Source organism: Micromonospora sp. NPDC049175 (assembly GCF_043197345.1).
GTDB lineage: Bacteria > Actinomycetota > Actinomycetes > Mycobacteriales > Micromonosporaceae > Micromonospora.
Window position 1 is genome coordinate 55780 of the sequence record NZ_JBICSY010000009.1, and the last position, 56947, is coordinate 112726.

The 56947-nt window shown below is 70.6% G+C and carries 51 protein-coding genes (2 of these 51 running past the window's edge); 29 read left to right on the plus strand and 22 right to left on the minus strand.

Translation table 11 applies throughout. The annotated features are described in order from the left end of the window. Positions 1–1549, minus strand: the 5' portion of a protein-coding gene (locus tag ACGFH8_RS28985) for an AIPR family protein (protein WP_393373203.1). It extends 170 nt beyond the left edge of the window; 1549 of the gene's 1719 nt are visible here — the first part of the coding sequence; the start codon lies at positions 1547–1549; its stop codon lies off the left edge, out of view. Between the two features lie 711 nt (positions 1550–2260). On the opposite strand from ACGFH8_RS28985, the gene ACGFH8_RS28990 reads away from it, so the two are divergent. The 4 genes from ACGFH8_RS28990 to ACGFH8_RS29005 all read left to right on the plus strand — a co-directional run bounded on the left by ACGFH8_RS28990 (position 2261) and on the right by ACGFH8_RS29005 (position 6365). Next, positions 2261–3451: a helix-turn-helix domain-containing protein gene (locus tag ACGFH8_RS28990; protein ID WP_393373205.1), complete on the plus strand. Its 1191-nt coding sequence runs from the start codon at positions 2261–2263 to the stop codon at positions 3449–3451. 229 nt (positions 3452–3680) lie between these two features. Next, complete coding sequence (locus ACGFH8_RS28995; RefSeq protein ID WP_393373208.1) at positions 3681–4871, plus strand: helix-turn-helix domain-containing protein; 1191 nt, start codon at positions 3681–3683, stop codon at positions 4869–4871. A gap of 113 nt (positions 4872–4984) precedes the next feature. Further along, positions 4985–5146 (plus strand): hypothetical protein, encoded by a 162-nt coding sequence (locus ACGFH8_RS29000; RefSeq protein WP_393373211.1) that lies wholly within the window; start codon positions 4985–4987, stop codon positions 5144–5146. Further along, positions 5133–6365, plus strand: coding sequence for a helix-turn-helix domain-containing protein (locus ACGFH8_RS29005; protein WP_393373214.1), 1233 nt, complete (start codon positions 5133–5135; stop codon positions 6363–6365). Before ACGFH8_RS29000 ends, ACGFH8_RS29005 begins: the two co-directional genes overlap by 14 nt. A gap of 130 nt (positions 6366–6495) precedes the next feature. Here ACGFH8_RS29005 and ACGFH8_RS29010 read toward each other — a convergent pair whose 3' ends face one another. Then, positions 6496–7287, minus strand: a complete 792-nt coding sequence (locus ACGFH8_RS29010; protein WP_393373217.1) for an SDR family NAD(P)-dependent oxidoreductase — start codon at positions 7285–7287, stop codon at positions 6496–6498. 514 nt (positions 7288–7801) lie between these two features. Between ACGFH8_RS29010 and ACGFH8_RS29015 the strand changes: the two genes are divergently transcribed. The 5 genes from ACGFH8_RS29015 (at position 7802) to ACGFH8_RS29035 (ending at position 11007) form a co-directional block, all read left to right on the plus strand. Then, entirely contained in the window at positions 7802–8260 is a 459-nt protein-coding gene (locus ACGFH8_RS29015; protein ID WP_393373220.1) for a MarR family winged helix-turn-helix transcriptional regulator, read from the plus strand. Then, positions 8257–9711, plus strand: a complete 1455-nt coding sequence (locus ACGFH8_RS29020; protein ID WP_393373223.1) for an MFS transporter — start codon at positions 8257–8259, stop codon at positions 9709–9711. Before ACGFH8_RS29015 ends, ACGFH8_RS29020 begins: the two co-directional genes overlap by 4 nt. A 58-nt stretch (positions 9712–9769) precedes the next feature. Beyond that, entirely contained in the window at positions 9770–10063 is a 294-nt protein-coding gene (locus ACGFH8_RS29025; protein ID WP_393373225.1) for a DUF1330 domain-containing protein, read from the plus strand. A 93-nt stretch (positions 10064–10156) separates the two neighbouring features. Next, a complete protein-coding gene (locus ACGFH8_RS29030; protein ID WP_393373227.1) occupies positions 10157–10477 on the plus strand; it encodes a hypothetical protein in 321 nt (106 codons plus the stop codon). Positions 10478–10665: 188 nt separating this feature from the next. After that, entirely contained in the window at positions 10666–11007 is a 342-nt protein-coding gene (locus ACGFH8_RS29035; RefSeq protein ID WP_393373229.1) for a GlsB/YeaQ/YmgE family stress response membrane protein, read from the plus strand. A 22-nt stretch (positions 11008–11029) separates the two neighbouring features. On the opposite strand, the gene ACGFH8_RS29040 is transcribed toward ACGFH8_RS29035, so the two are convergent. From ACGFH8_RS29040 to ACGFH8_RS29055, 4 genes are all read right to left on the minus strand, one after another. Beyond that, positions 11030–13291, minus strand: coding sequence for an ATP-binding protein (locus ACGFH8_RS29040; protein ID WP_393373232.1), 2262 nt, complete (start codon positions 13289–13291; stop codon positions 11030–11032). Between the two features lie 76 nt (positions 13292–13367). Next, a complete protein-coding gene (locus tag ACGFH8_RS29045; protein ID WP_393373235.1) occupies positions 13368–13790 on the minus strand; it encodes a hypothetical protein in 423 nt (140 codons plus the stop codon). Positions 13791–13801: 11 nt separating this feature from the next. Further along, positions 13802–14059 carry a hypothetical protein gene (locus tag ACGFH8_RS29050; RefSeq protein WP_393373238.1) on the minus strand — a complete coding sequence of 86 codons (258 nt, stop codon included), beginning with the start codon at positions 14057–14059 and terminating at the stop codon, positions 13802–13804. Beyond that, a complete protein-coding gene (locus ACGFH8_RS29055; RefSeq protein ID WP_393373240.1) occupies positions 14059–14436 on the minus strand; it encodes a DUF2089 domain-containing protein in 378 nt (125 codons plus the stop codon). Before ACGFH8_RS29055 ends, ACGFH8_RS29050 begins: the two co-directional genes overlap by 1 nt. A gap of 136 nt (positions 14437–14572) precedes the next feature. On the opposite strand from ACGFH8_RS29055, the gene ACGFH8_RS29060 reads away from it, so the two are divergent. From ACGFH8_RS29060 to ACGFH8_RS29070, 3 genes are all read left to right on the plus strand, one after another. After that, the gene (locus tag ACGFH8_RS29060) at positions 14573–14905 is read left to right on the plus strand and encodes a hypothetical protein (RefSeq protein WP_393373243.1); all 333 of its coding nucleotides are present in this window, start codon (positions 14573–14575) and stop codon (positions 14903–14905) included. 236 nt (positions 14906–15141) lie between these two features. Then, a complete protein-coding gene (locus tag ACGFH8_RS29065; RefSeq protein WP_393373246.1) occupies positions 15142–15726 on the plus strand; it encodes a winged helix-turn-helix domain-containing protein in 585 nt (194 codons plus the stop codon). Between the two features lies 1 nt (position 15727). Then, a complete protein-coding gene (locus ACGFH8_RS29070) occupies positions 15728–16984 on the plus strand; it encodes an MFS transporter (RefSeq protein WP_393373249.1) in 1257 nt (418 codons plus the stop codon). Between the two features lie 67 nt (positions 16985–17051). Here the strand turns inward: ACGFH8_RS29070 and ACGFH8_RS29075 are convergent, their stop codons facing one another. Next, positions 17052–17936, minus strand: a complete 885-nt coding sequence (locus tag ACGFH8_RS29075; RefSeq protein WP_393373252.1) for a S41 family peptidase — start codon at positions 17934–17936, stop codon at positions 17052–17054. Between the two features lie 108 nt (positions 17937–18044). Here ACGFH8_RS29075 and ACGFH8_RS29080 point away from each other — a divergent pair, with 108 nt between their 5' ends. Together ACGFH8_RS29080 and ACGFH8_RS29085 are read left to right on the plus strand one after the other, a co-directional pair. Continuing rightward, complete coding sequence (locus ACGFH8_RS29080; RefSeq protein ID WP_393373255.1) at positions 18045–18515, plus strand: DUF3592 domain-containing protein; 471 nt, start codon at positions 18045–18047, stop codon at positions 18513–18515. 95 nt (positions 18516–18610) lie between these two features. Further along, positions 18611–19120 carry a hypothetical protein gene (locus ACGFH8_RS29085; RefSeq protein ID WP_393373257.1) on the plus strand — a complete coding sequence of 170 codons (510 nt, stop codon included), beginning with the start codon at positions 18611–18613 and terminating at the stop codon, positions 19118–19120. A 257-nt stretch (positions 19121–19377) separates the two neighbouring features. Here the strand turns inward: ACGFH8_RS29085 and ACGFH8_RS29090 are convergent, their stop codons facing one another. Both ACGFH8_RS29090 and ACGFH8_RS29095 read right to left on the minus strand, forming a co-directional pair. Then, positions 19378–20583, minus strand: a complete 1206-nt coding sequence (locus tag ACGFH8_RS29090) for an MFS transporter (protein WP_393373260.1) — start codon at positions 20581–20583, stop codon at positions 19378–19380. Positions 20584–20789: 206 nt separating this feature from the next. Continuing rightward, positions 20790–22109 carry a HEAT repeat domain-containing protein gene (locus tag ACGFH8_RS29095; protein WP_393373263.1) on the minus strand — a complete coding sequence of 440 codons (1320 nt, stop codon included), beginning with the start codon at positions 22107–22109 and terminating at the stop codon, positions 20790–20792. A 176-nt stretch (positions 22110–22285) separates the two neighbouring features. Here ACGFH8_RS29095 and ACGFH8_RS29100 point away from each other — a divergent pair, with 176 nt between their 5' ends. Together ACGFH8_RS29100 and ACGFH8_RS29105 are read left to right on the plus strand one after the other, a co-directional pair. Further along, positions 22286–23269 (plus strand): RNA polymerase subunit sigma-70, encoded by a 984-nt coding sequence (locus ACGFH8_RS29100; protein ID WP_393373266.1) that lies wholly within the window; start codon positions 22286–22288, stop codon positions 23267–23269. 64 nt (positions 23270–23333) lie between these two features. Beyond that, positions 23334–23789, plus strand: coding sequence for a DUF6069 family protein (locus ACGFH8_RS29105; protein ID WP_393373269.1), 456 nt, complete (start codon positions 23334–23336; stop codon positions 23787–23789). A gap of 114 nt (positions 23790–23903) precedes the next feature. Here ACGFH8_RS29105 and ACGFH8_RS29110 read toward each other — a convergent pair whose 3' ends face one another. Further along, positions 23904–24605, minus strand: coding sequence for a DUF4396 domain-containing protein (locus tag ACGFH8_RS29110; RefSeq protein WP_393373271.1), 702 nt, complete (start codon positions 24603–24605; stop codon positions 23904–23906). Positions 24606–25090: 485 nt separating this feature from the next. On the opposite strand from ACGFH8_RS29110, the gene ACGFH8_RS29115 reads away from it, so the two are divergent. Beyond that, positions 25091–27124, plus strand: coding sequence for a hypothetical protein (locus tag ACGFH8_RS29115; protein ID WP_393373274.1), 2034 nt, complete (start codon positions 25091–25093; stop codon positions 27122–27124). Positions 27125–27339: 215 nt separating this feature from the next. Here ACGFH8_RS29115 and ACGFH8_RS29120 read toward each other — a convergent pair whose 3' ends face one another. Next, complete coding sequence (locus tag ACGFH8_RS29120) at positions 27340–28431, minus strand: winged helix DNA-binding domain-containing protein (protein ID WP_393373277.1); 1092 nt, start codon at positions 28429–28431, stop codon at positions 27340–27342. Between the two features lie 244 nt (positions 28432–28675). On the opposite strand from ACGFH8_RS29120, the gene ACGFH8_RS29125 reads away from it, so the two are divergent. The 3 genes from ACGFH8_RS29125 to ACGFH8_RS29135 all read left to right on the plus strand — a co-directional run bounded on the left by ACGFH8_RS29125 (position 28676) and on the right by ACGFH8_RS29135 (position 33987). Continuing rightward, positions 28676–32062, plus strand: coding sequence for an SIS domain-containing protein (locus ACGFH8_RS29125; RefSeq protein ID WP_393373279.1), 3387 nt, complete (start codon positions 28676–28678; stop codon positions 32060–32062). A gap of 169 nt (positions 32063–32231) precedes the next feature. Further along, complete coding sequence (locus ACGFH8_RS29130) at positions 32232–32900, plus strand: HEAT repeat domain-containing protein (RefSeq protein ID WP_393373282.1); 669 nt, start codon at positions 32232–32234, stop codon at positions 32898–32900. Positions 32901–32907: 7 nt separating this feature from the next. Then, a complete protein-coding gene (locus ACGFH8_RS29135) occupies positions 32908–33987 on the plus strand; it encodes a MerR family transcriptional regulator (protein WP_393373285.1) in 1080 nt (359 codons plus the stop codon). A gap of 40 nt (positions 33988–34027) precedes the next feature. On the opposite strand, the gene ACGFH8_RS29140 is transcribed toward ACGFH8_RS29135, so the two are convergent. From ACGFH8_RS29140 to ACGFH8_RS29150, 3 genes are all read right to left on the minus strand, one after another. Then, entirely contained in the window at positions 34028–35536 is a 1509-nt protein-coding gene (locus ACGFH8_RS29140) for a DUF1996 domain-containing protein (RefSeq protein WP_393373288.1), read from the minus strand. A 499-nt stretch (positions 35537–36035) separates the two neighbouring features. Continuing rightward, positions 36036–38087, minus strand: coding sequence for a glycogen debranching N-terminal domain-containing protein (locus ACGFH8_RS29145; protein WP_393373291.1), 2052 nt, complete (start codon positions 38085–38087; stop codon positions 36036–36038). Between the two features lie 3 nt (positions 38088–38090). Continuing rightward, positions 38091–38453 carry an SCP2 sterol-binding domain-containing protein gene (locus ACGFH8_RS29150; RefSeq protein ID WP_393373294.1) on the minus strand — a complete coding sequence of 121 codons (363 nt, stop codon included), beginning with the start codon at positions 38451–38453 and terminating at the stop codon, positions 38091–38093. 312 nt (positions 38454–38765) lie between these two features. On the opposite strand from ACGFH8_RS29150, the gene ACGFH8_RS29155 reads away from it, so the two are divergent. After that, positions 38766–39716, plus strand: coding sequence for an SRPBCC family protein (locus ACGFH8_RS29155; RefSeq protein ID WP_393373297.1), 951 nt, complete (start codon positions 38766–38768; stop codon positions 39714–39716). Between the two features lie 26 nt (positions 39717–39742). Continuing rightward, positions 39743–40915 carry a zinc-dependent alcohol dehydrogenase gene (locus ACGFH8_RS29160; protein ID WP_393373300.1) on the plus strand — a complete coding sequence of 391 codons (1173 nt, stop codon included), beginning with the start codon at positions 39743–39745 and terminating at the stop codon, positions 40913–40915. Between the two features lie 21 nt (positions 40916–40936). Here the strand turns inward: ACGFH8_RS29160 and ACGFH8_RS29165 are convergent, their stop codons facing one another. Next, on the minus strand, positions 40937–41977 hold the full coding sequence (locus ACGFH8_RS29165; RefSeq protein WP_393373303.1) for an LD-carboxypeptidase: 1041 nt from the start codon (positions 41975–41977) through the stop codon (positions 40937–40939). A gap of 366 nt (positions 41978–42343) precedes the next feature. Here ACGFH8_RS29165 and ACGFH8_RS29170 point away from each other — a divergent pair, with 366 nt between their 5' ends. Continuing rightward, positions 42344–42730: a DUF2267 domain-containing protein gene (locus ACGFH8_RS29170; protein WP_393373306.1), complete on the plus strand. Its 387-nt coding sequence runs from the start codon at positions 42344–42346 to the stop codon at positions 42728–42730. 54 nt (positions 42731–42784) lie between these two features. Here the strand turns inward: ACGFH8_RS29170 and ACGFH8_RS29175 are convergent, their stop codons facing one another. Further along, on the minus strand, positions 42785–44263 hold the full coding sequence (locus ACGFH8_RS29175) for a glutamate--cysteine ligase (protein WP_393373309.1): 1479 nt from the start codon (positions 44261–44263) through the stop codon (positions 42785–42787). A gap of 171 nt (positions 44264–44434) precedes the next feature. On the opposite strand from ACGFH8_RS29175, the gene ACGFH8_RS29180 reads away from it, so the two are divergent. Then, positions 44435–44779: a DUF3817 domain-containing protein gene (locus ACGFH8_RS29180; protein ID WP_393373587.1), complete on the plus strand. Its 345-nt coding sequence runs from the start codon at positions 44435–44437 to the stop codon at positions 44777–44779. Between the two features lie 89 nt (positions 44780–44868). Here ACGFH8_RS29180 and ACGFH8_RS29185 read toward each other — a convergent pair whose 3' ends face one another. Further along, positions 44869–45417 carry a hypothetical protein gene (locus ACGFH8_RS29185; protein WP_393373590.1) on the minus strand — a complete coding sequence of 183 codons (549 nt, stop codon included), beginning with the start codon at positions 45415–45417 and terminating at the stop codon, positions 44869–44871. 142 nt (positions 45418–45559) lie between these two features. On the opposite strand from ACGFH8_RS29185, the gene ACGFH8_RS29190 reads away from it, so the two are divergent. From ACGFH8_RS29190 to ACGFH8_RS29200, 3 genes are read left to right on the plus strand one after another with little or no spacing between them, the layout of a single operon-like run. Beyond that, positions 45560–46684, plus strand: a complete 1125-nt coding sequence (locus ACGFH8_RS29190) for a Vms1/Ankzf1 family peptidyl-tRNA hydrolase (RefSeq protein WP_393373312.1) — start codon at positions 45560–45562, stop codon at positions 46682–46684. Then, the gene (locus ACGFH8_RS29195; protein WP_393373313.1) at positions 46677–48431 is read left to right on the plus strand and encodes a thiamine pyrophosphate-binding protein; all 1755 of its coding nucleotides are present in this window, start codon (positions 46677–46679) and stop codon (positions 48429–48431) included. Before ACGFH8_RS29190 ends, ACGFH8_RS29195 begins: the two co-directional genes overlap by 8 nt. 49 nt (positions 48432–48480) lie before the next feature. Further along, a complete protein-coding gene (locus ACGFH8_RS29200; RefSeq protein ID WP_393373316.1) occupies positions 48481–49578 on the plus strand; it encodes an iron-containing redox enzyme family protein in 1098 nt (365 codons plus the stop codon). Positions 49579–49825: 247 nt separating this feature from the next. Here ACGFH8_RS29200 and ACGFH8_RS29205 read toward each other — a convergent pair whose 3' ends face one another. After that, positions 49826–50056: a CDGSH iron-sulfur domain-containing protein gene (locus ACGFH8_RS29205; RefSeq protein ID WP_357524679.1), complete on the minus strand. Its 231-nt coding sequence runs from the start codon at positions 50054–50056 to the stop codon at positions 49826–49828. A 179-nt stretch (positions 50057–50235) separates the two neighbouring features. On the opposite strand from ACGFH8_RS29205, the gene ACGFH8_RS29210 reads away from it, so the two are divergent. Both ACGFH8_RS29210 and ACGFH8_RS29215 read left to right on the plus strand, forming a co-directional pair. Further along, positions 50236–51678, plus strand: coding sequence for a hypothetical protein (locus tag ACGFH8_RS29210; RefSeq protein ID WP_393373319.1), 1443 nt, complete (start codon positions 50236–50238; stop codon positions 51676–51678). Positions 51679–51901: 223 nt separating this feature from the next. After that, on the plus strand, positions 51902–53047 hold the full coding sequence (locus ACGFH8_RS29215; RefSeq protein ID WP_393373321.1) for a SigB/SigF/SigG family RNA polymerase sigma factor: 1146 nt from the start codon (positions 51902–51904) through the stop codon (positions 53045–53047). Between the two features lie 115 nt (positions 53048–53162). On the opposite strand, the gene ctaD is transcribed toward ACGFH8_RS29215, so the two are convergent. The 4 genes from ctaD to ACGFH8_RS29235 all read right to left on the minus strand — a co-directional run. Then, complete coding sequence (gene ctaD / locus ACGFH8_RS29220; RefSeq protein ID WP_393373323.1) at positions 53163–55154, minus strand: cytochrome c oxidase subunit I; 1992 nt, start codon at positions 55152–55154, stop codon at positions 53163–53165. A gap of 124 nt (positions 55155–55278) precedes the next feature. Continuing rightward, a complete protein-coding gene (locus tag ACGFH8_RS29225) occupies positions 55279–56007 on the minus strand; it encodes an STAS domain-containing protein (RefSeq protein ID WP_393373326.1) in 729 nt (242 codons plus the stop codon). A 111-nt stretch (positions 56008–56118) separates the two neighbouring features. Further along, a complete protein-coding gene (locus ACGFH8_RS29230; RefSeq protein WP_393373328.1) occupies positions 56119–56577 on the minus strand; it encodes a DUF4383 domain-containing protein in 459 nt (152 codons plus the stop codon). Between the two features lie 115 nt (positions 56578–56692). Beyond that, on the minus strand, positions 56693–56947 hold the end of the coding sequence (locus ACGFH8_RS29235) for a glycosyltransferase (RefSeq protein WP_393373331.1). Its footprint extends 903 nt past the window's final position; the window shows 255 of its 1158 coding nt (coding positions 904–1158); its start codon lies beyond the right edge, outside the window; the stop codon is at positions 56693–56695.

Genomic DNA, 56947 nt, shown 5'->3' on the forward strand with positions numbered 1-56947 from the left:
ACACGGACTCCAGTTGTTTTTCCCAATTCTCATCGGGGCTGTCAATGCGGGACATGTCGATCTGACGAAAGACAAGGTGTGCGATTATCCGATTTCCTTGAACGGCGATTGCCCGTGCCCGTCCGTCGCGGATCTGTCTTTCTTTTGCCAGTGAAGCATCCACTGCTCGAAGAACTCCGACGGTTCGCCAAACCTTATAGGCGGTCACGCTGGGATTAAATAATATCGAGTAGGGAGGCTTCTCGGTAGATTCCCACAATCGGCCAATTGTGCTTTTTGCCTGCACGGCGAGGTTTGGATCCCGAGAAGCGCAGGCGAGCGCCACCGTGGCATCGGTTATAGTGCAGCCGGTGGCTAGAGTGGGCGGCTGATCTCCCCGTTTGATGGCATAGGTTTTTTGAAGCGACAAGAGCATTTCGGTTCGGAGGCGACCCTGCTCAGGGTCCAGTGCTACGAAATCTCTGCTCTCAACGGTGTTCTGGGTATTCGTTGCTCTGGTGACTGCTGTTGCGAAGTCCGGCGGACAGCCTTCGAGAGAGATGAATCTCACCCAGACCCGCGCACCTTCTACCTTATCGCTCGCTCTGCGCAGCGCATTGCTAATGCTCGCCACAGTTTGTGCCCCGTTAACCACGCTTGCTCCGGTCAAAGAGAAGTGGCCGAAGTTTCGGGTGTTTGCTCCACGCTGGTTTTTCCGAACCCTGTCGCACAATACTGTTACGCCGTTGTTGAAATACCAGAAGTGATCGGTTTCTGATGTGAGGGTTTCTATCAAGTTCGAGTTGACCAGCGTGTTTCCCAGTGCGTTGCGGAGGTTCTTCGCGAACAGGCGATCCCCGTATCGCTCATACCACTCACCAATTACTGGGGCTCCAACTATCCCGTAATAGGCTTCGTACGGTTCACTTATGGTCCCCCAGCTTTCGAGAGTCAAATCGAGGTCGATGCTGCTGCCCGACGTTCCCTGCGCAACGGCTGCGTGTAGGTCTTGGAGCCCGATTATCTCGGTCTCGGCGTAAGTCTCATTACCATAGTTCATTTCCTGTAAGAAGTCTTCATATACTTCTTGAACTGGTTTAGCTAGCTCGGTGGATCCGGTTGTGACTACAGCTAGCGTGAACCGAATATCGTAGTCACTGAGCGCCTCGGAGATCTCCGGTTGCATGGCTTTAATTCTCGGATTGAAGCGGTCGAAGCGCTCGTTGGTGAGATCACGAAAACCAGCAATGAAATTCCTGGAGTCGCCCAATCCGATAGTCCCTGTGCCATTTCCGTCCCACTTCGACTGTACCAGGAATACGCGAGAGTTCGTCCGGTCAATAAAGATGGCATCGATGCCGTTATCGTTACTCCCATCCACTACTGTCTCGGCCGCTTCATTCGGCGTTAGATTTGTAAAGCGCTGGATAGCGAACGCGGCGAGTGCGCGGGTGAGGAATAGCTTGGACTTGTGTGCCTCCGACGCGTCACCCACATCCGAGAAGTCGATTAATCCAGCATAAGAACGCTCCAGTGCCTCGCGAATATGACGAACGTGCAACTTGCTCATGCATAGGCCCTTCGCTGCGGCTCGACAGATTCCTTGAGTCTGTAATTTGCCAGGATCGTTGGGTGCGGCGCAAGAGTCGATGAGACACCCTCGTCCGAACTTGCGCGGCGGAGTCGGGGCTCTCGGGAGGTTCGTGGTCGCGGCAGTCGCCCTTGGGCAGCGCAAGCCAGGGGCATGGTGCCCTTGTTGCTTCACTGCACTGCACAGTCCGCTGGTCGTGCGATGAGCAATATTGTCGGAAAAACGTCAGGCAGTGGCCCCTCTGCAAGGAAGGTTAGTGCCACATGCGCTGCCCGGAAACTCGCATTCGTCGCAACTTGGACAGTCTGGCTGTCTAACGCTCAGTCATAATTCTTATGGGAACTAGTTGGGCGTCAGTATCCTGCCGGCATCGCCCTTGGCGGAGTATCGAGCCACTAGTGCCGGGTAGCCGCAATCGATTGATTTGACGAGTAGCCCCATTCCGGCACGGTCGGATTAAGGCGGTTGCTGCCTGAGGCGCTGCGTTGTCGTCCGCAGGGCGCGGTCCCGTCGGATCCAACCAGCGATGAGAACCAGGCCTTCCGGGGGCTGCCTGAATGAGGTACACGTACGACTCTCTTGTGGAATTTAGTGTCGCCGCTGCGACACTGAATTGGTGTACCGTCCACCCTGTGGGGTGGAGCCTTGTGGCTGCTATCCCAGTCCTCTAACTGAGGTGTAGGTGAAAGCATGGGTAAGAAGCCGGACACCATCGGTGCAAGGATCCGGTACTGGCGGATGCGCCGGGGCGGAATGGCCCAGGCTGTCCTCGCTGGACTTGCTGGCGTTACCCAGTCGTACGTGTCGCAGGTCGAGTCGGGTCGCAAGACTATCGACCGCCGGTCCACTCTGGTCGCTCTCGCTGCCGCACTCCAGGTCACGGTGGCCGACCTGCTAGGTCAAGGCACCGAGTCCGGCGATCCGGCCCGCGAGAGCGCCGCCGAATGCGTACCGGCGATCTGGTCGGCCCTGATCGAGATCGAGGACGGCGAGCGCCGCCCGCCGACATACACAACAGAACGCCTGACGACCGAGATTGCTCGCGCCGAGCAGCTCCGCACCTTGTGCAACTACCCGGCGATGGCTCGCATGCTGCCCAACCTCCTGCTGGAAGCCGCCGCCGTGGGCGGCACCGTGCTCGTCCAGGTCGCCTACCAAGCCGCCACCTGCCTGCGGAACCTCGGCTACCGTCACCTGGCCCTCAACGCCGCCCGGCTCGCTGGGACGGTCGCCGAAGACACCGAAGACCCGGCATGGATCGCAGCGTCACGCTTCGCCTATGCGCAAAGCCTGCCGATCGAGTCCGCATCGGTCGCGGCCCGTGCTGCGGACCGCTCACTGACCGAGCTACAAGCTGACGCCGCCGACGAGCGGGTACGACAGATGCTCGGACAACTCCACCTCTCGGCCGCGTTGACGTCGACAGTCAGCGGTCGCTTGGACGTAGCTCGCGATCACCTTGCCGAGGCAGCACGCGAGGCGGCAACGCTCGGGGATCCAGTCGACGGGGCCGGCTTCAACGGCTGTGGGTTCGGGCCGACCAACGTGGGGCTCTGGGAAATGTCCATCGCCGCTGAGCAGGGCGAGTCCGGCCGGGTCATTGAGCTGTCTCGGACGGTCCGACCCCAGTTGCTTGCAGCGTCGATCCGCCAGCAGTCCTACTGGCTCGACCTCGGTCGCGCCCTGGCGGATGGCGGTCGCCGAGACGTCGAGGCCCTCGCTGCGTTCGTGCAGGCCGAGCAAGCAGCACCGATCCCGTTCGCTATCAACCCTCTCGCCCGCGATGCCGTGGTGACGCTGGCGCAGCGCGCCCAGCGTCGAGCCATCCCCGACGAGCTGCGCTTGCTCGCCGGCCGTATCGGCATCAACCTGGCAACATAACGGGAAGTTGGCGCACGCTCGGCCGTCCAGCCCTGCATCCCGATTGGGAGCTGCGCGCCGGCTGATGAGGTCTGACGCGGTGCGGCCTTTGGCATCACCCGAGGATGGCTGAGGGCAGAGGCACGCCATGGCACTCAGCGTCACCGAAGCGGTGCTCTGCGGGTGTAGCGTCCAACCGGGCGGGGGTAGCGGGTTCAATGCCAATTCGGTCTTCTAACCGGGAGTGGGCATGGTGGCGAAGCCGGACACCATCGGTGCCAGGATCCGGTACTGGCGGATGCGCCGGGGCGGGATGACCCAGGCCGTCCTCGCTGGGCTCGCTGGCGTCACTCAGTCCTACGTGTCGCAGGTCGAGTCCGGCCGTAAGACCATCGACCGCCGCTCCACCCTGGTCGCTCTCGCTGCCGCACTCCAAGTCACGGTGGCCGACCTGCTCGGCCAGGGCACCGAGTCCGGCGATCCGGCCCGCGAGAGCGCCGCCGAGTGTGTCCCGGCGGTCTGGTCGGCCCTGATCGAGATCGAGGACGGCGAGCGCCGTCCGTCGACCTACACGGCGGATCAACTGGCGGCCGAGATCGCCCGCGCCGATCAGCTTCGCAATTCGTGTAACTACCCGGCCATGGCCCGCATGCTTCCGAGCCTGCTGCTCGAAGCCGCTGCCGTGGGCGGCACCGCGCTCGCTCAGGTCGCTTACCTCGCCTCCACCTGCCTTCGGCACCTCGGCTATCGCCACCTGGCCCTCAACGCCTCCCGGATATCCGTATCGGCTGCTGAGGACGTCGAAGATCGAGCGTGGATCGGTGCATCCCGCTTCATCTACGCGCAGAGCCTGCCGATCGAGTCCGCCCGCTTGGCGGCCAGAGTCAGTGCCCGCTCGCTGGCGGAGCTTCAGGGAGACGCTTCCGATGTCCGGGTGCGGCAGATGCTTGGTCAACTTCACCTGATGGCAGCGCTGGCCTCGACCGTGGACGCTCGTCCGGACGTGGCCCGCGACCACCTTGCTGAGGCCACGCGGGAGGCAGAGAGTTTGGGAGATCCGGCTGACGGTGGTGGCTTCAACGGCTGCTGCTTTGGGCCAACCAATGTGGGGCTCTGGAAGATGTCCATCGCCGCTGAGCAGGGCGAGTACGGCAAGATAATCGAGCTGTCCCGCACGATCCGCCCACAGGTGCTCAAGGCATCGAATCGTCAACTGTCCTACTGGCTCGACATCGGGCGAGCGCTGGCGGACGGCGGTCGGCGGGACTCCGAGGCCCTCGCCGCATTCATCCGGGCCGAGCAGGCTGCGCCGATCCCGTTCGCCATCAACCCGCTCGCCCGCGACGCCGTGGTGACCCTGGCGCAGCGCGCCCAGCGCCGAGCCATCCCCGACGAACTGCGCCTGCTCGCCGGCCGTATCGGCATCAGCCTGGCCGTATAACTGCCAGTAATCGCCAGATCACCGATCCGCCCTAGTGTCCGGTTTGGGACGTGATCACGTCCCGGCCTGGGAGGGCGGCGAGCCTCCCGGAACTATGACGGAGGAGGCGGGGATTGAGCGGGCAGGACGACAACGCTCCGGACAACACGGGTGAGGCGGCGGAGCAGGAGGCCGCCAAACAGCGCCTCCTGGCCCAGGCCGAGGCGGAGCGCGTACCCGTGGACGACACGACCCGCGCGGTCCCGGACCGGCGGTGGCGGCGTGACCAGCGATGACCTCCCGATCGGCCGCCGGGTCGCCCGCTGGCGGGTGCGGCGGTCGATGACGCAGCAGATGCTCGCCGACCGGTTGCGCAGGTCGAAGAGCTGGGTGGACAAGGTGGAGCGGGGCGTGCGCGCCCTGGACCGGTACTCGGTGATCCAGGAACTCGCCCACGTCCTGCGGGTCGATCCGGAGGTGCTGCTCGGTCAGCAGCCGAGCACCCCGGCGGGCACGCCGGACGGGGTGGACGACATCCGCGCCGCGCTCGCCCGCTACGACATCCCGCAGGCCCCGGCGCAGACGCCGGAGGAGCTGCGACGGCAGATCGGGTACGCCTGGTTGTCCTATCAGCACGCGCACTACGGACAGTTGGTGCGGGTGGTGCCGGGTCTGCTCGACGCCGTCCAGGGCGCGCAGAACCCGGAGCTGCTGGTGCCGGCGTACCGGATCACGTCGTCGCTGCTGGTCAAGCTCGACGAGGCCGAACTAGCCTGGCTAGCGGCCGACCGAGCAATGTCCACCGCCGGAGACAACCAGATCCTGGCAGCAACAGCAGCCATCGCGGTGGCCCAAGCGCTCCGCGCGTCGAACCGCGACCGTCTCGCCCTAACGGCAACCCTCAGTGCGGCAAACCGCATCCTCCCACTCCCATCCCGCCGCGGTGATCATGAGGTTGGCGGGCATCGTGGAGATCAAAGTGCCCGTCAACCTCATGATCAACGCGGTGAGGGTAGGGGCGTGGGGGAGTGGGCTGTGGGTGGGACGTTGTTGGTGCAGGCTGCTCTTGCCGCCGCCGGCAGCGGCGACCACCACCGCGCCGGGGAGCTGACCGACCGGGCCGCGGGCGTTGCCGCACACCTTCGGGGGTACGACGACACGCACCGCACCAGCTTCGGGCCGGTCGTTGTCGACCTGGCGCGGGTGGTGGTGGCGGCGCAACGGGGTGACGCGGGCGAGGCGCTGCACGGGCATTCGACGGTGGTGCGGCGGGAGGCGTGGCGGCGGTTGCCGGTCGAGCATCGGGGCGCGTACCTCGTTGACGTCGCGCGGGCGTACCTCCAGGTGGGTGACCTGCGCGGGGCTGCCCGCGCCCTGGTGGACGCGGACAGTGTCGCGCCGGCTGAGGTTCGGTGCCGGCCGTTGGCACGTACCGTGATCGCCGAGGTTGCCCGCGCGCAGCCGGCGCCGGCCGGCGTGGCGCGACTGGCGACGCTCGTCGGCCTCACCCGCTGACTGGCCGGCTGCTCCGGCCCAGGACGACGGTGCGTGGCCACGCCGGGGCGTCAGGATGGGCGGTGCTGACCCCGGTGCCCGGAATGGCGGCCAGGACCGCAGGCCGGGGCCTGCTTGACCGCCCCCGGACTCACAGAATCGTTGTCAGCACACCTCCGTCGACGCGTACCGCCGATCCGTTGATCGCGGACGCTACGGGACTGGCGAGGAAGGTCACGGTGTTCGCGATCTCGCTCGGCTCGATGAAGCGTCCCAGGAGCGAGGTCTGGTTGGCGCCGATGATCGCCGCTTTCAGGTCGTCCTCAAGAAGGGACTGGGCATCGGCCAGCGACCTGACCGTTTCGGCGACGCCGGTGGAATAGGTGGGGCCGCCCAGCACCGAGTTGACGGTCACCGCAGTGCCCTTCGTCAGCTTCGCCAGGCCGTTGCCCACTGCGAGCATCGCCGTCTTGGTCGTGCCGTAGTGAATCATGTCGGCGGGAATGTTGACGCCCGACTCACTGCTCACGAACACGATCCGGCCCCAGCCCCGATCGAGCATTGCCGGCATCAGGTGCCGCGCGAGCCGGACCCCGCTGAGCACGTTCACCTCGAAGTAGCGCCGCCATTCCTCGTCGGAAATGAGGTCGAAGGGCTTGAGCTCGAAGAGGCCGACGTTGTTGACGAGAATGTCGACGCTGGGCAGTTCGTCGCACAACCTGTCGACGTCGTCGGCAACCGCGAAGTCGGCTTGGATGCCGGTGACGGACACGCCGGGCGCCTCCCGACGCAACACGTCGACGGCCTCGGCCAGCTTTGCCGGGTCGCGGCCGTTGAGGACCACGTTGACTCCCTCGCCGGCCAGGGCCTTCGCGGTTGCGTAACCGATGCCTTGACTGGATCCGCTGACGAATGCGGTCTTGCCGCTGAGCTGCAGGTCCACGTGCTGTTCTCCTCGTGAGTGGTCGCCGGTCGGCGCACCTGCCGGACGTCGGCAGGTGTTCCCCTCGACCTTGCCGCAGACCGATCAGCATCTGATGAGCATCGCGTCAGTGGCTGGTGTGGCCGGACCGTTGGTACCTGCGGCCACGGCCGATTGAGCTGACTGCGAGGAACGTCCCGCCTCGGGGTTCCTGGGTCTGCCGTACCGGTCCGTGGTGTTTGACCCCACCCACAACCGGGCGCTCCGCACGGCGGCCGCGGATGCCGCCTCCGCACTCCACATTGTGGGTCGGTGCCGTTGTGGACGACGCCGGTTTGGCCGGATCGATCATCGCTGGCCGCCGACCGGGCGACGGCCGCTGCCGGCGGCGACCCCGATCCTGGCGGCAACGGCAACCATCTCGGTAGCCCAGGCGTTACGCGCCTCCGCCCGGGACCGGCGATCGTGGCAGTGTGTCGCCGCACCCTGAAGGGATACGCATAGAGGACTTATATAAAGTTGTTATGCTTCACGGGTGAGTCGCCGAGACGCCGCGCACGGCGCTTCCGATGCCATCGGGTCAGCCCTCTACGGTCTGGCCACCAGGGCCGTGAGACGCCTTCCCCGCGACATGAGCCTGACGTCCGCCGCTACCTTGGCCACCCTGGACAAGACCGGCCCGCGACGGATCACCGATCTGGCGCTGGCAGAGGGCGTCACCCAGCCCGCGATGACCGTCCTGGTCCGGGTGATGGAGGAATCCGGGCTGGTCGAGCGGAAGGGTGATCCGTCCGACAAGCGGGTCACGCTGGTTTGCCTGACCGAGGCCGGCACGTCGTACGTCCGGACGCGACGTCAGGCGGGCGTCGACGCGTACGCGCGGTTGATCGACGAACTCACCGGCGACGAGGTCGAGACCTTGTCAGCCGCCCTCCCGGCGCTGCTGCATCTGGCGGAGCTCGAAAGCCACGCCCGAGAGGAGTCGGGCCGGTGACCGCGGCGCAGGCTCACGACCAGCCCACGAGCACTGCCCTGACACGTTCCGAGGCACGTCTGCTGATCCCCGCCCTGATCTTCATCGCCCTGGTCGTGGCGGCGGTCGCCAGCCTCGGGACGCCGCTCATCACCAGCGTGGCGACCACGTTCCACGTCTCCCTCGACAGCGCGCAGTGGACGCTGACCATCGCCCTGCTCAGCGGCGCCGTCGCCACACCCGTCCTCGGCCGGCTCGGAGCCGGTCCGCGCCGGCGGGCCACGATTCTCGCCACGCTGGCGATCGTCGTCGTCGGGAGCGCGCTCACCGTGCTGCCGCTGCCGTTCGCCTGGCTGCTCGTGGGCCGAGCGGCCCAAGGCGTCGGACTCGGTCTCACGGCACTGATGATGGGCGTGGCCCGTGACCATCTGCCCGAGCAGCGCGGCGCGGCCACCATCGCCCTGATCTCAGTGGTCTCCATCATCGGAGCCGGCGTCGGCTACCCGCTGGCCGCGCTGCTCGCCGAGTTCGGCGGACTGCGAGCTGCCTACGGCCTCGGCCTGCTCGTCACCGCCATCGCCCTCGTGACCGCGTGGCGCTCCATGCCCGCAGCTCCCGAGGGTCGCTCCGCTCACGTGCACGTGGCCGGTGCGCTCGTCCTGGCGGGTGGACTGCTCCTCGTCCTGTTCCTAGCCGGCCAGAGGAGCCTGTGGAGCGGGCACATCGCCGTGGCGGTGACCCTTGCCGTCGCCGCCGTACTCCTGCTCTCTGTCTGGACCGTTTCCGAACTGCGCACCACGACGCCCCTGGTCGACGTCCGGGCGGTGCGGCACCCGGCGGTCGCCGGGGCGAACATCGCCATGTTCGTCGGCGGGTGCGGCATGTACCTCCTGCTCACGCTCATCACCCGCTACGCGCAGACACCGCACAGCGCCGGGTACGGCTTCGGACTGACCACCTTCGTGGCGGGGCTGGTCCTCATCCCGTTCTCCGTGCTGGGGTTCGTCGCCGGCAAGCTCACGCCGTGGGTCCGCGAACGGATCGACGGCCCCCTGCTCCTGGCCGGCAGCGCCGCCATCGTCGGCGGCGGGTTCGTCCTGTTCGCCACAGCCCGGTCCAACCTGGCCGAACTGCTCGCGGCCATGGGCGTGCTGGGCTTCGGCGTCGGCAGCTTCTCGGCCGCCATGCCCGGCGTCATCCTGGCAGTCACGCCCAGGAGCGAGACGTCGAGTGCCATGAGCTTCAACTACGTCGTCCGCAGCGTCGGGTACTCCCTGGGCAGCGCCGTCGGCGGTCTGGTCCTGGCCGCCGGCACCGCCACGGGCCGCCTCTTCCCAAACGACGACGCCTACACGACCGCAGCGCTGGTTGGCGTCGCCGCGATGGCGATCACGACAATGGTCAGCCTCGCCCTCGCCGGCCGCCGACGCTCACCCGGGACCAGTCCGACGCCGTCCCCGTCGGCTCGCTGACCCACAGCGCGCCGGCCATGGATCTGAGCATCTATTCCGAACACACACAGGAGGTACGGTGGCCAAGGGCTACTGGGTCAGCGCCTACCGCACCATTTCCGACCCCGAGAAGCTAGCCGCCTACAACGAGCTGGCCGGTGCGGCCGTCCGGGCCGGGGGCGGGCGGGTGCTCGCCCGCGACGGTCGGGTCGTCGCATACGAGGCCGGAATCGTCGAGCGCACCATCCTGATCGAGTTCGACAGCTTCGAGCAGGCGGTCGCCGCACGTGCGAGTGCGGCGTACCAGGAGGCGCTGGCAGTACTTGCTGACGGCGTCGAGCGCGACTTCCGCATCATCGAAGGCGTCGACTGACGATCGGGTCTGCGGCGGCGACGAACACGAAGCCGACCGCCGGGATCACCCGGCTCGTCAGCGCGGCGCACCGTCGCGAACAGCGTCAGGCCGGTGGCATCGGCGGTGATGTCCAGTTCCGGTCGGCTGGCTGCCGGCGGTCGTTACGTGTCCTTCTACTCGTCCGCCTCCGACCTCGCTCCCCGCGACGGCAACGGCATCGGCAGCGACGTCTTCGTGCGGGACCTCAACACCGGTCGGACGACCGCGGTCAGCACCACCCCCGCAGGCGCGACCGGCAACGGCGACAGTATCAGCGCGACCCCCTCCGCCAACGGCAGCCGGATCCTCTTCAGCTCCAGGGCGACGGACCTGGGCGTCGACCCGGGCGACGGTCACGAACACCTTTTCGTGCGCTGCCTGCGTAACTGCTGACCGACGAGGTCGCACCGCCTCTTGCCGCGACGGCCAGTCCCGGACGGTGCCCGTCAGGAGGCGGTACGGCGGCACTCGGTGTCGCCGTACCGCTCCGGACGACCCGTGAGGGGGTGACCGCCAGGGTGGGGTTTCCGGGAACGTGAGATTTGGGCATGTACGTCGGCACTGCTGGAGGGGAGACGGCAATGCTGGTAAGCGGTTATCTCGGCGCGGTGCTCATCGGTGCCCTCGTCGGCCTGCTGGGCCGGCTCATCCTGCCGGGGAGGCAGCGGATCGGCGTCTTCGCCACATTCGTCCTCGGCGTCGGCTCGGCGGTGTTGGGCACGGTGGTCGCCAGGGCGCTCGACATCGACGACGGTGCCAACGTGAAGGTGTGGGTGCTGCGCTGGGACTGGGTCGTGCTCGCGATCCAGGTCGGCCTCGCGATCATCGCCGTGGCCCTGGCGAACATGCTCACCTTCACCCGGCTCGCCGGCGGCGACGACAAGCCCCGTCGGCGGGCCCGTCGCAGCCAGACCAAGGGCTGAAGCATTCCGTGACCAGCGCGCCTCAGGTGCCCAGCCTGGCCAGGATCTCCCGGGCCATGGCCTGTTGGGAATCGCGGCGGCCGGTGCCGTCGAGCAGGTGGAGGGCGCGAGTGAGGTCGGCACGGGCCTCGGCGACGAATCCCAGCTCGGCTCGGGCTCTGCCCATTTCGAAGTAGACGTCGCCCAGCATGATCGACTCACCCCGTTCGAGCACGACCGGCAACGCCCGTTCGGCCACCTCCAGCGCCTGCGCCCAGTGGCCGTTGAGGTTGTGCGCCTCGGCCAGGCCACTCAGGGCACCGGCGCGGGCGCCAAGGGCCGCCTGGGCCGATACCGGGCGACGGTCCATCTCGACGAGCGCCTGCTGAAGCTCGTCGATGGCCTCGTCGGGACGGCCCATGATGATCAGCGCGAATCCGATGCCCTGGAAGACCTGTATGTACCCGTCGTGGTCACCGGCCCGGTCGGCCAGGTCACGGGACTGGCGAAGGGCCCACACCGACTCGTCCAGCCGGCCCAAACGCCGCCAGGCCGCCGCGGCGAACTGCAGTGCCCAGCCCTGGCCCTCCAGGTCACCGATCGCCTCGGCCATCCGGGAGGCCTCCATCGCCACCTCGGCGCCTTCCTCGGTGCGGCCAGCGCCGTAGATCGCTGCCCAGGCAAAGTTGTTCATCTGGGCGATGTGCCTGCGCCGGTCGGGCAGCGTGGCCGCAGCCGTGCGCGCCAACCCATACACCTCGTACCACCCGCGCCACAGGACGCTTGAGTCGGAGTACCAGTGGATGGCCTCGGCGACACTGACGACCAGCTCATGCCGGCCGTCCTCGGCCGCGACACGGTAGGCGGCGAGCCAGTTGTCCGTCTCCGCCCGCAGCCAGGCACCGGCCTCCTCCAGGGTGGCCAACGGCACCAGGCCGTCCCAGTCATCGGGCAGCGCACCGTACGCGGGTTCGTACCAGCGGCCGGCGACGATCGTGGTCTCCAGCAACCAGTCGGTCATCCGCCGGGCGGTCTCCGTGCGGGTGGTCAGGGGTTCCTCGGCCGACAGCCGTTCGCCGGCGTAGAGGCGGATCAGGTCATGGAACCGATACCTGTCGACGCCCTCGGCTTGCAGCAGACCCAACTCGACAAGCTCTTCGAGGCGCTCTTCGGCCTCGAACACTCCGGTCTCGGTCAGCACGGCCGCCAACGGGGCCGCGAAGTCGACGCCCGGCACGTGGGCGAGCCGACGAAACAGCAAGGCCGCGGGGCCTGACAACTGGGCATGCGACAGCGCGAACGCGGCCGCCACCCCGGTGTCACCGGCGGTCAGGGCTGCGAGCCGGCGGTCCGCGTCGACGAGGCGGTCAACCAGATTGTCGACGGTCCATCGTGGGCGCGCGGCGAGGCGGGTGCCCGCGATCCGCAGCGCCAGCGGCATATGGCCGCACAGCCCCGACACCAGCTCGACCTGTGCGACGGCGGCCGGGTCCGCGGCCTGCGTGGCGATCGCCGCCAACAGGCTGGCCGACTCGGCCACGGCCAACGGCGGCAGCCCGACCCGCACGACGCCCTCCAGGCCGCCGAGTGTCCGGCGGCTCGTCACGACGACCAGGCATCGTCCCCCGGACGGGAACAACATCCGTGCCTGCGTCTCCGATCCGACGTTGTCGAGGACCAGGAGGCAGGGCCGGTCCCGCAGCACCGCCCGTAGCTGTGCCGACCGCTCGTCGTCGGTGTGTGCGATCTGGCTGGGACTGATGTGCAGCGCACGCAGCAGCCGATGAAGGGCCTCACCGACAGGCAGCGGTACGGCGTCCGTGCCCCGCAGGTCCAGGAACATCGAGCCGCCCGGAAAGCTGCCGCGCAACTCCTCGGCCACCCGTACCGCGAAGGCGGTCTTACCCAGCCCGGGCGGTCCGTGCACCACAAGCACCGGCGGCGGACCGTCGCCGCTGGCAGCCTGCCCGGCGGTGGTACGGGCGATGGCCAGCTCGGCTTCGCGGCCCACGAAGTCACCGACCCCCCGCGGCAACTCGCACAGCCGTGGCCGCCCGGCGGCACTCGGCGAGCGGGCTGCCTTGACGACCGCTACCAACCCGGCTCGGCCCTCGTCGTCCAGGCCCAGGCCGTCGGCCAGTGCGGCGAGTGTCCTGGCCTGCGGAGTACGGCTGTGCCCACGCTCCATGTCGCTGATCGCGCGAGCGCTGACCCCGGACGTCTCGGCGAGTTGCTCCAGGGTGAGACCCGCCGCCCGGCGCAACGTACGCAGATGTTCACCGAACGACAGCGCAGGCTCGATCATCTCGAGATGATAGGTGCCGTGGATGCGGTTTCGTGTCCCCTGGATCGTCTGCAGGGGCCGTCCCAGCAGACGGTGTCTACTCGCAGAAGACCCGCACGGTGGCGTCGGGTGAATCCACCTCCACGGTCACCTCGTCGAGGTGCTCCACGAGTGCCTCCAACTGCTCGGGCTTGAGCTGCGTCAGGTCGATCGGCACCCCTGAGTCGCTGAGTGAGGCATTTGCCTTGACCAGTGCCTGTGGCGGGACGAGCGCCGCCAGTCGTACGCCAGCGCGCAGCAGTTGCAGCGGCACCCGCACGTTGACCCGCGACGGCTCGCCGTTGTCGGTGGCGTCCACAAGCACCCGCAGGTACTTCACCTTGCCCTTCGGTCGGGCGTCGTGACTCGCCGTCGTCGATGCCTGGTCCCGTTCGAGGGCGGCGATGAGCTGCTCCGCCTCCTCGGCGGTGATCGTGCCGGCGGCCAGCAGGTCGAGGATGTCCTTGCGTTGTTCGGTCATGCGAACCTCTCCTATCGGATGGCCACGAGCACGGCCGTGCGACCCTGCTCGATGTCGAAGCGGGCGCCGGGCAGCGCGGAGATGACACGCCAGGCGGCGCGGAGTGCCCGTACCACGCCGATGCGGAACACGACGCAGGCCACGATCGCCGCCAGCGCGACCAGGGCCACGACCGGGAAGAGCCCGAGCACCACGGGGAGCACCGGAACCCAGACGCGGATGGGCCGGCGGTCGGAGCGGTTGACCGCGACGGTCACCACCTGCGGCATCACGTCCGGCCGTCCAGCTCGGCCAACGCCTGCTGTGCGGTGATCTCACCGCGGCGCAACCTGTCAATGATCTCGGCCCGCGAGGGCGCCGGGTCGGTCTCGACGAAGTCGAGCATCTGCGTGATCCGGTTGAGTCGTGACTTGATCGTCGGATAGCTCACCCCGAAGATGCGTTCCATCTCCTTGATCGAGCCGTGGCAGCGCACGAACGCCGTGACGAAGACCTGGTCATCGACGGTGAGCTGAGCCAGTTGCGGTGGCTCGAACTCGCCCTCGATCGCGACGCCGTTGCTCGTCAGGCGCACGCGCTCGACGACGAACGGCTGCCCCCGCGTCAGGCTCGTGAGGTCCTGCCAGTCCATCGCCTGATCTGTCATACCTGAATTTGTAACTCAAGAATCTTCAACTTCCAAGAGTTTGATCTTAATTTTCTTAAACCGCACCGAGGGATGGCGGTGAGTGGCAGGTTCGCGGTGGAGGCGCACCACGACAGATCGCCGGTACGATGCCGGGATGGGCAGGTTCCTTGCGCTCTTCAACGGCGCGGCCGACGAGGCCGACAAGGCCGACCTCACCGAACAGCAGCAGACCGAGTTTCTCCACGCGTGGGCGGCATGGGCGCAGGCCAACGAGAAGGCCATCGTCGACCCCGGTGCTCCCCTGAACGCGAAGAAGCTGGTCACGGCACAGGGTGTCGAGGACTTCACCGATGCCCTGATCGCCTACACAGTCGTGGAAGCGGACTCGCACGACGAGGCGGTTCGGATCTTCGCCGGGCACCCGCACCTGGGACTGATGGCCGGAAACTCGATCGCGGTCCTGGAGTGTCCGCCCGCGCCAGCGTGAGTCGTCGGCTCCCCTGAGTTGCGGTGCTGCTCCTGGCGCTGCCCGCCACCACCTCGGTCCGGCACGTCGGCGGCCGCCGCGAACTCGACCACCGCAGCCCAGCCGGTGACCTGCTCCAACCGCACGGTGTCACCCCATGTCCCAGGGCGTCGCCCGCCGGCTCGATGCGAAAGACTTCTTGCGAGAACAGGCCTGGGGGGCGTATAACCGAGAGAAGTCTTTCGCAAGGGGTGTCGATGGAGCGGAACGAGCCAGAACGCCGGGTACGCGTCCAGGACGCGACCACCCTGCGCGCACTCGCGCACCCGTTACGCCTGCGGCTGCTGCGCTACCTGCTGGCCGCCGGCCCGAGAACCGCCGCGCAGTGCGCCGAGGCCCTGGACGACACCGGCGCGAACTGCAGCTACCACCTGCGCCAACTGGCCCGGCACGGCCTCATCGAGCGGGCCGACGCCGAGGGGGCCAACCGGCGTGACCGGCCGTGGCGCGCCGCCGCCACCGGTTTCGAATTCCTTCCGGATCCCGACGACGCCGAGGGGCAGCAGATCACCGACGCGCTGACCGCCCTGGGGTTCGACGAGGTGTTCCGGTCGTTGCAGCGCTACCAGCAACAGCGGCACAAGCTTGCCGACACGTGGCGGGAGAGCGCCACCTTCCACAGCTACACGCTCTCGCTCACCCCGGAGGAGCTGCGGCACCTCACGCTGACCCTGGACGCCGTCATCCGGCCGTACCTGCGCCCGTTGCGGAGCGCACCCCCGAGCGATGCCCGGCCGGTCAGCCTCCACCTGCAGGCGTACCCCACGCCGGAGTTCACCTGAGATGTGGACGCTCCTGAGACGCCCCGGGTTCGGCCTGATCTGGGCTGCCGGGCTCTTCTCCAGCGTGGCGAGCTGGTTGCTGCTCACCGGGCTGCCGATCTACGTGTTCGGGGTGACCGGCTCGGCGCTCACCACCTCCGCCGTCTTCCTCGTCGAGCTGCTGTGCGGCATCACGCTGGGATCGTTCGCCGGTGCTCTCGCCGATCGCCTCGACAGGTTCTGGCTCATGAGCTGCGTCGCCGTGCTGCAGGCCGCGGTGGTGATCCCGCTCCTCGGTCGACCCGACCACCACCTGTGGATCATCTCGCTGGTCGCCGGTGCCCAGGCGGTGCTGACGCAGACGTTCGACTCCGCTCGCAACGCCGCGCTGCCACGCCTCGTCGATCCCGCGCAGCTCGTACGCGCCAACAGCGTGGTGGCGCTCAACACCAGCGTGGGACGGCTCATCGGAGGCTCGCTGGGCGGGTTCGCGATCACCCGTGACGGCACCCGCTATCTGGCTGTCGGCGCCGTCCTGGCCTTCGCGATCACGGCGGCCCTGATCGCCGCCGGCCGCCGGGCAGCCCACCACGCGACCGCGCAGCCGACGACCCCGGACCGTACGTCGTCGTTCCTCGCCGCCTGGCGACACGGCCTCACGGCGGTGCTGCGCAACCGGACCGTGCGGGTGACGATCGTGAGTGTGGCGTTGGGCGGCATCGCGCAGGGCCTGTTCGTGGTGCTCTTCGTGGTCTTCGTCAGCCGCGCTCTGCACGCCGACGGCACGCTCACCGGTGTGCTGCGCGGCGTCCAGGCGATCGGCGGCGTGGCGGGCGGGCTGATCGTCGGCATGCTGGGGGCTCGGCTCAGCCCTCGCCTGCTGATGAGTCTCGGGGCGACCACCTTCGCCCTGATCAGCCTGGTCATCTGGAACGGACCGGCGCTCACCCGTCAACCCGAGTGGTACATCGGGTTGTTCATCCTGGTCGGCGCGCCGGGGATCGCGTACGCGAGCGGAGCTTTCGCGCAGATCCAGCAGAGCGTGCCCGACGCCGAGCTGGGCCGTGCCTTCGGCGTCTACTACGCGATCTTCAACGCCTCGCAGGGGCTGGGCATGGCGGCCGCCGGCCTGCTCGGCGACGTGCTCAGCGTCGTCCTCGTGCTCAACGTGCAGGCCCTTCTGTACCTGGCCTCCGGCGCGGTCGCCCACGTGGGCCTGCGCGCCGTCCGGCGGCAGCGCTCCGCCGTTCGGCAGCGCGCCACCGTCGACGTCGGGTAGTCGCCTGTCGCCGGCTCCGAGGACACGCCACCCCCGTGGGCCCCGCGCTTCGAGACGGCCGCCGCGGCTACGCGTCCCTAATTGCCTTGAGCGCCGTGTCGAGCGCCTGGTCTGCCGGGACGGGCACGTCGGGGAGCACTCCGACGCCCTCCCAGTTGGTGCCGGTGACGCTGTTGATGGTCCGGGCGGTCGGCACGGTCACGAGGATGTGTGCGGTGACCGGGTGCCGGGCCGTCGGATGCGCGCCGCCACGTGTCGTCTCACCGACGACGACGGCCCGGCCGTGCGCCTGCAGGGTGTACGCCACGTCCTCGCCGCCGGAGAACGTCATCGCGCTGGTGAGCACGTAGACCGGTCGGTCCGCGTAGCGCGGCGCGGGAAGGTGCGGGATCGTCCAGAACTGGCGGGTGGCGCCTGTGGACCGCTCGTAGAAGTCGTTGAGGTGCACCTGGTCGTCGCGGAAGAAGTAGCTGCACCACATCGCGGCGCCCTCGGGCGTTCCGCCGGAGCAGGCGCGCAGGTCGAGGACGAGCGCGGAGCTGAGGGCGACCAGGTGCATGGCCGCGCCGATCGCGGCGGCGCCCTCGTCGGCGTACGCGATGCGCCGTACGTCGACGAACCCGACGTTGCCGTCCAGGTGCTCGACCCGGCGGATGCCCTGGTTCTCCGCCCTGAGCAGCGCGAGGAACGCGGCTCGTCCTCCGTCCGCGTCCGCTGGATCCAGTGACTGCGGCTGGTCTGACCACAGCAGCCGAAGGTGCTTGTCCGGGCACGCCTGCTGAAGGTGCGCGGTCACCGTCGCGCAGAGCGCCGGCCCGTCCAGGTCGTCGTACTCGCCTGCCGCGAGACGACGCCGGATCGCGGCGTCGATGCCCGCGACCTGCGCGGGAAAGACGTACCCTGCCTCGATCCGGTCCAGGGCCTGTCCGATTATCTGTTCGTTGGAGGGCACGGCGGGCCACGCTAGACCATGCGCAGCCTCGTGACCACCGAATTTCGCGGCGGCCCAGGTGTCGCGCCGACCACAAGTCGTTTGTGGCCCGTGGCTATCCTCTCGGCCATGTCTGACTTCCGCGGGGACACCTCAGGCGTTTCGACGCTCCGGGCCGCACTGACGGTGGTCATCGTCGGAATCCTGGCGACCGGCATCGGCGTCACCTTCATCTGGGACGACCGTGGCTCCCCGCGGGAAGTGACCACGACGGGCACGCTGACCGGCTCCCATCCGTCGGCCCGGCACGAGAAGCGTAAGGGGACGTGGTACGAGTTCCAGTACACAGTCGCCGACGGACGGCAGGCCGCCACCAGTTTCAAGGTCACGCCCAGCGGCTCCCTCGACCGCAGGGGAGACACCGTCAAGGTCATCTATCCGCCGGGCGCCCCGCTGGAGGGCCGGCTGTGGGTGAGCCGAAGGGGCCTGGAGTTTCTGCCGGCGGCCGGCGGGGCGGCGCTCGCTCTTGGCGCGCTCCGAGTCGTCATCCGCGAGCTGCTCAAGCGGCGTCGCCGACGGCAGGCACCCGCCCGCGCGTAGGTCGTGCCGCGACGGTGGTGTCCGTCCCGGCCTCAGGGGCGACATCGGTCTGTGCGAATTGAACGTGTCTTACCCGTCGATTAGTGTCCGCGTCCGTGAATCACTCTCGAATTGCTTCCGCTGTGTTGATCCTCGCCGCTGCCACCGCGCTGACCGCCTGCGGTGACGGGGACAAGGCGACGACCGCCGGATCGACGCCGTCCGCCAGCCCGTCCGCCGCCGCGACCTCGGCGGCGGCCTCCCCAACCGCCGCACCGGCGTCGTCGGCCGCGACGGGCGCCGCGAGCGACAAGCAACTCTGCACGTCGTTGAAGACGGCCAGCGACCGGATGAAGGGCGAGCTGGTGAAGGTCGCCATGGCTGGTGAGCCGTCGGCGGCGGACTTCAAGAAGGTCCTGACGGAGTTGTCGACGGAGTTGGGCACGTTGGCCACGGCCGGCGGAGACGGCAAGGTGGCCGCAGCCCTCCGGCCGTTCGGCGCCGAGGTGGCCAAGGCGGCGGCTGCCGCCGACCCGGCGTCCGCTGCCGACAACCCGGCCTTCATGAAGGCCGGCACCCAGGTCAACGCCGCGTGCACGGCGGCCGGGGTCCCTCTGGACCTGTGAGCACGATCGTCTCCACGCTGGTTGGAGGTGACGGTGGCCGGCGGTGGTGACATCCGGGCCACCGTCGCTCGCCGCCCGCCGCCCGCCGCCCGCCGCCCGCCGCCCGTCGCCCGCCGCACGTGCGCGGCCAGCACCGGTTGTCCACGAGCGCGGATGACCGCCCCGCGTGCGGGACGGAATCCCGACGCAGGGAGCTGGCGACGCGAAGTCTGACCACCGACCGACGGCTGCACCAGCGTCGGAGTCAGCGTGACCCCTCAACGCTGGTGGGTGAGACGGGAGTCGTGCGGGTCCGCGGCGGCACCCGGGCGTGTCGTCTTTCGGGCGACGGCCACCATGATGATGGTGCTGACCAGCGCGGCGACGGGGGCGAGGGCCAGGCCGTGGCGGACGCCGTTCGCCACCACCAGACCGGTGACCGCCGAGCCGGCGGCGCTGCCGATGGTGAACGCGGTGGCGACCCAGGCGAACGCCTCGGCCACGGTGCCCGGCGCCGCGAGCTGATCCACCAGAAGGAAGATGGCGGTCAGCGCCGGCGGTAGGGCCAGACCGCTGACCGCCAGCAACACCGCCATCAGGGTGGGGCGCGGTGTCAGCAGCAGCGGCACGAAGCCGAGGGTCAACCCGGCGGTGAGCAGCGGCAGCCGCCATGCTCCCGCCGGCGCGGCCCGGGTGTAGAGCAGGCCGCCGACCAGGGCGCCGGTTGCCTGCGCGGCGAGCAACCAGCCGGCCAGGCGCCGGTCACCGGCCTCCTCCGCGTACGCGGTGATCGCCACCGCGATGCCGCCGACCGCCATCCCCGTGCCGGCCACCCCCACCAGCAGGGCCGTGAACCGGGGCACCCGCAGCGGTCCGGCCCAGTGCCGTGCCGCCGGCACTCCCCGCCAGGCCCGCACGGCGGGCGCGCGGACGAACGCGGCGGTGCCGGCGAGCTGCAGCAGCGCGGCCACCACCAACCCGGCGACCGGCCCGCCGAGCGCCACCGCGAGCAGCGTCGTGAGCGGGCCCACCACGAAGATCACTTCCTGTACGGCGACATCCAACGCGTACGCGGCCGGCACCGCCGCCGGGGGCAGCAGATCCGGCCACAGCGACCGAAGGCACGCCTCCAACGGGGGCGCGCCGAGCCCGGCGACCACGGCGCCGACGGCCGCACCTGTCACGCCGAAGGCGCCGGTGGCCACGAAGACGAAGCCGGCGCCGGACAGCACCGCCGCGAGGCACAGCACCGGTGGCTGACGCCAGCGGTCCACCGCGCGGGCGAGCAGCGGCGTACCCACCGCCACCCCTGCGGTGTACGCGGCGACGAGCAACCCGGCCGCGGCCAGGCTGAACGACTCCCGCGCGAACAACAGGAGGGCGAGCGGCCCGGAGGCCGACGGCAGCCGGCCCACCTGGGCGGCGAGCAGGACCCAGAGCACCTGCGGGGCACGCAGGACCACCCGGATACCGGATGAGGACATGAGACATCGCTCCCGATGCGATGGAAGGAACCACAAGGACCCACGGGCACCAGCCGGCGTGGGTCAGGGAGCGAAGTCGGACCGCTCGTGGTCGTTGCCGTACAACGGCAGAGCGGGCGTGGTCCACCGGGCGTACGACGCCGCGACCGCCTCAACCGGAACCACGAACCGACCGTATCGCACGGCGGCGGTCCACGGGGGGCGCCCTACCCGTCCGCGGCGGCCCGATGTTCCAGGATCTTCTCCACCTCATCGACCCGCCACCGACGCCCATCCGTGGGACTCATCTCGGAACCCGTCTCGCGCAGCACCTCGAGGCCGTGCTGATCCTCGCGTATCGCGAGGCCGATGGCAGCGTTGAGCCTCGCGTACAGGTAGTCGTCGGTCAGGTGCGCGGTCAACAGGGCGAGAACCGCCGGGGTGTCCAGGCCCGATTCCGCCAGGCTGAGCAGGGCGGTGGCGCGGACGTGGCCGTCGCGATCCGCCGCGAAGTGAATCAGCGCCGCCACCACGCCCGGCGGCGTGTCGAACGGGTGGGGAGGCAGGTTCATATAAATGCCCAGGCGTGGGTGCTCGCCGATGGCGTTGCTGAGCACACCAGCGACGTCTGCGCGGATGCCCGGGTCAGGATGACCGGCCTGGTGCAGGACGTCCGTCACGTCACCACGACCGGTGTACTCGGCGAACGCGCCGATCACATTGCCCAGCGCGATCGGATCGTCCTCGGCGCGCAAGCGTGGCCTGAGCACCTCCGACGCCTGCGCCTTCAGGGGTTGCTCATCGCAGCCCAGGTAGTGCAACAACTGGGTCGCGAACCTCCTGGTGTCGACCGAAGGGTGTGCCACCAGGTTGGCAGCCCACCGGAACCGATCCTCGGCGGACAGGTGATCCGCCATGCCGGCCTGAGCCTGGGCCCAGTCCCAGGACTGCGGGTCTGCGTGGAACAGGGCGCGTGCCAACAACTCGTCGGGGGTGACGGGTATGTCGAATTGGTGTTCCAGATAGGTGACGATCGCCCGATGATCGAGCTGCGTCTCGGCCTGCCGCCCGTCGGCCAGGGTCAACCGGATCCTCGTCGCGTGTTCCGGCTCCTGCTCCCTGGTCAGGATCCGTATCCGCTCGACGGCGGCCGGCTCGTCCGGGTGCGCGCCGAGCCGACGACGCAGTTCGACCTCCGGGTCGAGACCCAGCCACAGCCGTGCGATGTCCAGCGCACCGCGCTTCAGATGCTGCGGCACCTGCTTCCGCCACCATGGGACGTGGTGCACCATCTCCCACAGGACCTCGTACGCTCCGAAGTCGGCCGCCCAGGACACCGGATCGACACCGTCGTCCCACGGGCGAGTCGGATCGGCTCCGGCCTGGAGCAGGCTGGCGACGACATCGGCGTTACCCCCGAACACCGCCGCACGCAGCAGCCCGCTGCCCTCGTCACCCGCGAGCGCGTCCGCCGACGCCGTCCGTAACAGCCGGTCGAGAGACGACGTGTCACCGGCCCGCACCGCCGCGAGCAACTGCGCATCCACCCGGCCACCCTGCCCGAGCGAAGGCCGGCGGTCGAGCGGTTATCGAGGCGCCACCTGATCGACGCCGACGTCACCCGCGCCCGTTTCGCCTGGCGATCGCCGACGTCGGTGATGAGTTTTCGCGCCGGCACCCGTCACACCTACGACAGGACGTGCCGAGGCGGAAGGATGACGCGATGAGTGCGGACACACGGCTGGACGGGTTGGGCGAGGTCGACGAGCTGACGTTCTCGGGGCTGGCGGCCCGGCACCGGCGGGAGCTGCACGTGCACTGCTACCGGATGCTCGGGTCGTTCGAGGACGCCGAGGACGCCGTGCAGGAGACGTTGCTGCGTGCCTGGCGGCGGCGGGAGACCTTCGAGGGGCGGTCGACGTTCCGGGCCTGGCTGTACCGGATCGCCACGAACGCCTGCCTGGACCTGCTGGCCAAACGCCGACCGGAACCCGCGACCGGCGGTGAGGTGCGCTGGCTACAGCCGTACCCGGATCGGTTGCTCGACGAGCTGCCCGCCGGTGGCGCGGACGAGCCGGAGGCGCTCGCCGTCGCGCGGGAGACGATCGAGCTGGCGTACGTGGTCGCGGTCCAACACCTCGCGCCGCGCCCACGGGCGGTGCTGATCCTGCGTGACGTGCTCGGGTGGCCGGCGAAGGACGTCGCGGACCTCCTCGGGGACTCCGTCAACTCGGTGAACAGCGCGCTGCAACGGGCCCGTGCCGGCATGCGGGAGCACCTGCCCGCCGAGCGGCAGGACTGGACCGGCGGCGAGGAGGACGCCGACACCCGCGAGTTGGTACGCCGCTTCACCGACGCCGCCGTGGCCACCGACGTCGACGGGCTCGCGGCCATGCTGCGCGACGACGTGCGCTGCTCGATGCCGCCCACGCCGGGCCTGTCCGTCGGCCGCGACGCGGTGGTCGACGGCTGGGTCCAGGACGGGTTCGCCGACCTTCGGGGCATGCGCGCGGTCCCCACCTCGGTCAACCGGCAGCCGGCCGTCGCCTTCTATCTGTGGCGCGCGCAGGAGGACGCGTACCTGCCGCTGACGATCGACGTCCTGCGCGTCACCGGCGGAGCGATCACCGAGATCGTCACCTTCCACGACGACCAGTTCCCGCGGCTCGGGCTGCCCGAGCGCCTGCCGGCCGACGACGCCGAATAGGCACGCCACCCGGCGGCGCACGAGGCGCGCCGGCCGCACCCCTGTCGAAGAGTGGAGGAACGTCGTGCACAGCAGGTATGACTCCGGGGCCGTCGCGGCCCCGGTAGCGGACCAGACCAGCCACACCCGGCGACTCGGCGGGCTCGTCGGCACCGGCGGCGTGGCCGCGCTCGCGGCGACGACGGCCACCACCCTGGCCGCCGCGCTCGCGACGGCCGTCGGCGTCGACTTCGAGATCCCCGATGGTGGAGCGACGATCCCGTTGGCCGGGTTCGCCGTGGTGACAGGCTTCTTCTCGGTCGTGGGCGTCGTCATCGCCGTCGCTCTGCTTCGGTGGAGCGCTCGACCGGCGCGGCGATTCGTGTGGACCGCCGGGTCGTTGACCGCGATCTCGCTGGTTCCGCCCCTGCTCTGCGGGGCCGCCCCGGCCACCGTCGCCGCGCTGCTCGGGCTGCACCTCGTCCCCGCGACGGTCATGATCACCGTGCTGGCGCGCGGCCTCCGCGCCCGGACCGGTTGACGACACCCACACCCCCCGGGGAACGGCGTCCCGCTCAGAGTTGGGCGACGACCACCCTGGTGGCCTGGGCGATGAGGGGGTCGTCGGGGGTGGCGTCCCTCGTGCCGCGGGCGGTCAGTCGTGGGGGAGCCGGCGCGGCTCGATCCGCAGCCCTCGGCTGAGCTGCCAGGAGGCGGTGGGCCACGCCGCGATGAAGCCGGCGATCAGCCCCAACTGGCCCGCGAACCAGAAGATGGGGCCGTCGGGACGCAGGGTTGGCTCCGGAAAGACCACCCGGTGCGCGAGCGTCAGCCACACGAACAGCGCCATCTCGAACGCGGTGATGGTCAGCAGTTCGACCTTGGCGACCGTGGACAGGGCGTGCCAGATCTTCGTGACGCCGCGGCCCGGTGCGCCGACGTACCGGAAGAGCACCGCTATCGTCACCGCCGCCAGGTAGTCCCCGGCGTAGTCGACCCAGAGCGTCTCCTGCGCCGGGTCGGACCTGACGACGTACAGGGCGACCTCGGCGACGACGAAACCGAGCGCGCAGTGGGCGCCGCAGCGGGACACGCGGGTGACGACGACGCCGCGCCGGGGCCGTCGCGGCTGGTCCTCCCGCCGCCGTCGGGAGTACGTCTCGGGCCTACCCCAGTTCCAGTAGAGGCGGACGGCGGCCGGGCCGACGTAGAGGACTGTCACCAGCCAGACGATCTCCATGACCCGGACGGGCTGACGGTGCCCACGAAGATAGGTGTCGGCGACGACGACCGCGCAGCTGACGACCCCGACCGTGAGCGACACCCAGGACAGCGTCAGGAGCCAGGTGGGTTGCATCCACGCCCCTTCCGCCGCGCGGGACGCCGACGCGCCTCCCGCTGCCGCATCCGAAGGGGGCGGCACCGACCGAGGGCACCTCGTAGTGTTCCATGCCCCACCCGCCGCCAGCGGGAGATCGGGTGTTCCCGCCGACCGCGGGCGGATGGTTGCCGCTGGCCTCGTCCTCGGTTGCCGAGGTTTGACCTGTGTCCGGATCTCGTCGTGGGGTTAGACGTCGCGGAAGACGCGCCGAGGGCGTCTCGCAGAAGATGCTCACACCAGACAGGCAGCGGCTCACTTGCCCCTGGCGTGTTCGACGGATCTCGGGCTCCACAGTGGATGCGAGTGGTGGGGGCCACGCAATCGATGTGCGCGCCCTATCGTCGTGATCGATGTCGGGACCGAGAAGAGGAACCACCGTGCGTCGAACGAGAGACCGTCACTGGGTTGCCGTGGCAGCGAGGCTGTCCGTCACCATCCTGCTCCTGGCTCTACTACCCGTTGTGGGTGCGCCATCGGCGTCGGGCGCGGTGCACCGTCCGGTGCCGGCAGCCCAGGAGCCCATCATCGTCAACGACTACACGTTCTCGGCCGGCTTTTCCTCCGTGCAGGGCGACAGCCAGTGGTCCTACCAGCAGTGGAACGGGTCCACATACTCCGACATGACGTGGGACGCGTCACGCGACGGCTGGCGCGGGAACTGCACGTTCTGCATCATCACCCGCGACTGGGTGCACCCGGACAGCAACGACTCGGTCATCGTCTGGCAGGCACCCCGCAGCGGTCGGATCGCCGTGCGCGGCGTCATGGACCACGGCGTCGACACCCGGGACAGCGACGGCGTACGCACCTTCATCCGGATGAGCAGCGCGGGGAGATTGAGCAAGATCTGGCCGTCGGCCGACGCCCAGGTCATCCGGCCAGGATTCACCACCCAGCATGTGCTCACCACGAACGTGGCAGCCGGCGACCGCCTCTACTTCCATGTCAACCAGGGTGCCAACTCGGGATACGACACCCTGTCCTGGGATCCCCGGATCAGCTACGACTTCGAGCCCAAGTTCACCCTCGACCAGGCCGAGGTGGTGATGGCGCCGGCCGACTACCAGCGGGTGGGCATAACCGTGGCACAAGACGCGAGCCTGTCGGTCGTACCCAACGGGACGAACCTTGACTTCTACCACTCGAGCGGCGACGTGATCCAGAAGTTCCGGGGCACGCTCCAGCAGCCGGCGCAGACGCCCGTGTACAACGGCAACCGGTACACCAACCCGCGCGGGTTGGCCGGCAAGTGGTGGATCGCCAACACCTACGAGACGCCGGAGGGGCACATCCTGGCGTTCTGTCACATCGAGGACGCCGACGTCGCGGCCACCGGCTGGTGGGTGCTCGGTCTCGCCTACTCCACCGACGGCGGCAACAGCTTCCAGAAGCTCGGCTACACCATCGGCCACGAGGTCAAGGACACCGGACACAACGTCAACATCGGCGGCGTGCCGTACGTGGTCCGGGACGGCTACTTCTACGCGTACTTCGACGAGGGGGCGGAGCACGTGGCCCGCGCACCCGTCGCTGAGGTGCTCGCGGCGGCGAAACGCGGCGAGGTCAGCCCGTGGCGGAAGTACCACAACGGGGCATGGAACGAGCCGGGAATGCACGGCAGAGCCGCGCCCGTGCTGCCGTTCAGTCCGAACCACTTCTACATGACGCACGGCGACGCCGCGTACAGCACCTACCTCGGGAAGTATCTGCTCAGCTCGTACAACCACGGGGCGGGCAAGGGGGTGTATCTGGCGACGTCGGACGACGCCGTCAGCTACGACGTACCGTCCTGGATCCAGACGGGCAGGTGGGAGCGGGAGGAGACCCTCTCGCCCTACGAGACGATCGTCAACGTCGACGGCACCGACAATGGTGTGGTCGGCCAGTCCTTCTACGTCTACTACAGCTACCGGTCTCGGACGATCGGACTACCCGAGGCCGAGGGGCCGGAGAACTCGCGGTGGCTGTACCGGCAGAAGGTGACGCTCGACAGCGCCGGCTTCGACGGGAGCACCTTCGACGCCAGTACCGGCTTCACCAACAAGCAGGGCGAGAACGGCTGGCGCTACGCCGAGTACACGTCGTCCGGCGGGTACACCGACCTGCGCTGGGACGCCGCTAGGTACCGGTGGAACGGATCGGCCACGTTCCTGATGGCTACTTCCTACACCCAGCACCCCGGCGACGGTGGCCGGGACTCCGTACGGACCTGGACCGCTCCCCGCGACGGAACCGTACGCGTCGACGCCGCGATGGGCGGCATCCGGCTGGGGCCCGGCGGCAACGGCGTCGGTGTACGTATCGCGAGAGGAGGCACCCCGCTCTGGCCCACCGCCGGTTACCAGGCTCTCGCCCCGGACACCGTGCACGCCTTCCAGCCAGTCGACGTCACCGTCGCCAAGGGGGACGTGCTGGCCTTCCACGTCAACTCCAACGGCGACACGGGCTTCGACACCGTCATCTGGGCGCCCACCATCACTTACCAGGCCGGCTAGAACGTCGCATGCCCGTATCACGGTGGGGCAGTACCCCGCGGTGATACGGGCATGCCCCGGAGCGCGGCTCCGCGCACAGGAGGGGCGGGCGTAGCGGTCAGCGTCCGCGGCCGACCGGGTTGCCGCCAGGCTCGGTGATCATGACGGTCCGGTCCGGCTGGACGACGCTGCCGATCCACACCGCGATCCATCAGGCGAATTTCCGGCGCAGCACACTAGTTGGCGAAGTCGACGCCGCTGAGGGAGACGCCGCGGTGCGCGGCGAGGTGTTCGGCTTGCGCGGCGATGGCCTTGCGGGTGGAGTCCGACAGCCGGTGCCAGGGTTGGACACTGACCGTCATCGTGCGGCCGGACTTGCGGGGACGCCAGGCGCCGACCAGGTCGCCGTCGACCAGGACGCCGCCGGGGCGACCCAACACCGGCCACATCTGCTTGGCGTGGGCGGCGTCCGGCGCCAGCGTCGCCCGGTCCTTGGCCTGGAGGAAGAGGTCGAACGGGCCGAGCAGGCGGGTGCCCCGACCGTCGGCCGACTCCAGCGCCTCCTCGTCGTCGGCCAGTAGCGAGCGCGCCTCGCCGTCGACCGTCACCTCGATCACGTCGTCGGGCCAGTGTGCCTTCACGTCCTTAACCGGGGCGTCGAGATAGTCCGCCACGTGCTTCGGTGTGGCCGGGCCGAGCAGGCGGAGATAGGCGCGGACGAGGTCGAAGCGCTCGCCCGGGGCGGCGGCCTTCCGGAACCCGGCGATGCGCCGCAGGACCGGAGGTGAGGTGTCGAGCTGCAACTCCAGCCCGGCCCGCGCGGCGGCGAGCCGGAAGGGCATCTCGTAGACGTGCGTGGCGTCGCACGGCCGGCAGAACCGCAGGTACGGCTCGGGCAGCACCGCGGCCAGGCGGCCGGAGACGTCTCCCTTGACCGTTGGCGTGGTGACGATGGCCCGCATGCGGGCAGCCACCTCGTCCAGGGCGGCGAGGTTGTGGATGCCGGCGGCCTTCAACGGCTTGGCGGCGTCGTAGATGCGCTTGCCCGCGTCGGCGTCGGAGAAGGGTTCGACAGCGGCCACCACGGTGCCGGCGTCGGCCCGGCGGTAGAGGTGGGGAGCGCCGCGCACGGTCCACAGCACGATCACCTCCGTGTCGGACAACGCGGTCACGTCGACGCCGCGCGCGGCCAGCGCCCACCGGGCACCGTCCGGGCCGGTGTTCTGCACTCCGATGTCCAGGATGGCGGTGTCGGCGAGCGTGCCCTGAGCCCGGTCGAGCTGCTGGGCGCGGACGCGGAAGTTGAGCACCTGGCGTCGGTCGACCATTCCCGCACCCTAGACGAGTAAGCCCGGACGGCCCCGGAGCCGCGTCGGTCGCAAGAGGGACATTACGCAGAGCGTTGACTTTGTCGCTTACAGCAATGATTCTGCCCTGAGTGCGCAGTCGCGAACATTTCGGCTGCGCGAATCGGTTGGTAATGCGCAGGCCGCTTGCGCGATGAGATATCGTCGGGCTTTCTGGCCGACCGAGGCCGTCCGACGCGACGGCCGTCCGACGTGAGGGGTATGCATGTGCGGGATCGCCGCAGCGCTGCCGGACTATGACTGTGACCTGGCAGCGGTTTCCGATCGGCAACTGCTGGACGTGCTGCCGGAACTGCCGCACGTCGACCTGACCGCCGATCGGCCCAGCGGAATGGACCTGCACCCCGCGTTCGACGGCCTGGTCAAGGAACTCGCGGCCGCGTTGGATCTGTACACGGCCCCCACCGCCGTGCACCGGTTGGCGTGCGAGAAGAGCCTGCGCGAGGCTGTCGTGGCGCGGACGTCGGCGCTGGACTCGTGGCTCACCGTTGCCGAGCGCGCACTCGACGACCCCGGCGCCGGCTGGGACGCCGACCTCCTGGAGCAGGTCCAGCAGCGCGCGGTGGCCGCTCGGGACCTGCTCTGGTCGATCGAGCAGGACAGGATCGGCGCCGCGGTGCGGATCGCCGAGCTCGCGCGGCAACAGATGATCACCCTGAACCAGGCGCGCAGCTACCTCGCCGTCGACGCGGTCCTGGACGCGATCGATCGGCTGGAGGTGCGCGGCCGGGACTCGGCGGGCATCCAGGTGTGGGTCACGCTCGACGACGCCGACCTCGCGCGGGTGCCGGCCACGCTGCGGGACCGGGTGGACGGCGAGTTCCGCCACTGCGCGGCGGCGCAGTTCCGGGGCGGCATCTCACTCGTGTACAAGCGCGCCTCGGTCATCGGCCGGCTCGGTGACAACGTCGCGTACCTGCGCGCGGCGATGACCGCCGACGACGACCTGCACACGGTCCTCGATCTGCCCAGCGCCCGCGTCGTGATCGTCGCGCACACCCGTTGGGCCAGCGTCGGCCGGATCAGCGAGGCCAACGCCCACCCGCTGGACAGCACCACGCCGGCCGGCGACGATCCGTGCTTCGCGATCGCCGCTCTCAACGGCGACATCGACAACCACGTCGCGCTGCGCGACCAGTTGAACCTGCCGGCCTCGTCCACCGGAATCAGCACCGACGCCAAGCTGATCCCGGTGATGCTCGCCCAGCAGATGGCCGCCGGTCACTCGCCGGAACAGGCGATGGCCGCCTCCGCGCGCAACTATCACGGTTCGTTCGCGATCGCGGCCCAGGGCGACCTCGCCGCCGACCAACTGATGCTCGTCGTCAAGGGCAGCGGCCAGGGCCTGTACGTCGGGTTCGCCCTCGGCTGCTTCCTGGTCGCCAGCGAGGTGTACGGCCTGGTCGGCTGGACCGATCGGTACCTGCGGTTGGACGGTAGGCACTCCGACGACGGCGAGGTCGGCACGGTGGTCGTCCTCGACCGGAAGCACGCCGGCACCCTCGCCGGCCTGCGCCGGACGACGATGCGCGGCCGGTCCCTGCCGGTCGCCGAGGCGGACGTCGCCACCGCGGAGATCACCACGCGGGACGTCGCGCGCGGCGAGTTCGACCACTACCTGGAGAAGGAGATCACCGAGGCGCCGTCCTCGTTCCGCAAGAGCCTGCGGGGTCGCATCGCCGACGACGGCCAGCGGCTCTCCGTCGCGCTCGGCGAATCCGCACTGCCGCAGAGCATCCGGGAGCGCTTCGTCGACCGGGACATCCGCGAGATCCTCTTCGTCGGTCAGGGCACGGCCGCGGTCGCCTGCGAGGGCATCGCCAAGGTGGCCGACGATCTGTTGCACCCGCACATCACCGTCGCCGCGATGCCGGCCACCGAACTGTCCGCCTGGAAGCTGCGGGCGGACATGTCGTCGGTCTGTGTCGTCGCGGTCAGCCAGTCCGGCTCGACCACCGACACGAACCGCGCCATCGACATGGCGCGCGCACGGGGCGCTGCCGTGCTCGCCATCGTCAACCGCCGGGACAGCGATCTGAGCCACAAGGCCGACGGTGTGCTGTACACGTCGGACGGCCGCGACGTGGAGATGGCGGTCGCCTCGACGAAGGCGTTCTACTCGCAGGCGGCCACCGGTACGCTGCTCGCGCTGCAGATCGCGAGACTGTGCGAGCTGCTCTCGCCGGAGCTGGAAGACCTGATGCTGCACGCGTTGCAGGAGATGCCGCAACAGCTGCAGACGCTGCGCGACCTCGGCCCGAGGATGGCCGAGATCGCGCAGGTGGCGATCCGGCACCCGCACTGGGCGGTGGTCGGCTCCGGCCCGAACCGCGTCGCGGCCGACGAGACCCGCATCAAACTCTCCGAGCTGTGCTACAAGACCGTCTCCACCGACGCCGTCGAGGACAAGAAGCACGTCGACCTGTCGGCGGAGGCGTTCGTCCTGGTCTGCGCGGCCGGCACCCCGCCGGGGCAGCTGCGCGACCTCACCAAAGAGGTCGACATCTTCGCCGCCCACCGCAACCAACCGGTCGTCATCGTCGACGAGGGCATCGAGCTGCCGTGGGCTACCGACTGGGTGATCCGGGTGCCGGCGGCGCACCCCGCCTTCGCCTGGATCCTCAGCACGGCTGCCGGGCACCTCTTCTCCTACCACGCCGCCCGGGCGATCGACGCCACCGCCGATCCGCTGCGCGAGGCGCTCGCGGGGCTGGAGGCGTCGGTCGACGCCGGTCGCGTCGCGCGTGACGAGCTGGACGCCGCGTGCGGCGGCATCCACCAGTTCCTCGCCGAGGCGGCCCAGGGCAGCGTTCGCGGCGTTCTTCCCAGCGACGTCGCGCTGCGCCTGCACCAGGCCGCGTCGCTGCTGCGGCACGGCGCAGCGGTCGTGCCGGAGCTGCCGGTAGCGGTCGCCGATCCGGTCGACTTCGTGCGTACCCAGCTCACGGCCTCCGCCGACGAGCTGACGCGCTCGATCGACTCGGTCAAGCACCAGGCGAAGACGGTGACCGTCGGCACCTCGCGTGGCGACTCCGACCTGCTGGACAACGCGCTCGCCACGGCCGTCGTCGAGGCCGGTGGCGATCTGTCCGTGCTGAGCTATCCCGTCCTGCTGGCGCTCCGTGCGTTCGCCCGGGTGACCGAGGGCGTCACCGGCACGATCCGGTACCAGCTCAGTCAGTCGCCGGGCCACGCCACCCTGCGCGTCCTGCGCAAGACCGGCGTCGCCGAGGACCTGACCAGCCGCGCGGACAGCGGTGCCGAGCTGAGCGGCTCGAAGCAACTCGCCGTCGCCTCGCGCATGGTGCGGCTGGTCCGCGGCGTACGCGACGGCCGGCTGGTGCTCATGGTCCCGGAGCAGACCGGGGCGCGCGTGCACTCGCTCACGCTCGCGCACGTGACACTTGTCGAGCGGGCCGAGCCCGCGCACCTGACCGAGGTGCTCGAGCTGACCGGCACGCGACTGGCGGAGATCAGGGCTGCGGTCACCGAGACCGACACGCCGTTCGCCGTGGAGAGCCTCACGCACGTACCGGTGGAGACGGTTCTTCTGGGTTCGGTGGACGACGTGGTCCGGCTCCTGCGCCGGTAGCCGGTCGATGGTTTCCGCGGTGCTGCCGGCGGCTGTGTCGCCGGCAGCACCGCTCGCCAGCCCTCCGCGCCGCCGGCTGACACGTGCGGTGCGCGACGCTGCCCAGTGCGGTTCGCCTTGACCTTGACACAGTGACAAGGTCTTCGGTGGGGTCGAGGAGGTGGTCTCGATGACCGGACCGGAAAAGGACGCGAACACCATGCGGGCGCTCCAGGCGCTGGAAAGCGGCGACTCGTCGGTGCGGCTGCGCGCGGCGCTGGCGGTCGGCACAGCCCCGGACCCGCGGTTCGTCGACACGCTCGTCGAACGATGCGCGATCGAGCCCGAGTTCTTCGTACGCGAGATGGTCACCTGGGCGCTGCTCCGCCACCCACCCGCGCTGACCGTCCCGAAGCTCACCAGCCAACTCCGCTCGGAGCGGGCGCAGGCCCGGAGCCAGGCGTTGCACACGTTGTCCAAGATCGGCGATCGGCGGGCCTGGCCGGCGGTGACACGGGCGCTCCTGACCGACCCGGACGAGGAGGTGGCGCGAAGCGCCTGGCGAGCCGCGGTCGCCCTGGTGCCTCCCGGTGACGAGCCCGAGTTGGCCGAGGTGTTGGCGACGCAGCTCGGGCGCGGCACGCGGGACACGCGGTTGAGCCTCAGCCGGGCGTTCGTCGCGCTCGGTGCGGTGGCGATGCCGATCCTGCGCGTCGCGATGACGGCTCCCGACCCACAGGTACGCGCGCACGCGATCGCGACGCAACGGCTGGCGCGGGACCCGGATGTCGGTGTCGAGTCCTCGATCGAGGAGGCGAAGCGTGTGCTGGCCCTCGGCGCGATCGGCGAGGAGGGATGATGCGCAGGTGTTGATCGGTGACGTGGCGCGCCGGTCCGGGGTCAGCGCCCGCATGCTCCGGCACTACGACTCGCTCGGCCTGGTCCGGCCGACCGGCCGTAGCGGCGCCGGCTACCGGGAGTACTCCGACGAGGACATCCGGCTGATCTTCCAGGTCGAGAGCCTGCGGTCCCTGGGCCTGTCGCTGCGTGACGTCCGGCGGGCGCTCGACGATCCCGGCTTCACGCCCTCCGGCCTCGTCGACGACCTGATCCAGCGGACGCGACAACGCATCGCGGATGAGCGGGACCTGCTCACCCGACTGCGCCGGATCGCCGCCGCCGACCCCGCCGACTGGGAGGACGTCCTCCAGGTCGTCGCGCTCCTGCAGGCACTGGGCTCACCGAGCGCGGGCAGGCGTCAGCGCGCGGCCCTGTCCTCGGTCGACGGGGCTCCGGTGCCCGTGGAGGCGCTCGTCGAGGCGGCGCTCGACGAGACCGACCCGAACGTCGCAGGAGCCCTGCGGTGGGCGCTGGCACAGTCGGGGGACGACGGCCTGGCGCTGCTCGCGGACGGCCTACGCTCACCTCGGGCCGAGGTACGCGAGCGTGCCGTCCGGACCATCGCCGAGATCCCGCACGACGCGGCGACCGACGTGCTGCGGGACGCCCTCGCGAACTCCGACGTCGTGGTCCGCGGGCACGCGGCGCTGGCGCTCGGGGCGCGGCGGGTGGCGGACGCGGTCCCGACGCTTGTCGACATGGTCGGCGAGGCCACGAAGGACGCCGAGGCAGCCGACGTGTTGGGCGTGCTGGCGACCGAACCCGCGGTGGCGGCACTGATCGCCACCAGGCTCGTCGGCTGCCTCGCCCGGGGGACCGTGGCGCCGTCGGCGCGTCGGCGGCTGACCGAGGCGCTGGCGGACATCCCCGGCGACACCGCGGCACGGGCCCTGGTGGACCTGTCCCGAGACGACGACCGCGCCGTCGCGCTGACGGCGACATCCATCCTCACGCTCCGCGGTGGGGCCGGGAAGCTCCGCACCGGGATCGGGGAGCCGCGCAACGGGACCGGGCCGGACACGATGCCGGACGACCCCCTCGCCTGAGCGAGAGGGTCGTCCGGTGGCAACCGTGGGGGCGTGCCGGTCAGCCGCCGGCGAACGTGACCTCGGTGCCGCACTTGGCGTTCTGGTTGAGGCAGGACTTCACCAGGGCGCCGAGGCGTGCCGGCTCCCAGGCGTTCATGAAGTCGCCGTGCATGGAGGACGGCTTGCCGGAGGAGAGCGTGAGACCGTCACCGCCCAGCGACTGGTAGTTGACCATGAAGGACAGGTCCGGCACGGCCACCGGGTACTTGCCGGTGCAGACGCCGTTCACCGGGTCACCCATGTGCGACTTGTGGTCGGGTGAGTCGATGTTCTTGCCGTCCCAGCAGTCCTTGAACACCAGTTGGAAGATCAGGTTGCCGCCGGGTGCGCAGACCGGCCAGTTGCCGTCGGCGCTGCGGCCGATCTCGGCGCTGCCGGCGCACCAGAACTGGTTGCTACCGGCGTTCTTCGGGGTGTCCACCTGCCGCTTGGCGTCGCCCTCGACGACCCGCAGGCCCGGCGGGAACGGCTTGACTGTCGACGGGTCCTTGACCCGCGAGCCGTAGTAGACGCGCATGCTCTTGATCGGGACCGGCTGACCGTCCTTGCGCAACTCCGGGGTCCAGTAGGCGCTGTTGTCGCCCGGGGCGTTGCAGTTGGTCGTCGCGGAGAGCAGCTTGTCGGTCGTGGTGAAGGCGTCGATCTTCGGACCGAAGAAGGTGTGCATGTGCGAGGCGCCCGGCAGGGCGGGCACGACGATCGGGTCGTCCGGCGCCGAGTTGGCGACCTCGCAGTCGGTGTGGAACTCGGGCACCCGGGTGGTCCCCGGCGTCACCGCCTTCGGGGTGAGGGCGTCGAAGGCGGCCAGTTCCCTGCTCCACCGGGCCTGGTCGACCGGGACCCAACCGCCGGCGGGTGCGCTCGGCGGGACGGACGTGGAGGCGGACGCCGACGGGGTGGGGGTCGGCGCGGACGAGGCGGTGGGCGTCGCCGAGGCGCTCGCCGGCGCGCTCGGCGACGAGCCCGCCGCGGGGCCGAACGTGAACCAGTTCAGGTTCACGAAGTCCGACGTCGAGGTGCTCTTCAGGACGGCGAAGACGGTCTGCGGGCCGGCCGGCACGGCGGACGCCTTCGCCGTGACCGTCGTCCACTTCTGCCAGCCGCCGGTCTGCGCGATCGGGAAGGTGGCGAGCAGGTGACCGTCCGGCGCGGCGAGGTGCAGCTCGACCGTGCCGCCGGTGGCGTTGTGCGAGGAAACCCGGGCCGTGAGGTTGGCCCCGGTGATCGATACGCCGTCGTAGCGCAGCCAGTCGCCGCTGGCCAGCCAGCCGACGTTCCGGCCGCCGTCGGCATCGCCGGTGTCCTCGGTCTGCGCCCCGGAGTGTGCCGCGAAGGCCTCGGCCTGGATTCGGCCGGGCACGGCGACCTCTTCGGCCTGGGCGCCGGCGATGTAGATGCCGCTGGCGCCCAGTGCGGCCACGACGGCGGCGGCGAGCGAGATGCGGGTGCGGCGGCGACGCTTTCGCGCCCGGTCCGCCGGTGCGACGTGCGCGGGGGTGGTCCGCATTACCAGTGTTGTCCTTTGCGTCGGCGACAAAGCTTTTGACGAAAGGAATTATGGGCGTACGCAGAGCTGGCAACAACTCGCGGAAGAAGAATTAAGAACAGTGGTCGGAAGGTCTCCTGGTCGCCGTCTTCGCCCTGCCGGATAACGGTTTTTCGGTCGCGCAGTCTTAAGTCTTCGTTAAGTGTTCGAGGTGTTGGGCGCGTGTCTCCGGCGATTGCGTGATTACATTTTTTGGAGAAAAATCTTGCTCCGATTCGCCGTGGGGGCCGCGTGGCGTCGCTGGTGGGGGAGCGGTGGCGTGGAGCCGTCGCGCACCGGTGGACGCGACACACCGGCACCGGGCCATCGGAGCGGCCGACGGTTGACCGTGACCCTAGCGGCATACCTCGGGTATGAATACGACTCTGAGGTATACCGCTCACCACCGCATAGGCCCACCGAGGTGAGCGGCGGCCGTCGGCTGCGCCCTCTGCCGCATCCAGGGTGCGGAATTGCGCCTCTAGGGTTGGTCGGGGCGGTGCCGGGCGAAGGCGTCGGCCTTGCCCCAGCGGCCGGGGATGTCCAGCAGCGCGACCCGTCCGAAGGCCGACGGCAGCGAGGGGTCGACGGCCAGGTGGTCCTCGTGCGGGTTGAGGCCGAGCATGGTGCGCAGGAGCAGGATGGACGCTCCGCTGGACCAGGCCTGTGGGCTGCCGGCGGTGGGATACCGGACCGGGTAGCGGGTGGTGTTGCGGTCGAAACCGCCGAAGGCCTCGGGCAGCCGACCCTCGAAGTAGGTGGCGGCGGACAGGATGCTCTCCGCGATGCGGCCCGCCTCGCTGGCGAACCCGTACCGGCGCAGACCCCAGGCGATGAACGAGTTGTCGAACGGCCAGACCGTGCCGTTGTGGTAGCCGAGAGGGTTGTAGCGGCGCTGCCCCTCGGCGAAGGTCCGCACGCCCCAACCGGAGAAGAGCGCCCGGCCCATCAGGTGTTCGACGACCTGTGGGGCCCGCTCCGGCGGCACGATGCCACTCCACAGCAGATGCCCGATGTTCGACGACAGGCTGTCGACGGGTGTGCCGTCGTGGTCCAGCGCGAGGGCGTAGTAACCGCGGTCGGCCAGCCAGAAGTCCCGGTTGAACCGGTCGTACAGCGCCGCCGCGTCGCGTTCCAGCCGCTCGGCGTAGTCGGGGTCGCCCCAGACGGTACGGGCCAGCCGAGCCCCGCGGATCTTCGCGTCGTAGGCGTACCCCTGGGTTTCGCAGGTGGCCCTCGGGAAGCCCGGCAGCCTGCCGTCGGCGTAGGAGATGCTGTCCCAGGAGTCCTTCCAGCACTGGTTGTCCAGGCCGGTGGCGCGGTTGCGTCGCTCGTACCAGACGTAGCCGGTGGACGTGAGGTCCGCGTAGTTGTCGATCCACGCCAGGGCGGCGCGAGCCTCCTGCTCCAACTCCCGCACCAGCGCGGTGTCGCCACTCCACCGCTCGTACTCGTCGAGCAGTATCACGAACAGTGGTGAGGCGTCCACGGTGCCGTAGTAGGGGGAGTGCGGTTGTTCCTCGAACGCGGCCGACTCCCCGTAGCGCAGCTCGTGCAGGATCCGGCCGGGATCCTCCTCCAGCACGTCGTCGGTGCGGACGCCCTGCAGAGAGGCGAGGATCCGCAACGTCGGCGGGGTCAACGACGGGGTGACGGGCAGGGTCTGCAGGCAGGTCAGCAGGCTGTCGCGGCCGAACAGCGTCATGAACCAGGGCAACCCGGCGGCGGGTACGGCCGCGCCGCTGAGCGAGAGCGGGGCGAAGCGCAGCGCCGCCAGGTCCACCAGGCTGCGGTGGTACACCTGTTGCAGCGCGGCGCTCTCGGTGTCCAGGGTCGGGGCCGCCGCGACCCAGGCCCGCAGGCTGGTGGGCAGCGTGGAGTCGTCGGGCCGCTGGGCCCGCAGCGCGGAGCGCAGGTCGACGCCGTCGGGACGTAGCGCCAGCATGGCGACCTGCAACCGTGTCGACCACTGTTGCCCGGGGCCCAGTCGGATCGTGAAGCGCAGGCCGTCCGGGTCGAACTCGGCGGGCTCACTCGCCGACAGGACGACCTCACGTCGGTAGGTGCCGCGCCGGTAGCCCAGGCGCAACTCGTCGGGGCCCACGTGTGTGTAGTGCGTGCCGGTCTTCTCCCCGATGTCGAACTTGATCTCGAAGATGTCGGCGAAGTCGGCAGCCACCTCCAGCCGGATGTCGAGATCCCTCTCCTGCTCGCCGTAGTTGAAGATCGTCAGGGACTCGGTCAGGTCCGGACCGATGCGCCGGCGCCGGATGGCCGACACGTCGGCCTGCACGTAGTCGACCGCCGCGCCCGGCACCACGAAGAACGTAACCTCGTAGTACTGGCTGTCGTCCACCGACAGCGCGGTCATGCACTCGCCGTTGACGAAGAGCATCCAGCGGGACAGGAAGCGGGTGTCGGCGGCGAACAGCCCGACCGGCGTGGCGGGGGACGAGTCGACGTCGCCGCTGGCGTCGGACACCATGAAGGTGTTCCCGTCGATACACGACACGGTCTCCGCGATGTCCCTCATCGGCTACGTCCCACTGTCCGGGCCGCCCCTCTGCAACGGCCCCGGCTCACGCGGAAACAGCCGTCCGAGCCGCAACGCCAGGCCGAGGTCGCCGTCGACCATGATCTCGCCCCGGGTGATCGCCGCCAGGCCGTTCACCTCACCGCGCGCCATCGCCTCCGCGACAGGCGCCGACACCGTGATCACGGTGGTGGCGGGGTCGGCGCTGCGCCGCACCCGCATCTGGCCATGATCGATCTCCAGGAGCCACTGCTCCAGGTTGCCGCCGTCCCCGATGTCGAACCGCACGCTCCCGCACACCTTGCTGAACCGCGGATCCTGGCCGGCGACTGTCAACCGCTCGAAAAAGGCACTTGTCGCCGTCATCCCACCTCCCCGGGTGCTGGTAGAAGCGGATGCCGGCTACCCGGTGCGGGCCGCCGTTAACTCCCGGCGGCCGTCTCGTTCAGCCCAGGTCGAAGTCCACCACCGTCGGCGTCCGCCGGACCCTCGCCGAGGGTGACCGCGCAAACGTCGCGGCCTCCACGACGAGCGGTGCGACGGCGACGGCGGCCGCCCGCAACGGACCTTCTACCGCGAAGCGGGCGCGGGGGCCACGCTCAGGACATAGCGTCAGGGTCGCGGCCTCGCCGCCGCGCCGGCCCGCCGCCGGCTACGCCGACCGGAGGGGGACCGGACATGGACCGGGTCGACACTGTGCTCCTGCCGGAGCTGGACGGGCCCGTGCCGGCGACGTTGCCGAGCGCGCTAGGCCTGCTGAGCCTGGCACTGGGCGTCGGCGCCCTGGTCGCGCCGGGCCGTCTCGCGCGACTGGCCGGGGTGGACGACTCCCCGGCCGCGCGCGCGGTGCTCCCGGCCGTCGGGGTACGGGAGTTGGGCAGCGCCGCCGGCCTGCTCGGCGGTCGTCGCCCGGCGGGCTGGGCGTGGAGCCGGGTGGCCGGCGACGCCATGGACCTGACCCTGCTCGTCCGCGCCCTCGCCGACCGCAGCGGTGAACGACGACGCCGCGTCGCCCTGACCACAGTCGCGATCGCCGGCATCGCGGCCGTCGACGTGGTCAGCGCCGTGCGGATCAGCCGAGCGCGACGCGCACGGGCGCGGATGATCCGGATGGAGATCGCGGTGACGGTGAACCGGTCACCTGCCGAGGCGTACCGGTTCTGGCGCGACGTGGAGAACCTGCCCCGGTTCATGACGCACCTGGAGTCGGTGCGCGCCGACGACCTGCGCCGATCGCACTGGGTCGCGCGCGGCCCGGCCGGCCATCGCGTCGAGTGGGACGCCGAGATCATCCACGACCAGCCGAACACGTCCATCACCTGGCGATCGCTGGCGGGGACCGGGGTGCCCAACGCCGGCCGGGTCCGCTTCGTGCCCGCGCCCGGCGACCGGGGCACCGAGGTCCGGGTGGAGTTGCGCTACGCGCCGCCGGCCGGCGCGCTCGGCCGGGCGGTGGCGAAGCTCTTCGGCGAGGAACCCGAGCAGCAGGTCCGTGACGACCTGCGCCGGTTCAAGCAGGTGCTGGAGACCGGCGAGGTGGTCCGCTCCGAGGGCAGCCCCAACGGCATCTCCGTACGCCAGCAGGCCATGCAGCGTCCCGCGCAGCCGCTGCCGCCGTCGCGCCGCTGACCGCCCACTGTCGAAAGGGACCGAGGATGAAGGCCACCGCCTGGATGGGCACCGACACCGTCAAGGTCATCGACGTACCCGATCCGAAGATCATGAACGCCCGGGACGCGATCGTCCGGATCAGCACCACCGCGATCTGCGGCTCCGACCTGCACCTCTACCACGGCTACATCCCCGCGATGCGCAAGGGCGACATCCTCGGCCACGAGTTCATGGGTGAGGTGGTCGAGGTCGGCCCGCAGGTGCGCAACCTCAAGCCCGGCGACCGGGTGGTGGTGCCCTTCCCGATCGCCTGCGGGCACTGCTCGTCGTGCCAACGCGGCCTCTACTCGGTCTGCGAGAACTCCAACCCGAACGCCGGCATCGCCGAGAAGATCATGGGCCACTCGCCGGCCGGCATCTTCGGCTACTCCCACCTCCTCGGCGGGTACGCCGGCGGCCAGGCCGAGTACGCCCGGGTGCCGTTCGCCGACATCGGCCCGCTCAAGGTGCCCGACGACGTCCGCGACGACCAGGCGGTCATGCTCGCCGACGTGTTCCCCACCGGCTACATGGGCGCCGAGATGTGCGACATCAAACCCGGGCAGGTGATCGCCGTCTGGGGCGCCGGGCCGGTCGGACTGCTCGCCGCGGCCAGCGCCCGGTTGCTCGGCGCGGAACGGGTGATCGTCATCGACCGGTACCCGTACCGGCTGCGGCTCGCCGAGGAGCACATCGACGCCGAGACGATCAACTACGAGGAGGTGGACGTGTTGGACACCCTCAACGAGCTGACCGCCGGCCGGGGGCCCGACGCGTGCATCGACGCGGTCGGCCTGGAGGGCCACCACGGCAACGCCGCCATGTACGCGTACGACCGGGTGAAGCAGGCCGCCCGGGTCGAGACGGAGCGGCCGTTCGCGCTGCGCCAGGCGATCCTCGCCTGCCGCTCGGGTGGGGTGGTCTCGGTCGTCGGCGCGTACGGCGGTTTCGTCGACAAGTTCCCCATGGGCGCGTTCATGAACCGGTCGCTCGTCATGCGGACCGGTCAGTGCCACGTCCAGCGCTACACCCGGCCCCTGCTGGAGCGGATCCAGCGCGGCGAGATCGACCCGAGCTTCATCGTCAGCCACCGGCTGCCGCTGCGCGACGCCCCGAAGGGCTACAAGATCTTCCAGAAGAAGCAGGACGACTGTACGAAGGTGCTGCTGACGGTCTGACCGACGCGCGGGGACCACCGGCTAACGCGGCCGGACCCCGGGCTCCACCGTCAGGGTCCCCGCCTCGGCGTCGATCGTGGCCCGCGCGCCGAGCGGCACGGTGAGCTGCCCGTTGCCGTGCCCCAGCCGCAGACCACCCAGGACCGGCACGCCCAGGTCGTACAGGCGGTCCTTGAGGACCGCCGCCGCGTCCCACTCGCCGGGTTCGCCGACACTGTTGGTGATCTGGCCGATGACCACCCCGGCAACCCTGGACAGGACGCCCACCCGGCGCAGCTCGGTCAGCATCATGTCGATGCTGTACGGGGCCTCGTCCACGTCCTCGAAGAACAGGATCGCGCCGTCGAACCTCGGGGCGTCGCTCGCGCCGAGCGAGGTGGAGAGCAGGGTGAGGCAGCCGCCCAGCAGCGGCCCCGACGCCCGGCCGGGCACCAGCACGGGGGCGGCCGTCTCGGCCGGATCCCGCACGATCGTGACGGGTGCGGTCGTCATCACGGCCCGGCGCAGGGCCTCGGCCGACTCGGGGCCGGTGCGGCTGTCGCTCCAGTTGACCATCGGTCCGTAGAAGGTGACCAGGCCAACCTCGCGCCAGAGCTTGCCGTGGATGCTGGTGATGTCACTGAAGCCGACGACCACCCGCGGGTCCCGGCGCAGACCGGAGACGTCGAGATCGTCGACGATCCGCTGGGTGCCGTAACCGCCACGGGCGGCGAAGACCGCACGGATCCCCGGGTCGTTGAGCGCGGCGTTGAGGTCGGCCAGCCGCTGCGCGTCGGTGCCGGCCAGATAGCCGTACTTGGCGAAGACGTGCGTGCCCAGCTCGACCTCCAGGCCCCAACCGCGCAGGATCTCGATGCCGCGGGCCATGTTCGTGGGGTCGGGGGTGCTGCCGGGCGACACGACCCGGACCCGATCGCCGGGCGCCAGCGCCGGCGCCCGCAGCACACGCTTCGCGGCCTCCGGCGCGGCCTGCGCGGGTCCGGCCTCCAACCCGCCGGCGAGCACCGCGCCGCCGACGGCCGCCGCTCCCGCCCGCAGCATGTGCCGACGGGTCAGGGGCACCCGCGGGGACCTCTGCGTCGAAGCTGGGTCTGGTCCAGAAGTGGCCACCTGCATCCCCCGTCGTGATCAGACGATATGCGAGCCGCCACAGCCTACGACACTCATGAATGCCGCGCGGGGTCCACAAGGGACGCCGTCCACCCCGGCGAATGGTGCCCCGGTGCCAGCGGGCGGGCTCTGGCACGGCCCGACCCGGCTCGGCCGGCAACCCGATGGGACTGGGGCTTTCTGAGGCCGCCGCCCGTTGCGGGCAGGAAAGTCCAGATCCGCACGTGACCCCGTTTGTGGCCAGGGAGCCTGGGAACTCGCCCCGTTCGTCCGCAGGCAGCCCCGACGGAAGTTCGGGGAGAAGCGAAGGAGCGGGTCATGGAGTACGAGCAGATGATTTCCACGGTACGACAGCGAGCGGGCCTCGGTGAGAACGAGGCGGTGCGCTCCGTACAGGCCGTCCTGTCCGTGCTCGGTGAACGGCTCGCCGGGCAGGAGGCCGACAACCTGGCGGCACAGCTACCGGACCGGTTGAACGGGTCGGTCACCCGCAATCCGCAGGGCCGCCGGTGGGACGTCGGCGAGTTCCTGAAGAACGTCGGGGACCGCGAACAGGTCGCGAACGCGGACCACGTGCGTCAACACGCCCAGGCGGTGTTGCGTACCGTCGCCGAGGCGCTCGACGACGACGAGCGACACGACCTGCTCGCCCAGCTTCCCGGCGGCATCACCGATCTCTTCGGTGTGCCCACCCCGCGAGGCTGAGCCCCGGCGGATCACCGGGTCGTCGAGCCCGGCGGTCGGGTCGACCCGGGGCGCCTACGGGATCGGCCACTCGTGCACCGGCCGGTTGCTGTGCATCAGGTCGACGTAGTGGCGGACCACCTCCCGTAGTGCCTCCGGCCGGTCCAGGTGGTCGGCGGACTCCAACCGGTGCAGCGTCTCCACCTGCCAGGTCGCGCCGTTGCGGCTGGTCAGGCAGCGCTGCTCGATGATGCCGAGCAGCCGGTCGCGTTCGCCCGGGTCGAGCCCCCACCGGTCCAGGCCGTGGTGTGCCATGGGCAGCAGCCGGCGCAGCACCAGCTCGGTGACGGGCAGATAGCCCAGACCGGGCCAGAACACCTGCGCCTCGATGCCGTGCCGGGCGCAGTTGGTGAAGTTCTCCTCGGCGGCGCTGAACGACATCTGCGACCACAGTGGCCGGTCGGACTCGGCCAGGGCGCGGACCAGTCCGAAGTAGAACGCGCCGTTGGCGATGGTGTCCAGCACGGTCGGGCCGGCGGGCAGCACCCGATTCTCCACCCGAAGGTGCGGCCGGCCCCGGGACACGTCGTACACCGGGCGGTTCCACCGGTAGACGGTGCCGTTGTGCAGGCGCAGCTCGGCGAGATTGGGCACCTCACCGGCCGCGAGGGCCTGCGCCGGGTCCTCCTGGTCGCAGACCGGCAGCAGCGCCGGGAAGTAGCGCACGTTCTCTTCGAACAGGTCGAACACGCTCGTGATCCAGCGTTCGCCGAACCAGACCCGGGGTCGTACCCCCTGGGCTTTGATCTCCTCCGACCGGGTGTCGGTGGCCTGCTGGAACAGGGGGATGCGGGTCTCGCGCCACAGCTCCCGGCCGAAGAACAGCGGCGAGTTCGCGCCGACGGCGACCTGGATGCCGGCGACCGCCTGGGCGGCGTTCCAGTAGTCGGCGAACTGGGGCGGGCTGACCTGTAGGTGGAACTGGGTGCTGGTGCAGGCCGCCTCCGGGGTGATCGTGTCGGCGGTGACCGCCAGGCGTTCGACGCCACTGATGGCGATCGGCAGATCCTCACCGCGCGCCGCGAAGATCTGCTCGTTGAGCAGCTTGTAGCGCGGGTTGGCGGAGAGCGTCTCGGCGGTCAGGTGCTCGGGGCGCAGCGTCGGCAGGATCCCGATCATGACCATGTGCGCGCCGATCGCCCGCGCCTTGACCTCGGCGGCGTTCAGGCTGGCCCGGACGTACTCCTCGAAGTCCGCCGTGCCGGTGCCGGTCAGTCGCCGTGGCGGCACGTTGATCTCGACGTTGAACTGGCCCAGCTCGGTCTGGAAGCTCTCATCGGCGATGGCCGCCAGCACGTCGGCGTTGCGCATCGCCGGGTTCGACGCCTCGTCGACCAGGTTCAGCTCGATCTCCACGCCGGTCATCGGCCGGTCGACGTCGAAGCGCGACTCGCGCAGCATCTCGGCGAAGACATCCAGGCAGCGGCGGACCTTGTCGCGGTAGCGGGCCCGATCCTCTCGACTGAAGGTTCGTACGCCGACGTCCTCGCCCATCGTCACCACCCTGTCACCGCTGGTCCCCCTAACCTCGCACGTCCTCGTCGGGCAGGGGAATACCTGAGGCTCCTTTCCTACCCACTGACGGGTCCGGTGATCCCTGTCCCGGTGAAAGTGGCGGCGTGCCCGCACCGATACCATTGCCGCCCGAGAGGTGGAGGCGTGGCGATGCGCGACAAGGTGACCCGGCTGTTCGTTGCGGCGGCGATCGCCGAGGCCTGCTCCTGGCTGGCCCTGCTGATCGGCATGCTCGTCAAGTACGGGCCGCCGGAGAACGAGCTGGGTGTCAAGATCTTCGGGCCGATCCACGGCGGCCTGTTCGTCGCGTACGTCCTGCTGGTGCTCGCGGTGGCCCGCCTGCGCCGGTGGAGCCTGCCGGCCACCGTCGTGGCGCTGGCCTGCGCCGTGCCGCCGTTCGCCACCCTGGTCTTCGAGCGCTGGGCCCGCCGCCGCGGCATGCTCGACACCGTCGCCGCCGGTCGGCCGACCCGCGACGCCGCCCCGGTCGGCTGACCCGCGACGCCGCCCCGGTCGGCTGACCCGCGACGCCGCCTGGGCTGGCTGGACCGCCGACCGGTCCCGAGGGCCCGGCGGCCTCGCGGTCAGGTCAGTGCGGAGCAGGCCGTGATGCCGGCGACGAGCAGCGCGCCCAGGAACGCCTGCAACAGCAGCGGCGGACCGAGGTGCGACCAGAGCGTCGCGGTACGCGGGGTGAGCAACTGCCCGGTGGTGAGGTTGACGATCCGCTCGATGCGCGGCGGCAGCTCCGGGTCGCGTTGCGGGCGCAGGGTGAGCTGCACCTGGTCCGCCGGGTGCAGGGCGCTCTGCGGCAGGTGCCCGTGCAGCTCCACCTCGCAGAGCTGGCCGGCGGTGTCGCGCAGGCGCACCGGGACGACCAGGTACTCCGGGCCCTGCTTCAGCTCCTTCCACCGACGGCGGGTGCCGCCACCGCCGAAGGAGAACAGCGAGCGCAGCAGCAGGGCGGGTAGCCGGGCGAACGCCGCCGCGGCGAGCACCGCCACCAGCACCGGCTGACCGATGCGCACCTCGCGGGTGTAGCCGTCGAGCAGGCGTACCAACCGTCCGGTGACGATCTTCTCCGTCGGGTGCACGATCCGTCGGCTTTCGAGTCCGCTGTCCATTCCCACCACCGAGAGTCCGCTTGTGTGCACAGATCGTATCGACGTCCTGGGTTGAACGACGTGAATGAAACCTGGTCACGGGCTCACGGCTGCGAGGTGACATCCCGGGCGACAGGGGTAAGCGGGGGGCCGAGCTGGAAAGGGGTCGAGCATGCAGCTGTCCTTCCTGCGCCCGCTCTACGACCGTCCCGGGCCGTGGTGCTCGGTGTACCTGGACGCCTCCGCCGACACGGAGGACGCCCATCCCGCGCTGGACCTGCGCTGGCGTGCCCTGGAACGTCGCCTGACCGAACAGGGCGCGGACGAGGCGAGCATCGCCGCGTTGGACCGGGTGATCCGTGGCCACGACCCGATGGTCGGGGACTACGGCCTCGCGGTCTTCGCGAGTCACGGGCGGGTGGTGCTCTCCGAGTACCTGTCCGCGCCACCACTGCGTGACCTGGCCAGTTTCGCGCCGCTGCCGCACGTGATGCCGCTGCTCGCCCAACGGGGCGAACAGGTGGCCTGGGTACGGGTGATCGCCGACCGCCTGGGCGCGGACGCGATGGCGGTCAGCGCCGGCGGGGTGCCCCGGCGGGCGCACGTCGCCGGGCGGGACGAGTTCCCGCTGCGGCGGACGAAGCCCGGTGGCTGGTCCCAGTCGCGCTACCAGCGGGCCGCCATGGAGGCCTGGCACCAGAACGCCGGTGACGTCACCGCCGCGACGGTGCAGCTGGCCGACCGGGTCGGCGCGGACGTGGTGGTGGTCGCCGGTGACGTCCGGGCCACCGGGATGATCGCCGCCCAGATGCCGGAGCGCTGGCAGGACCTGGTGGTCCGTACCGATGCCGGGTCGCGGGCCGGCGGCGCCGACCAGACGATGCTCGACGACCTCACCGTGCAGACCATCGCCGAGGTCGCCGACCAGCGGATCAGCGCCGCCCTGGACCGGTTCGGGGTGCAGGAGGACGTGGGCGCCGGCCTCGGCGCGGTCGTCTCGGCCCTGCAACGCAACCAGGTCGACACCATGATCATCGTGGACGACCCGTCGGCCGACGGTGAGCTGTGGATCGGATCGGAGCCCACCGAGATCGCCGTCGACGCGGGGCAGTTGGCCGCGATGTCGGTGGCCGAACCCCAGCGGGTACGCGCCGACGCCGCGCTGGTCCGCGCCCTGGTCGGCACCGACGCGGCACTGACCGTGCTGGGCCCGGAGGAGGCTCCCGAGCTCACCGACGGCGTCGGCGCGGTGTTGCGCTACGTCGACCCCAGCACACCGGGGCGCGGCAATGGCTGAGCGCCGGGTGGCGGATCTCGTGGTGGAGCGGCTCCTGGCCTGGCGGGTGCCCCGCGCCTTCGGCTATCCGGGCGAGGCGATCGCCCCGCTTGTCGAGGCGTTGGACCGCGCTGGCGGCGAACCGGCGTTCGTCCCGGCCCGGCACGAGGAGACCGCCTCGTTCATGGCCACCGGGCACGCCAAGTTCACCGGCGGTATCGGGGTCTGCCTCGCCACCCAGGGGCCCAGCGCCGTCCAACTGCTCAACGGCCTCTACGACGCCAAGCTGGACAGCAAGCCGGTGGTGGCGATCGTCGGGGAGGACATCTCCGGGCCGCTCGGCGGCGCGCACCAGGAGATCGGGTTGAGTCGGCTCTTCGGCGACGTGTGCAACCAGTTCGTCCGCTACGGCCGCAACCCCGAGGACGTGGCCGCGCTGCTGGACCAGGCGTTCCGGACGGCGGCGGCGACCCGCAGCCCGACCTGCGTCGTGTTGCCCCGGGAGTTGCAGGAGGCGGTGGTGCCCGACGTGCAGGCGTCCGCCGTCGGGGTGGTCTCGGCCACCCCCGGTGAGCCGCTGGCCCGGGTGCTGCCGCACGAGGCGGACCTCGACGCCGCCGCGCAACTGCTCGGTGGCGGCCAGCGCGTCGCGATCCTGGTGGGACAGGGCGGGCGGGACGCGGCCACCGAGATCATCGAGGTTGCCGACCGGCTCGGCGCCGGGGTGGCCAGCTCACTGCTGGGCAAGCCGGTGCTCGACGAGCGGCTGCCGTTTCACACCGGGGTGCTCGGCGAGGTCGGCACCCCGGCCGCCGCCGAGCTGATGGGTGGCTGCGACACCCTGCTGATGGTCGGCACGAACGACCCGTGGACCGACTACTTCCCGATGCCCGAGCAGGCCCGTACGGTGCAGATCGACATCGACGGCCGCCGGATCGGCACCCGCTACCCGGCCGACGTGCCGCTGGTCGGCGACGCCGCCGAGACGTTGCGGGCGTTGCTGACCCGGCTGCGTGGTCGATCCGACCAGGGGTGGCGCGCCACCGTGGAGAGTTCGGTGGACCGGTGGCGGGAGGTCGCCGCCGAGCGGGTGGCCGCGCCCGCCGACCCGGTCAACCCGCAACTCGTCCTCCAGGAGCTGTCGGCCCGCCTGCCGAGCGCCGGGGCGGTCGCGGTCGACGTCGGCTCGGTCCTCTACTGGTACGCCCGGCACCTCACCCTGCCACCGGGGGTGAACGCGCAGCTCTGCGGCACCCTGGGCTCGATGGGCTGTGCGCTGCCGTACGCGGTGGCCGCCAAGCTGGCCGCCCCCGACCAACCGGTGATCGCGCTACTCGGCGACGGGGCGATGCAGCTCAACGGACTGGCCGAGCTGATCACCGTGTCGCACCACTGGCAGCGGTGGTCCGATCCTCGGCTGGTGGTGCTGGTGCTCAACAACCGCGACCAGAACGGCATGGGTGGGGGGCGGCAGCCGTCGTCCGACCCGGCCCACCGCCGCCCCGACGTGCCGTACGCCGGTTGGGCCCGCCTGCTGGGCCTGCACGGTGTGCGGGTGGACCGTCCGGAGTTGGTCGGCGCGGCCTGGGACGAGGCCCTCGCCGCGGACCGTCCCTGCGTCCTGGAGGCGGTCGTCGACCCGATGGTGTCGCTGGCGCCGCCGGAGCCGGCGTTCGCCGACCTGCGGGGCCTGTACGCCGATGGCGCTCCGGCCCGGAAGGTTCGGGAGCAGGTGGAGGTCACCGCGAACGCCGATGACCTCGTTTAACCGCTCTCGGCCAGGGCATCAGTAGCGGCCCGACGACGCTGGAGGTCCCATGTCCGAGTCCGCTGACCGCCGTTACGGTCCGGCGACCCTGCCCCGGTCGCGCGGCCCGGTCTCCGCCGCGGTGCTCGACGCCTTCCGTCGCCCGCCGCACGACCTGCCGGCGGGCCTCGGCGCCGACCTCGATCCCGTCGACGCGATCACGGACGAGGACCTTCAGCTCACCCTGTTCCTCTGCTACGAGCTGCACTACCGGGGTTGGTGCGGGGTGGACGAGGCGTGGGAGTGGCAGCCAACGCTGCTCGCGCTGCGAGCCGAAGCCGAACGGCCCTTCGAGGCGGCGCTGCGCCGGCTGGTCGGCGCGCCGCGGGTGCCGGCCGCCGGGGTGGCGGCCGGCCTGGCCGAGGTGGTCGCGGCCGACGACGGCCCGCCGCTGGCCGCGACGCTGCAACGCCGCGCCGACCTCTCCCAGTTCCGCGAGTTCGTCACCCACCGCTCCGTCTACCACCTGCGCGAGGCGGACCCACACAGTTGGGCGCTGCCCCGCCTCGGCGGGCCGGCCAAGGCCGCCCTCGTGGAGATCCAGACCGACGAGTACGGCAACGGCCGGCTGGACCGGATGCACGCCGAGCTGTTCCGGAGCACCCTCGAACGACTGGGGCTGGACACCGCGTACGGCGCACACCTGGACGCGGCACCCGCGGTGACGCTGGCGACCAACAACCTGATGTCGCTGTTCGGGCTGCACCGGCGGTGGCGCGGCGCGCTGCTGGGGCACCTGGCCGCGTTCGAGATGACCTCCTCGCTGCCGAACCGCCGCTACGGCAACGGGCTACGCCGGCTCGGCCTCGACGAGGTGGCCACCCGCTTCTACGACGAGCACGTCGAGGCCGACGCGGTCCACGAGCAGATCGCCGCCCACGACATGTGCGGCGGCCTGATCCGCGTCGAACCGGCCCTCGCCCCCGACGTGCTCTTCGGGGCGGCCGCCGGGCTCGCGGTGGACCGGTTGTTCGCCGGACACCTGCTGGACAGCTGGGCCGCCGGCCGCAGCTCCCTGCGGTCACCCGCCCCGCCCACCGTTCCGCCGACCGTCTCGCTCACCGCGTTGCCCGCGGTCGCTCCGCCGGCCCCGCCCGCGCTCGTCTGATCCGACGGGCTCGGCACGTCCGGAAGTCGAAGGGCTCGCCGGACGCGGATGGGGCCGGCGGGGATTGACCGCGGGCGTGTGGGTCGCGGGCCTGCCAGGTGGGTTGCTTGCCCCCTTTGCTCTGCACCCGTCCGCGCGCCAGTCACGGAGCGTGCGTGGTGCGCGGACGGGTGCAAAGCAAAGGGGGCGTGAAGATGGGTACGGCCCGTTCCCGCGCGCTCTCGCTGCGGGACGCGACGGCCTGGGGTCACCCCTCGCGGGTGGTCCCGGCGCGGAAGTTGATCGCCTTGTGGGTGCCGTCGCAGAACGGTTTGAGCGCCGACTTGCCGCACCTGCACAACGCCACGGTGCCCCGGCGCGCGTCGATGTGCTCGCCGTCCGGCGTGACGAGCGCGAAGTCGCCCCGGACCAGCAGCGGTCCGTCCTCGTACGGGGTGATCGTGGCGGCGGCTGATTCGCTCGTGTCGTCGGTGCGCATGGCCCGGAAGTGCCCGCCCTGACCCTACCGAAACCCGTGCCGACCGCCGTCGAAGAGGCGACTCCGGCGGATCGTCGCCGAACGGCGGTGATGACCGGCGCACCCCGCTGACCAGCGGAATGTACTGCCGGGTGGGTGATGCCCCGTTTGAACCCCATCGGTACGGGAAGCCGGGCCGCGTGGTGAGCGAACGAGGCAAGGTGGGGCCGGTGCACAAGGTGCACAAGGGGCTCACGGCCGATGGCGCCGGTCTCGCCGGCGACCGGGTCGTGGCCGAGGGCAGCGCCGCCCGGGTGTTGGTCGCCGCCACCGCCCGGGCGTTGCGCGGGGTGGACTGCGCCGACCTCGGGCACACCGGGCCGACGTCGCGCTTCCCGGGCGCGCCGGAGCCGGTACGCCGCGCCGCGGTCACCCGCGCCGCCGGTCGGGTCGCGCTCACCGTGGCCCAGGTCGACGAGGTGGACGCCGCCCGGGTGGCCCGCTGGTTCGTCGACCAGTATCCCCGCCGGCGCTACCCCGGGGTGCTGATCGGCTCGCCGCACGGCGCGACGGCACACCTCGCGGTGGCCCTCGGCGTGCCGTGGTTGCCGGCCGGCTTCGAGATGTCCGTGCACTGGTCCGACGGCGCGGTGGACCGCCCGGCGGACGCGCTCGAGCACGGCGCGACACTCGCCGCCCGGCTGCTCGCCGGCAACGCCGACCTGCACCTGCGTCAGGTGCACTGCCCGGCCAGCCGGGGCCCGCTGACCGGGGCCACGGTGTCGCTGACCGCCGCGTGGCGGGCCCTGCCGGCCGCGTACGCGCAGTTTCTGGCCGACCGGCTGCTCCCGGGCGCCCCCGTGCTGCTGGTCCGCGACGCGCGCACCTGGCCGGTGCTGGAGCACGGTCCCGGCCACAGTTTCCAGGTCGGCTGCCCGGCCAGCGGGCTGGACCCGGTCGACTTCCACCCGGACAGCCACGCGCTGCGGCAGGTGCTGCGCTCCGTCGGCGGCGACGCGGCCCGCTGGGAGCCACCGGCGGTCTCCGTCCCGTCGGGCTACGCCGAGTACGACGTCGACCCGGCCTTCGAACCGGCCGTGCGGAACTGGACCGCCCAGCACCAACACCCGCTGCACCGGGTGTTGGCGCCCCGGCCGGGTGCGCTGAGCGCGGGCGTGGCCGACCTGTACCGGCGGTGGCTGCGCGGCGCCGGCAAGACCGGTGACCGGTTGGTGGTGGAGTGCGGCCGGCTGCTCGACCCGTGGCAGGTGGTGCGGGCGGGGCTGGTGCCGTACTGGTGTGAGAACGCCACCCGGCGCAGCGTCGACGAGGCCGAGTGGTGGCTGGCCGGCAGCGAGGCGTTCACCTCCGTGGACGTGCTGCCCGAGCCTCCCGGGATGCGCTCACCGGCGCTGGCCGGGCTGCCGCAGTGGCTGGCGGTGGCCGGGTTCGGGCGGCGCCGTCGGGCGTTGGACCGGACCGCCGCCCGGGGCTACCCGGTCACCTCGGTGCCGACCCGCCGGGCCACCGAGGTGCTGCGGGCCCAGCCGTACGACCTGCCCGTGCCGCCCCCGCTGGGGGCCGCAGAGGCGCTGGCCGTGCTCCGCGACAGCGGCGGCCACCAGGGGTTGCTGGTCTCCTGAGGCGGAGCACGCCGAAACTTCCTCGCGAACCCGGGGTCCCGTGATTGAGTACCTACGGAGCGGGAACATCGCTGGCTGCGACGGTCTGATTGCGCTGCGTAGACGCGGTGTCGCCCGCTGGCATCCCAGTCACTTACCCACTTTTCCGGCCCGGTGCGTGGCTCGACCACGCGCACGACCGGTTTCCCGATCCGGGCGGGGGACCTTCCTGAGGGAGGCGCGGATGTTCGGACAGACGAGCACGACCACGACCACACCACCACCACCCAACGACCGAGGTCTGGAGGACCTCGACGCGGCGGCACTGGCGTACGCGGCCCGGATCGCCGGGCTTCCGCCGGAGCGGCGGGGGGAGGCACGCGACGACCTGGTGCGCTTCGCGCTGCCGTTCGCCGGGCGGCTGGCCCGCCGGTACCGGGGTCGTGGGGAGCCGCTGGAGGACCTGGAACAGGTGGCCCGGCTGGGGCTGGTCAACGCCGTCGACAGGTATGACCCGGAACGGGGCTCGTTCACGGCGTACGCCGCGATCACCATCGTGGGGGAGATCAAACGCCATTTCCGGGACCGCACCTGGGGCGTGCACGTGCCCCGCCGACTGCGGGACCTGATCCTCGAGGTCGGACAGGCCACCGCCGCGCTGACAAGCGAACTGTCCCGGGCGCCGTCGGTGGCCGAACTGTCGGCCCGACTGGAGACGCCGCAGGAGGAGATCCTCGCCGCGCTGGAGTCGGCGGCCGGCTACAGCCCTGCCTCGCTCAACGCCCCGGTGGGTGGTGAGAGCTCCGCGGAGTTCGGCGACCTGGTCGGCGAGTCGGACAACGCCCTGGAGTCGGTCGACGACCGGGTCACGGTGAGCGGCCTTTTGCACCGACTGCCCTGGCGTGAGCGGCGCATCCTGGCGATGCGCTTCTACGGCAACCAGACCCAGGCCGAGATCGCCGCCCGGTTCGGCATCTCGCAGATGCACGTGTCCCGGCTGCTGTCGCGGGCGCTGACCTGGCTGCGTCAGGCGATGCTCGCCGACGCGCCGCCGCCCTGGCAGAACGGCGCCGCCGAACCCGACCCGGGCAAGACCCGGATCTCGGTGAAGCAGAACGGCGACCGCGTGGTGGTCGAGGTCGGCGGCGAGATCGACCGCGACGGCGCGGACCAGTTGCGCCGGGCCATGCTGGAAGCGGTCACCGGCCAGCCCAGCGAGGTGGTCGTCGACCTGGTCGGCGCGGGTGGGTTCGACGCCGGGGGGATCGCCGCGCTGATGGCCGGGCACGAGGCGGCGGAGCGGACCGGCGTACCGCTGCGGCTGACCCGGGTCCAACCCGCGGTACGCCGCTCGCTCACCGCCGCCGGCCTGGCACCCGTGCGGGACTGAGCCACGCCACTGGCGCGGCGCTCCCTCCCGTCCCGCGAGATCGGGGCGGCACGCGCACCGACCGACACGACGAGGGCCGACACCATCGGGTGTCGGCCCTGCGCGCGTACGCCGATCAGTGGTTTTCGGGGTTGCCGTCGCTGTGCGGGTGCCGCCAGCGTTCGTGCGGCTTCGGCGCGTCCTCGGCGTCCTTGGGCGCGTCGCTCTGCTCGAAGCTCGGCCGACGGACGCCCTCGGGCTCCGGCACGTCCACCGGCCGGGCGCCGGACCGCGGCGCCGGCTGGAAGTCGGTCGCGTCCCGGGCGCCGTGCGCGCCCTCGGCGGCCGGCGACTCCGGCGTGTGGTGCTCCGTCCGCAGCTCCTCGGCGAAGTGCTGCGGCGGCTTCGTGGTGCGCTGCGGCAGGTCCCGGCCCAGGTCGGCGACGAGCGGGCCGTACTTCAGGTCGAAGGCGGGGCGCTCGGAGCGGATCCGGGGCATCCGGTCGAAGTTGCGCAGCGGCGGCGGGCAGCTTGTCGCCCATTCGAGGGAGTTGCCGAAGCCCCACGGGTCGTCGACGGTCACCACCGCCCCGTACCGCCAGGACTTCCACGCGTTGTAGATGAAGAACAACGTGGACAGGCCGAGGATGAACGCGAAGATGCTGGAGATCGTGTTCAGCGTGGTGAAGCCGTCGCTGGGCAGGTAGTCGGCGTACCGGCGCGGCATGCCCTCGGCGCCCAGCCAGTGGTGCACCAGGAAGGTGCCGTGGAAGCCGATGAACATCGTCCAGAAGTGCGCCTTGCCGAGCCGCTCGTCGAGCAGCCGCCCGGTCATCTTCGGCCACCAGAAGTAGTAGCCGCCGAAGAGGGCGAAGACCACGGTGCCGAAGACCACGTAGTGGAAGTGCGCCACCACGAAGTAGCTGTCGTGGGTGTGCCAGTCGACCGGCGGGCTGGCCAGCAGGACCCCGGTGAGCCCGCCGAGCAGGAAGGTGACCAGGAAGCCGATGGCGAACAGCATCGGCGTCTCGAAGGTGAGTTGTCCCTTCCACATGGTGCCGATCCAGTTGAAGAACTTCACGCCGGTCGGCACGGCGATCAGGTAGCTCAGGATGCTGAAGAACGGCAGCAGCACCTGGCCGGTGGCGAACATGTGGTGCGCCCAGACCGTCATGGACAGCACGGTGATCGCGATGGTGGCCAGCACGATCCCGGTGTAGCCGAAGAGCGGCTTGCGGGAGAAGACCGGGATGATCTCGGTGATGATGCCGAAGAACGGCAACGCGATGATGTACACCTCGGGGTGGCCGAAGAACCAGAACAGGTGTTGCCAGAGCATCGGGCCGCCGGTGGCCGCGTCGTACACGTGCGCGTTGAGCAGTCGGTCGGCGGACAGCGCCAGCAGCGCGGCGGCCAGCAGCGGGAAGACGAGGATCACCAGCACGCTCGTGAACAGCATGTTCCAGGTGAAGATCGGCATCCGGAACATGGTCATCCCGGGCGCGCGCAGGGTGAGGATCGTGGTGATCAGGTTGACCGCGCCGAGGATGGTGCCGAGCCCGGAGACGACCAGGCCGAGCACCCACATGTTCGCGCCCACCCCGGGGCTGTTCTCGACGCTGCTCAGCGGGTTGTACGCGGTCCACCCGAAGTCCGCCGAGCCGCCGGGGGCGAGGAACCCGCCGACCACCATCAGCCCACCGAACAGGTACAGCCAGTAGGCCAGCGCGTTGAGGCGGGGGAACGACACGTCCGGTGCGCCGATCTGGATCGGCACGATGAAGTTGGCGAACCCGAACGCCGCCGGAGTGGCGAACAGCAGCAGCATCACCGCGCCGTGCGAGGTGAAGAGCTGGTTGTACTGCTCGGAGGAGAGGAACTGCATCCCCGGGCGGGCCAGCTCGGCGCGCATCAGCATCGCCTGCAGCCCGGCCAGCAGGAAGAACCCGAAGGACGTCAGCAGATACAGCAGGCCGATCTGTTTGTGGTCGGTGGTCGCGAGAAATTTGATCAACGAGCTGCCGGGGACCGGTGCTCGTACCGCTCCGGGGAACCCCCCGAAGCGGGCCGGCGCCAGGATCGCCGGGCCCCGATCGCGACCGGGTTCCGTGGTTACCCGCTTGGGCATGGCTGCTCACCCCGTCGTGACGGCAGAAAGGACGGGCGTGCCTACCCGACCCGTGCACCATGTAACCAGCCCAGAGCGGGAATTTCGGTCAGATCGCCAGTACCGGCGCGAGCACCTCGAACGCTCAGGTCGCCGGCAGCATCGCCCAGACGGCCTTGCCCGGACCGGCCGGCACGCTGCCCCAGCGCTGGGTCAGCTCCCGTACCAGCAGCAGGCCCCGCCCACCCTCGGCGTGCAGATCCGTCCCGCCCGCCCGGGCCTGGGCGCTGCTGCCGTCCACCACGGCGAGGTGCAGGTACGGCCGGCGCAGGGTCACCGTCACCTGCATCGGCGTGCCGGCGTGCCGGACCACGTTGCCGACCAGCTCGCTGAGCACCAGCGCGGCCGGGCCGGACGCGTCCGGCAGGTTCCACCGCGCGCACGCGTCGGTCACCAGGTCCCGGGCCCGCCGGCAGGCCCCGGCCACCGGCTCCAGCCGGGCCCGCATCCGCAAGGTGGACGTCGTGCCGGCCACCCGGGTCGCCTCGGCGCAGTCCGGCGACGTCGGGACCACCCGGCAGGTGGTCGACTCGGCCAGCCACCGCGCGGCCAGCGGCGTCGGGGAGCAGAGCACGACCGGCACGGACGGCCACTCCTCGGCCCGGCGCGCGGTCGCGGCGAAGACCGACAGCGCCAGCCGGTCGCGAACGTCGACCTCGGCCATGTCGACCACGAGCGCCTCGGTCTGTTCGACGAGAGCGCCGTTGAGCGCCTGGTGCACCGAGCGCATGGTGCCCAGGTCCAGTGCGCCACTGAGCCGGACGACCGCCACCGGTGCCGTGGTGCGCACGTCGCAGGTGATCCGGCTGGACATCGGCGCCCTCGCTTCGCTTCGTGGGTCGGGATCTGCCAACTACCCGACGCCGTCCCGCGCCAAACGGAATCGGCCGCGAGGCGAGCCAGGTCACGCCGCGAAACGGGCAGGTCACGAACGGTGCCGTCCGGTGCCGATCCCCAGCGCGATCAGGCCGGCGCCGAGCCCGAGGTGCAGCCAGCCGTCGGCGTCGTTGACCGGCAGGACGTTCGCCCCGGTGTCGTGGTCCACCGCCAGCCCGTACAACCACAACACCAGGTAGACGGCGCCGCCGCCGATCAGGAACGTCCGGGCGCCGCTGACCGTCCGGGCCAGCACCAGACCGGCCACCCCGAAGGCCAGGTGTACGAGGTTGTGCAGCACCGACACCTGGAAGACGCCGAACAGGTACGCCCCCGAGCCGTGGCCGGCGAAGCGTAGGGCGTCCATGCCGCTGGTGATCCCCGGCACGAAGCCGAGCGCGCCGACAAGCAGGAACAGCACCCCCGCCGAGGCCGCGGCGCGGCGCACCGGCGGCCTGCCGTCGGCCGGGTTGGGGCGCGCCCGGGAGTGCGCCATCGGACCGACCATCACCGGCTCCTCGCTGCGCGGCGGGCATGAGGCTGCGGGCCTACCCGCTGCCGCCCCCGCCAAACCGGGTCGCCGGCCGTGCCGGGTCGCTGCGCTGGTCTGGTCTGGTCGCCGGTCAGGCGGGGAGCAGTCTCGGTGCGGTGGCCAGGTGGCGGACGCGCTCGTACAGCTCGACGTAGCGCTGCGCCATCACCGCGGGGGTGAACCGCTGCGCGGCGACCCGCCGGCACTCGTCGGGGTCGAGCAGGCCGGCTCCGAGTACGAGGTCGCCCAGCTCCTCCTCGTCGGTGGTGAGCAGCCCGGTGCGGCCGTGCTCGATCAGCTCCGGCAGGCAGCCCCGGGCGGTGGCCACCACAGGCGTGCCCAGGGC

Excerpts from the sequence above, each read along its gene's own strand:
- ACGFH8_RS29155 (WP_393373297.1), top strand. The coding sequence starts at position 38,766 with ATGGACCGGGTCGACACTGTGCTCCTGCCGGAGCTGGACGGGCCCGTG.
- ACGFH8_RS29200 (WP_393373316.1), top strand. The coding sequence starts at position 48,481 with ATGTCCGAGTCCGCTGACCGCCGTTACGGTCCGGCGACCCTGCCCCGG.
- ACGFH8_RS29145 (WP_393373291.1), bottom strand. The coding sequence starts at position 38,087 with ATGAGGGACATCGCGGAGACCGTGTCGTGTATCGACGGGAACACCTTC.
- ACGFH8_RS29140 (WP_393373288.1), bottom strand. The coding sequence starts at position 35,536 with ATGCGGACCACCCCCGCGCACGTCGCACCGGCGGACCGGGCGCGAAAG.
- ACGFH8_RS29040 (WP_393373232.1), bottom strand. The coding sequence starts at position 13,291 with ATGATCGAGCCTGCGCTGTCGTTCGGTGAACATCTGCGTACGTTGCGC.
- ACGFH8_RS29045 (WP_393373235.1), bottom strand. The coding sequence starts at position 13,790 with ATGACCGAACAACGCAAGGACATCCTCGACCTGCTGGCCGCCGGCACG.
- ACGFH8_RS29175 (WP_393373309.1), bottom strand. The coding sequence starts at position 44,263 with ATGGGCGAGGACGTCGGCGTACGAACCTTCAGTCGAGAGGATCGGGCC.
- ACGFH8_RS29225 (WP_393373326.1), bottom strand. The coding sequence starts at position 56,007 with ATGTCCAGCCGGATCACCTGCGACGTGCGCACCACGGCACCGGTGGCG.
- ACGFH8_RS29170 (WP_393373306.1), top strand. The coding sequence starts at position 42,344 with ATGGAGTACGAGCAGATGATTTCCACGGTACGACAGCGAGCGGGCCTC.
- ACGFH8_RS29110 (WP_393373271.1), bottom strand. The coding sequence starts at position 24,605 with ATGCAACCCACCTGGCTCCTGACGCTGTCCTGGGTGTCGCTCACGGTC.
- ACGFH8_RS29120 (WP_393373277.1), bottom strand. The coding sequence starts at position 28,431 with ATGGTCGACCGACGCCAGGTGCTCAACTTCCGCGTCCGCGCCCAGCAG.
- ACGFH8_RS29050 (WP_393373238.1), bottom strand. The coding sequence starts at position 14,059 with ATGCCGCAGGTGGTGACCGTCGCGGTCAACCGCTCCGACCGCCGGCCC.
- ACGFH8_RS29130 (WP_393373282.1), top strand. The coding sequence starts at position 32,232 with ATGACCGGACCGGAAAAGGACGCGAACACCATGCGGGCGCTCCAGGCG.
- ACGFH8_RS29070 (WP_393373249.1), top strand. The coding sequence starts at position 15,728 with ATGTGGACGCTCCTGAGACGCCCCGGGTTCGGCCTGATCTGGGCTGCC.
- ACGFH8_RS29190 (WP_393373312.1), top strand. The coding sequence starts at position 45,560 with ATGCAGCTGTCCTTCCTGCGCCCGCTCTACGACCGTCCCGGGCCGTGG.
- ACGFH8_RS29035 (WP_393373229.1), top strand. The coding sequence starts at position 10,666 with ATGCTGGTAAGCGGTTATCTCGGCGCGGTGCTCATCGGTGCCCTCGTC.
- ACGFH8_RS28995 (WP_393373208.1), top strand. The coding sequence starts at position 3,681 with ATGGTGGCGAAGCCGGACACCATCGGTGCCAGGATCCGGTACTGGCGG.
- ACGFH8_RS29205 (WP_357524679.1), bottom strand. The coding sequence starts at position 50,056 with ATGCGCACCGACGACACGAGCGAATCAGCCGCCGCCACGATCACCCCG.
- ACGFH8_RS29100 (WP_393373266.1), top strand. The coding sequence starts at position 22,286 with ATGAGTGCGGACACACGGCTGGACGGGTTGGGCGAGGTCGACGAGCTG.
- ACGFH8_RS29160 (WP_393373300.1), top strand. The coding sequence starts at position 39,743 with ATGAAGGCCACCGCCTGGATGGGCACCGACACCGTCAAGGTCATCGAC.
- ACGFH8_RS29215 (WP_393373321.1), top strand. The coding sequence starts at position 51,902 with ATGTTCGGACAGACGAGCACGACCACGACCACACCACCACCACCCAAC.
- ACGFH8_RS29060 (WP_393373243.1), top strand. The coding sequence starts at position 14,573 with ATGGGCAGGTTCCTTGCGCTCTTCAACGGCGCGGCCGACGAGGCCGAC.
- ACGFH8_RS29150 (WP_393373294.1), bottom strand. The coding sequence starts at position 38,453 with ATGACGGCGACAAGTGCCTTTTTCGAGCGGTTGACAGTCGCCGGCCAG.
- ACGFH8_RS29180 (WP_393373587.1), top strand. The coding sequence starts at position 44,435 with ATGCGCGACAAGGTGACCCGGCTGTTCGTTGCGGCGGCGATCGCCGAG.
- ACGFH8_RS29195 (WP_393373313.1), top strand. The coding sequence starts at position 46,677 with ATGGCTGAGCGCCGGGTGGCGGATCTCGTGGTGGAGCGGCTCCTGGCC.
- ACGFH8_RS29055 (WP_393373240.1), bottom strand. The coding sequence starts at position 14,436 with ATGACAGATCAGGCGATGGACTGGCAGGACCTCACGAGCCTGACGCGG.
- ACGFH8_RS29065 (WP_393373246.1), top strand. The coding sequence starts at position 15,142 with ATGGAGCGGAACGAGCCAGAACGCCGGGTACGCGTCCAGGACGCGACC.
- ctaD (WP_393373323.1), bottom strand. The coding sequence starts at position 55,154 with ATGCCCAAGCGGGTAACCACGGAACCCGGTCGCGATCGGGGCCCGGCG.
- ACGFH8_RS29080 (WP_393373255.1), top strand. The coding sequence starts at position 18,045 with ATGTCTGACTTCCGCGGGGACACCTCAGGCGTTTCGACGCTCCGGGCC.
- ACGFH8_RS28990 (WP_393373205.1), top strand. The coding sequence starts at position 2,261 with ATGGGTAAGAAGCCGGACACCATCGGTGCAAGGATCCGGTACTGGCGG.
- ACGFH8_RS29230 (WP_393373328.1), bottom strand. The coding sequence starts at position 56,577 with ATGGTCGGTCCGATGGCGCACTCCCGGGCGCGCCCCAACCCGGCCGAC.
- ACGFH8_RS29090 (WP_393373260.1), bottom strand. The coding sequence starts at position 20,583 with ATGTCCTCATCCGGTATCCGGGTGGTCCTGCGTGCCCCGCAGGTGCTC.
- ACGFH8_RS29125 (WP_393373279.1), top strand. The coding sequence starts at position 28,676 with ATGTGCGGGATCGCCGCAGCGCTGCCGGACTATGACTGTGACCTGGCA.